This window comes from Sterolibacterium denitrificans, from assembly GCF_900174485.1.
GTDB lineage: Bacteria > Pseudomonadota > Gammaproteobacteria > Burkholderiales > Rhodocyclaceae > Sterolibacterium > Sterolibacterium denitrificans.
In genome coordinates, this window is record NZ_LT837803.1 from 1 (window position 1) to 55809 (window position 55809).

Annotated in this window: 56 protein-coding genes and 1 other RNA gene (1 of these 57 only partly in view); 12 read left to right on the top strand and 45 right to left on the bottom strand. The window is 64.1% G+C overall.

From position 1 onward, the window contains the following. Positions 1-104 precede the first annotated feature (104 nt). Positions 105-1301: a tyrosine--tRNA ligase gene (tyrS, locus tag SDENCHOL_RS00005; protein ID WP_154715590.1), complete on the bottom strand. Its 1197-nt coding sequence runs from the start codon at positions 1299-1301 to the stop codon at positions 105-107. 103 nt (positions 1302-1404) lie between these two features. Here tyrS and SDENCHOL_RS00010 point away from each other — a divergent pair, with 103 nt between their 5' ends. Further along, a complete protein-coding gene (locus SDENCHOL_RS00010; RefSeq protein WP_231912878.1) occupies positions 1405-2736 on the top strand; it encodes a M23 family metallopeptidase in 1332 nt (443 codons plus the stop codon). A 22-nt stretch (positions 2737-2758) separates the two neighbouring features. Next, complete coding sequence (locus tag SDENCHOL_RS00015) at positions 2759-3856, top strand: anhydro-N-acetylmuramic acid kinase (RefSeq protein WP_154715592.1); 1098 nt, start codon at positions 2759-2761, stop codon at positions 3854-3856. 98 nt (positions 3857-3954) lie between these two features. Here the strand turns inward: SDENCHOL_RS00015 and erpA are convergent, their stop codons facing one another. The 15 genes from erpA to SDENCHOL_RS00090 form a co-directional block, all read right to left on the bottom strand. After that, on the bottom strand, positions 3955-4305 hold the full coding sequence (gene erpA, locus SDENCHOL_RS00020; RefSeq protein WP_154715593.1) for an iron-sulfur cluster insertion protein ErpA: 351 nt from the start codon (positions 4303-4305) through the stop codon (positions 3955-3957). Positions 4306-4486: 181 nt separating this feature from the next. Continuing rightward, positions 4487-5521: an N-acetyl-gamma-glutamyl-phosphate reductase gene (gene argC / locus SDENCHOL_RS00025; protein ID WP_172954949.1), complete on the bottom strand. Its 1035-nt coding sequence runs from the start codon at positions 5519-5521 to the stop codon at positions 4487-4489. Positions 5522-5618: 97 nt separating this feature from the next. After that, positions 5619-6320 carry a 7-cyano-7-deazaguanine synthase QueC gene (gene queC, locus SDENCHOL_RS00030; protein WP_231912879.1) on the bottom strand — a complete coding sequence of 234 codons (702 nt, stop codon included), beginning with the start codon at positions 6318-6320 and terminating at the stop codon, positions 5619-5621. Between the two features lie 28 nt (positions 6321-6348). After that, positions 6349-6984, bottom strand: coding sequence for a 7-carboxy-7-deazaguanine synthase QueE (queE, locus tag SDENCHOL_RS00035; protein ID WP_154715596.1), 636 nt, complete (start codon positions 6982-6984; stop codon positions 6349-6351). 59 nt (positions 6985-7043) lie between these two features. Beyond that, entirely contained in the window at positions 7044-7847 is an 804-nt protein-coding gene (gene ybgF / locus SDENCHOL_RS00040; RefSeq protein ID WP_154715597.1) for a tol-pal system protein YbgF, read from the bottom strand. A gap of 2 nt (positions 7848-7849) precedes the next feature. Then, a complete protein-coding gene (gene pal / locus SDENCHOL_RS00045; RefSeq protein ID WP_154715598.1) occupies positions 7850-8404 on the bottom strand; it encodes a peptidoglycan-associated lipoprotein Pal in 555 nt (184 codons plus the stop codon). 23 nt (positions 8405-8427) lie between these two features. Next, complete coding sequence (gene tolB, locus SDENCHOL_RS00050; RefSeq protein WP_154715599.1) at positions 8428-9732, bottom strand: Tol-Pal system beta propeller repeat protein TolB; 1305 nt, start codon at positions 9730-9732, stop codon at positions 8428-8430. 15 nt (positions 9733-9747) lie between these two features. Beyond that, on the bottom strand, positions 9748-10536 hold the full coding sequence (gene tolA, locus SDENCHOL_RS00055; RefSeq protein WP_172954950.1) for a cell envelope integrity protein TolA: 789 nt from the start codon (positions 10534-10536) through the stop codon (positions 9748-9750). A 26-nt stretch (positions 10537-10562) separates the two neighbouring features. After that, complete coding sequence (gene tolR, locus SDENCHOL_RS00060) at positions 10563-11003, bottom strand: protein TolR (RefSeq protein WP_154715601.1); 441 nt, start codon at positions 11001-11003, stop codon at positions 10563-10565. A 17-nt stretch (positions 11004-11020) separates the two neighbouring features. Then, positions 11021-11698 carry a protein TolQ gene (gene tolQ, locus SDENCHOL_RS00065; RefSeq protein ID WP_154715602.1) on the bottom strand — a complete coding sequence of 226 codons (678 nt, stop codon included), beginning with the start codon at positions 11696-11698 and terminating at the stop codon, positions 11021-11023. 128 nt (positions 11699-11826) lie between these two features. Continuing rightward, positions 11827-12270 (bottom strand): tol-pal system-associated acyl-CoA thioesterase, encoded by a 444-nt coding sequence (ybgC, locus tag SDENCHOL_RS00070; RefSeq protein ID WP_154715603.1) that lies wholly within the window; start codon positions 12268-12270, stop codon positions 11827-11829. After that, positions 12254-13354 (bottom strand): Holliday junction branch migration DNA helicase RuvB, encoded by a 1101-nt coding sequence (gene ruvB, locus SDENCHOL_RS00075; RefSeq protein ID WP_154715604.1) that lies wholly within the window; start codon positions 13352-13354, stop codon positions 12254-12256. The genes ybgC and ruvB overlap by 17 nt, the downstream gene beginning before the upstream one ends. 41 nt (positions 13355-13395) lie before the next feature. Next, positions 13396-13980, bottom strand: coding sequence for a Holliday junction branch migration protein RuvA (gene ruvA, locus SDENCHOL_RS00080; protein ID WP_154715605.1), 585 nt, complete (start codon positions 13978-13980; stop codon positions 13396-13398). A 73-nt stretch (positions 13981-14053) separates the two neighbouring features. Continuing rightward, the gene (ruvC, locus tag SDENCHOL_RS00085) at positions 14054-14599 is read right to left on the bottom strand and encodes a crossover junction endodeoxyribonuclease RuvC (RefSeq protein ID WP_172954951.1); all 546 of its coding nucleotides are present in this window, start codon (positions 14597-14599) and stop codon (positions 14054-14056) included. A gap of 31 nt (positions 14600-14630) precedes the next feature. Next, complete coding sequence (locus SDENCHOL_RS00090; RefSeq protein ID WP_154715606.1) at positions 14631-15356, bottom strand: YebC/PmpR family DNA-binding transcriptional regulator; 726 nt, start codon at positions 15354-15356, stop codon at positions 14631-14633. Positions 15357-15541: 185 nt separating this feature from the next. Here SDENCHOL_RS00090 and SDENCHOL_RS00095 point away from each other — a divergent pair, with 185 nt between their 5' ends. Next, positions 15542-17203, top strand: a complete 1662-nt coding sequence (locus SDENCHOL_RS00095; RefSeq protein ID WP_154715607.1) for a helicase HerA-like domain-containing protein — start codon at positions 15542-15544, stop codon at positions 17201-17203. 14 nt (positions 17204-17217) lie between these two features. On the opposite strand, the gene SDENCHOL_RS00100 is transcribed toward SDENCHOL_RS00095, so the two are convergent. From SDENCHOL_RS00100 to SDENCHOL_RS00225, 26 genes are all read right to left on the bottom strand, one after another. Continuing rightward, the gene (locus SDENCHOL_RS00100) at positions 17218-17400 is read right to left on the bottom strand and encodes a hypothetical protein (protein ID WP_154715608.1); all 183 of its coding nucleotides are present in this window, start codon (positions 17398-17400) and stop codon (positions 17218-17220) included. A 14-nt stretch (positions 17401-17414) separates the two neighbouring features. After that, the gene (gene lpxC, locus SDENCHOL_RS00105; RefSeq protein WP_154715609.1) at positions 17415-18329 is read right to left on the bottom strand and encodes a UDP-3-O-acyl-N-acetylglucosamine deacetylase; all 915 of its coding nucleotides are present in this window, start codon (positions 18327-18329) and stop codon (positions 17415-17417) included. Positions 18330-18428: 99 nt separating this feature from the next. Beyond that, positions 18429-19595, bottom strand: coding sequence for a cell division protein FtsZ (ftsZ, locus tag SDENCHOL_RS00110; protein ID WP_154715610.1), 1167 nt, complete (start codon positions 19593-19595; stop codon positions 18429-18431). Positions 19596-19725: 130 nt separating this feature from the next. Then, positions 19726-20955, bottom strand: a complete 1230-nt coding sequence (gene ftsA, locus SDENCHOL_RS00115; RefSeq protein ID WP_154715611.1) for a cell division protein FtsA — start codon at positions 20953-20955, stop codon at positions 19726-19728. Then, a complete protein-coding gene (locus SDENCHOL_RS00120; protein ID WP_197706793.1) occupies positions 20952-21878 on the bottom strand; it encodes a cell division protein FtsQ/DivIB in 927 nt (308 codons plus the stop codon). The genes ftsA and SDENCHOL_RS00120 overlap by 4 nt, the downstream gene beginning before the upstream one ends. Further along, entirely contained in the window at positions 21871-22767 is an 897-nt protein-coding gene (locus tag SDENCHOL_RS00125; protein WP_154717299.1) for a D-alanine--D-alanine ligase, read from the bottom strand. Before SDENCHOL_RS00125 ends, SDENCHOL_RS00120 begins: the two co-directional genes overlap by 8 nt. 19 nt (positions 22768-22786) lie before the next feature. Next, positions 22787-23731: a UDP-N-acetylmuramate dehydrogenase gene (gene murB / locus SDENCHOL_RS00130; RefSeq protein WP_420031032.1), complete on the bottom strand. Its 945-nt coding sequence runs from the start codon at positions 23729-23731 to the stop codon at positions 22787-22789. 3 nt (positions 23732-23734) lie between these two features. Next, positions 23735-25147 carry a UDP-N-acetylmuramate--L-alanine ligase gene (gene murC / locus SDENCHOL_RS00135; RefSeq protein WP_154715612.1) on the bottom strand — a complete coding sequence of 471 codons (1413 nt, stop codon included), beginning with the start codon at positions 25145-25147 and terminating at the stop codon, positions 23735-23737. Continuing rightward, complete coding sequence (murG, locus tag SDENCHOL_RS00140) at positions 25144-26226, bottom strand: undecaprenyldiphospho-muramoylpentapeptide beta-N-acetylglucosaminyltransferase (RefSeq protein WP_154715613.1); 1083 nt, start codon at positions 26224-26226, stop codon at positions 25144-25146. Before murG ends, murC begins: the two co-directional genes overlap by 4 nt. After that, complete coding sequence (gene ftsW / locus SDENCHOL_RS00145; protein WP_154715614.1) at positions 26223-27380, bottom strand: putative lipid II flippase FtsW; 1158 nt, start codon at positions 27378-27380, stop codon at positions 26223-26225. Before ftsW ends, murG begins: the two co-directional genes overlap by 4 nt. Further along, complete coding sequence (gene murD / locus SDENCHOL_RS00150) at positions 27377-28780, bottom strand: UDP-N-acetylmuramoyl-L-alanine--D-glutamate ligase (RefSeq protein ID WP_154715615.1); 1404 nt, start codon at positions 28778-28780, stop codon at positions 27377-27379. Before murD ends, ftsW begins: the two co-directional genes overlap by 4 nt. 6 nt (positions 28781-28786) lie before the next feature. Beyond that, complete coding sequence (gene mraY, locus SDENCHOL_RS00155; protein WP_154715616.1) at positions 28787-29941, bottom strand: phospho-N-acetylmuramoyl-pentapeptide-transferase; 1155 nt, start codon at positions 29939-29941, stop codon at positions 28787-28789. A gap of 75 nt (positions 29942-30016) precedes the next feature. After that, entirely contained in the window at positions 30017-31435 is a 1419-nt protein-coding gene (locus tag SDENCHOL_RS00160; RefSeq protein WP_154715617.1) for a UDP-N-acetylmuramoyl-tripeptide--D-alanyl-D-alanine ligase, read from the bottom strand. Next, on the bottom strand, positions 31432-32946 hold the full coding sequence (locus SDENCHOL_RS00165; protein WP_154715618.1) for a UDP-N-acetylmuramoyl-L-alanyl-D-glutamate--2,6-diaminopimelate ligase: 1515 nt from the start codon (positions 32944-32946) through the stop codon (positions 31432-31434). The genes SDENCHOL_RS00160 and SDENCHOL_RS00165 overlap by 4 nt, the downstream gene beginning before the upstream one ends. A gap of 5 nt (positions 32947-32951) precedes the next feature. Beyond that, complete coding sequence (locus tag SDENCHOL_RS00170; RefSeq protein ID WP_154715619.1) at positions 32952-34691, bottom strand: peptidoglycan D,D-transpeptidase FtsI family protein; 1740 nt, start codon at positions 34689-34691, stop codon at positions 32952-32954. Further along, entirely contained in the window at positions 34688-34990 is a 303-nt protein-coding gene (ftsL, locus tag SDENCHOL_RS00175) for a cell division protein FtsL (RefSeq protein ID WP_154715620.1), read from the bottom strand. Before ftsL ends, SDENCHOL_RS00170 begins: the two co-directional genes overlap by 4 nt. Before the next feature lie 82 nt (positions 34991-35072). Then, entirely contained in the window at positions 35073-36002 is a 930-nt protein-coding gene (gene rsmH / locus SDENCHOL_RS00180) for a 16S rRNA (cytosine(1402)-N(4))-methyltransferase RsmH (protein ID WP_231912996.1), read from the bottom strand. A gap of 14 nt (positions 36003-36016) precedes the next feature. Continuing rightward, positions 36017-36463 carry a division/cell wall cluster transcriptional repressor MraZ gene (mraZ, locus tag SDENCHOL_RS00185; RefSeq protein ID WP_154715621.1) on the bottom strand — a complete coding sequence of 149 codons (447 nt, stop codon included), beginning with the start codon at positions 36461-36463 and terminating at the stop codon, positions 36017-36019. A 344-nt stretch (positions 36464-36807) separates the two neighbouring features. Continuing rightward, positions 36808-37197, bottom strand: an RNA gene (rnpB, locus tag SDENCHOL_RS00190) — RNase P RNA component class A. An 86-nt stretch (positions 37198-37283) separates the two neighbouring features. Then, positions 37284-38957: an FAD-binding protein gene (locus tag SDENCHOL_RS00195; RefSeq protein ID WP_154715622.1), complete on the bottom strand. Its 1674-nt coding sequence runs from the start codon at positions 38955-38957 to the stop codon at positions 37284-37286. Between the two features lie 114 nt (positions 38958-39071). Next, positions 39072-40313, bottom strand: coding sequence for a nitronate monooxygenase (locus SDENCHOL_RS00200; protein ID WP_154715623.1), 1242 nt, complete (start codon positions 40311-40313; stop codon positions 39072-39074). A gap of 141 nt (positions 40314-40454) precedes the next feature. Beyond that, a complete protein-coding gene (glmS, locus tag SDENCHOL_RS00205; protein ID WP_154715624.1) occupies positions 40455-42278 on the bottom strand; it encodes a glutamine--fructose-6-phosphate transaminase (isomerizing) in 1824 nt (607 codons plus the stop codon). A gap of 81 nt (positions 42279-42359) precedes the next feature. After that, entirely contained in the window at positions 42360-43730 is a 1371-nt protein-coding gene (glmU, locus tag SDENCHOL_RS00210) for a bifunctional UDP-N-acetylglucosamine diphosphorylase/glucosamine-1-phosphate N-acetyltransferase GlmU (protein WP_154715625.1), read from the bottom strand. Between the two features lie 37 nt (positions 43731-43767). Continuing rightward, the gene (locus tag SDENCHOL_RS00215) at positions 43768-44898 is read right to left on the bottom strand and encodes a deoxyguanosinetriphosphate triphosphohydrolase (RefSeq protein WP_197706794.1); all 1131 of its coding nucleotides are present in this window, start codon (positions 44896-44898) and stop codon (positions 43768-43770) included. Beyond that, entirely contained in the window at positions 44891-45982 is a 1092-nt protein-coding gene (aroB, locus tag SDENCHOL_RS00220; protein WP_154715626.1) for a 3-dehydroquinate synthase, read from the bottom strand. The genes SDENCHOL_RS00215 and aroB overlap by 8 nt, the downstream gene beginning before the upstream one ends. Next, entirely contained in the window at positions 45970-46458 is a 489-nt protein-coding gene (locus tag SDENCHOL_RS00225) for a shikimate kinase (RefSeq protein WP_154717303.1), read from the bottom strand. The genes aroB and SDENCHOL_RS00225 overlap by 13 nt, the downstream gene beginning before the upstream one ends. A 210-nt stretch (positions 46459-46668) precedes the next feature. Here SDENCHOL_RS00225 and SDENCHOL_RS00230 point away from each other — a divergent pair, with 210 nt between their 5' ends. From SDENCHOL_RS00230 to xerD, 4 genes are all read left to right on the top strand, one after another. Continuing rightward, positions 46669-47382 (top strand): HAD-IA family hydrolase, encoded by a 714-nt coding sequence (locus tag SDENCHOL_RS00230; RefSeq protein WP_154715627.1) that lies wholly within the window; start codon positions 46669-46671, stop codon positions 47380-47382. 74 nt (positions 47383-47456) lie between these two features. Continuing rightward, entirely contained in the window at positions 47457-48527 is a 1071-nt protein-coding gene (locus SDENCHOL_RS00235) for a sulfotransferase family protein (protein WP_154715628.1), read from the top strand. A gap of 22 nt (positions 48528-48549) precedes the next feature. After that, a complete protein-coding gene (locus tag SDENCHOL_RS00240) occupies positions 48550-49023 on the top strand; it encodes a methylated-DNA--[protein]-cysteine S-methyltransferase (RefSeq protein ID WP_154715629.1) in 474 nt (157 codons plus the stop codon). Continuing rightward, positions 49020-49958, top strand: coding sequence for a site-specific tyrosine recombinase XerD (gene xerD, locus SDENCHOL_RS00245; RefSeq protein ID WP_154715630.1), 939 nt, complete (start codon positions 49020-49022; stop codon positions 49956-49958). Before SDENCHOL_RS00240 ends, xerD begins: the two co-directional genes overlap by 4 nt. A 19-nt stretch (positions 49959-49977) precedes the next feature. Here the strand turns inward: xerD and SDENCHOL_RS00250 are convergent, their stop codons facing one another. Further along, a complete protein-coding gene (locus SDENCHOL_RS00250) occupies positions 49978-50334 on the bottom strand; it encodes a dihydroneopterin aldolase (RefSeq protein ID WP_154715631.1) in 357 nt (118 codons plus the stop codon). Between the two features lie 51 nt (positions 50335-50385). On the opposite strand from SDENCHOL_RS00250, the gene plsY reads away from it, so the two are divergent. Next, positions 50386-51027: a glycerol-3-phosphate 1-O-acyltransferase PlsY gene (gene plsY / locus SDENCHOL_RS00255; RefSeq protein WP_154715632.1), complete on the top strand. Its 642-nt coding sequence runs from the start codon at positions 50386-50388 to the stop codon at positions 51025-51027. Here the strand turns inward: plsY and tsaD are convergent. Together tsaD and SDENCHOL_RS00265 are read right to left on the bottom strand one after the other, a co-directional pair. Then, on the bottom strand, positions 51024-52046 hold the full coding sequence (gene tsaD / locus SDENCHOL_RS00260; protein ID WP_154715633.1) for a tRNA (adenosine(37)-N6)-threonylcarbamoyltransferase complex transferase subunit TsaD: 1023 nt from the start codon (positions 52044-52046) through the stop codon (positions 51024-51026). The two genes, plsY and tsaD, sit on opposite strands and share 4 nt — an antisense overlap. Before the next feature lie 34 nt (positions 52047-52080). After that, positions 52081-52842: a DUF2249 domain-containing protein gene (locus SDENCHOL_RS00265; RefSeq protein ID WP_154715634.1), complete on the bottom strand. Its 762-nt coding sequence runs from the start codon at positions 52840-52842 to the stop codon at positions 52081-52083. A 185-nt stretch (positions 52843-53027) separates the two neighbouring features. Here SDENCHOL_RS00265 and rpsU point away from each other — a divergent pair, with 185 nt between their 5' ends. The 4 genes from rpsU to rpoD form a co-directional block, all read left to right on the top strand. After that, complete coding sequence (rpsU, locus tag SDENCHOL_RS00270) at positions 53028-53240, top strand: 30S ribosomal protein S21 (RefSeq protein WP_154715635.1); 213 nt, start codon at positions 53028-53030, stop codon at positions 53238-53240. 128 nt (positions 53241-53368) lie between these two features. After that, positions 53369-53815 carry a GatB/YqeY domain-containing protein gene (locus tag SDENCHOL_RS00275; protein WP_154715636.1) on the top strand — a complete coding sequence of 149 codons (447 nt, stop codon included), beginning with the start codon at positions 53369-53371 and terminating at the stop codon, positions 53813-53815. 29 nt (positions 53816-53844) lie between these two features. After that, the gene (dnaG, locus tag SDENCHOL_RS00280; RefSeq protein WP_154715637.1) at positions 53845-55647 is read left to right on the top strand and encodes a DNA primase; all 1803 of its coding nucleotides are present in this window, start codon (positions 53845-53847) and stop codon (positions 55645-55647) included. An 89-nt stretch (positions 55648-55736) separates the two neighbouring features. Then, a protein-coding gene (rpoD, locus tag SDENCHOL_RS00285) for an RNA polymerase sigma factor RpoD (protein WP_420031041.1) crosses the window boundary here: on the top strand, positions 55737-55809 show its start. 2042 nt of this gene lie beyond the right edge of the window; only the first 73 of its 2115 coding nucleotides appear in the window; its start codon is at positions 55737-55739; its stop codon lies beyond the right edge, outside the window.

The following is a 55809-nucleotide window of genomic DNA, read 5'->3' on the forward strand; positions in this document are numbered from 1 at the left end:
CAAGGTCAGCAGCGAGGAAGGCGAATTATACAGATACCGCAGACGCGGTCAACACTTTTGCCAAAGATTTTTGTGATCTTTGCCCTTTTTTCGTGCCGTCTTCGTCAAATCAAGGTGATACGTGCAAACTTGCGCTTGCCAACCTGCAATACGACAGGCTCTCCAACATGCAGTCGCAGTGTCTTGTCGGAAATTTTTTCACTGTTCAGCTTCACTCCGCCCTGATCGATCATCCGTATGGCATCCGACGTACTCGCCGTCAACCCGGCCTGTTTCAGTATCTGCACGACAGCCAGGCCCGTCTGACCTACCGTCAGAGTGACCTCAGGCATGTCGTCCGGAAGGGCGCCACGCCGGAAACGCGCTTCGAAATCCTCCAGCGCCCTCTGAGCAGCAACCGCCGAGTGGAAGCGCGCGACCATCTCCTGCGCAAACAACACCTTGATATCTCGTGGGTTTCTTCCATTCTCAACTTCACGCCGGAAGCCGGCGATCTCGTCCGCGCCGCGAAACGACAGGAGATCGTAATAACGCCACATCAGCTCATCCGACACCGACATCAGTTTGCCGAAGATTTCTTCCGGCGATTCCGCGATGCCGACATAGTTGCCGAGCGATTTGGACATTTTGTTGACGCCATCCAGACCTTCGAGCAACGGCATCATCAGTACACACTGCGGCACCTGGCCGTAATGCTTCTGCAGTTCCCGTCCGACCAGCAGATTGAATTTCTGGTCGGTCCCGCCCAGTTCCACATCGGACTTCATTGCCACCGAGTCATAACCTTGGCAAAGCGGGTAAAGGAATTCGTGGATGGCGATGGGTTGATTGCCCGCGTAACGCCGGGAAAAATCATCCCGCTCCAGCATGCGCGCCACAGTGTGATGCGCGGCCAGCCTGATCATTCCCGCCGCACCCAGCGGCTCTATCCATGTGGAGTTGAAGCGGATTTCGGTATGCTCCGGATCCAGGATCTTGAACACCTGTTCCTCGTAAGTCCGGGCATTTTCCAGGATCTGCTCGCGGGAAAGCGGGGGGCGCGTGGCATTCTTGCCGGTCGGATCACCGATCATTCCCGTGAAATCACCGATCAGAAACATCACCTGGTGGCCCATTTCCTGAAAATGGCGCAGCTTGTTGAGCAGCACGGTATGGCCCAGATGCAGATCGGGCGCAGTTGGATCGAAACCCGCCTTGATTCGCAAGGGGCGTCCCTGCCGAAGCTTTTCCAGTAGCTCGCTTTCAACCAGCAGCTCGTCGCTACCGCGCTTGATGAGGGCAAGTTGGGCCTGAATATCCATTTCAATTACGCAACTACGTGATTGCACAAGGGATCGCGGCAGGGTGACATTCTTCGTCCATTTTTGTTAGACTGCGCAAATTCACGTCCCACCCATGCGCCTGATGAATAAAGCAAAGTCAAGGATTCTAGCGCAACTCGAAATCTTCCGCGTGGTTCATCCCGGCCCTTTCTGGGCATCGCTGGGTGTCGCCGGCATCTCGATGTTCGGCATGGTTGCCGCCTTTGGCACCTCGCCATCCACTGTCGAAATTTCGATTGCGCAGCAAACCGTCGTTGAGCAGCTTGCGCCGGCCATGCGCCCGGCCATGCGACAGGACAACGAATTCTTCGTCCGCGAAGACCATGTCCAGCGCGGCGACAGCGTCGCCAGTCTGCTTGCCCGCCTCGACATACAGGACGACGAGGCTTTCCGCTTCCTGCGGACCAACACCACCACACAGGCTATTTTTCGCCAGTTGCGCCCCGGCAAGCAAGTCACGGCCCATGTCGACAGTGGCGGCGGATTGCAGGCGTTGATTTACCCGCTCAACACGAATGACCGTGCCCTGTTCATCGAACGCCGCGACGGCCAGCTTCACGCCAGCGAGCGCGCCTTGCCTCTTGAAACCGAAGTGCAAATGAAATCCGGGGAGATTCGCTACTCGCTGTTCGGCGCAACCGACGAAGCCGGCATTCCGGATGGCATCGCCATGCAACTGGTCGATATTTTTGGTGGAGATATCGACTTTCACCGCGGCCTGCAGCTTGGTGACCGCTTCTCGGTGGTGTATGAAACACTCAACCATCACGGCAAACTGATACGCAGCGGCCGCGTTCTTGCTGCGGAATTCGTCAATGCCGGCAAGACCTATCGCGCCGTCTGGTTTGAAAGCAATGACCATGCGCACGGCAGCTATTACACCCCCGAGGGCAAGAGCCTGCGCAAAGCCTTTCTGCGCTCGCCGCTGGAGTTCTCCCGCATCAGCTCCGGCTTCACTTCGGCGCGCCTCCACCCGATCAAGCAAACCTGGCGCGCCCACAAGGGAATCGACTACGCAGCCCCCACGGGCACCAAGGTGAAATCAACGGCGGATGGCACCGTCGATTTCGTCGGTACCCAGAATGGCTTTGGCCGTGTGGTGATCCTGCGGCACCAGGGACGTTATACAACGGTGTATGCCCACCTTTCCAAATTCGCCCCTGGCCTGCGCAAAGGGCAGCGGGTATCGCAGGGTGAAGTCATTGGAAACGTCGGCAGTACCGGCTGGGCCACGGGACCGCACCTGCACTACGAATTCCGCGTCAACAACGTGCAGCAGAACCCGCTCTCTGTCGCGCTGCCAACGGCCGTGCCACTGACCAGACAGCAGTTGGCCAGCTTCCGGAGCAAGGCGGAACCCTACCTCACCCAACTCAACCTCGCCGCACCCAGAAGTCTGGCCTTGCTTGACTGAGACAACGTGGCGTGATGGCGTAATGAACGCGCCTGACCTGATCATCGGCCTGATGACGGGTACCAGTCTGGATGGTGTCGACGCTGTCCTGGTTGACATGGCATCAGGCATGCCCGAACTACGGCAGACTGCCTATCTGCCCTACCCTGCCGAATTGCGTGCCGAACTCCTGGCCCTGCATGTATCGGGAGCGGATGAACTCCATCGAGCCGCGCTGCTTTCCCGGCAACTGGCGCAGCGCTACGCCGACGCGATCGATCTGCTGCTGGAGAAAGCCGCGACGGCTGCGGGGAAAATACGCGCCATCGGCTGCCACGGCCAGACCATCCGCCACGAGCCGCAGCAAGGCTATACGATACAACTCAACAATCCGGCCCTGCTTGCCGAACTCTGCGGCATCACCGTCGTTGCCGATTTTCGCAGCCGCGATATTGCCGCCGGCGGCGAAGGCGCGCCGCTGGTGCCCGCCTTTCACGCCGCCCGCTTTGGCGATCCGCACCTGCGCCGGGTCATACTCAACATTGGCGGCATTGCCAACGTCACCGACCTGCAGCCCGGTAAACCGGTACGGGGCTTCGACTGCGGGCCCGGCAACATGCTGCTTGACGCCTGGACGCAACGTCATCTCGGCCAAGCTTATGATAGCCAAGGTGCCTGGGCGACGACGGGCAAAATACTTCCGGAATTGCTCGATCGCCTGCTCGAGCATCCGTTCTTCCGCTTGTCCCCACCGAAAAGCTGCGGCCGCGAACAGTTCAATCTCGAATGGCTGGCAAGCCTCCTCGACCAGAACGAATCACCTGCCGATGTCCAGGCAACCCTGCTGGCCATGACGGCCACCTCGATACAGCGCGCCATACTGGATTGCTGCAGCGGTACCGAGGAAATCCTCGTCTGTGGCGGCGGCGCCCACAACACCGCGCTGCTCGGCATGCTGGCGGATCTACTGCCGCACATCCGCATACACAGCACATCCGCCCTGGGGCTGCCGCCCGATTGGGTCGAGGCCGTGGCATTTGCCTGGCTGGCCTGGCGTACCCTGCAAGGGCAGACCGGCAACCTGCCCGAGGTTACGGGAGCCAGGGGAGCACGGCTGCTTGGTGCCATCTACCCGGCCTGAAAACGAACAAGGCGCCGCGCGGCGCCTTGTTCATCATTCGTCGTTCGTTGCTCGCTGGTACGGCAAACCGCATCAGCGGTGCGATGATATTGGCGAACTCAGACCGAAAAGGAAGAACCGCAGCCGCAGGTCGATTCGGCATTCGGATTCTTGATGACGAACTGCGAGCCTTGCAGGCCTTCCGTATAGTCGATCTCGGCACCGATCAAGTACTGGTAGCTCATCGGATCAACCAGCAACTGCACGCCACCGCGCTCGACCACGGTATCGTCATCGTTGATTTCCTCTTCGAAGGTAAAACCGTACTGGAAACCCGAACAGCCGCCGCCACTGACGAAGACGCGCAGCTTGAGATCGGGATTGCCTTCCTCGATGATCAGATCCTTGACTTTCTCGACGGCCTTGTCGGTGAAGACCATGGGCATCGGCATTTCGGCAGGGGCGTTCATTGCTAACTCCTTGAGTTTGATTGGTTGCAAGCGGCTGCATCGGCAAACTGCCGGGGAACAGCCGGCGCACCGGGCCGGGTAAGCCGAATGGTATGGGTCGCCCGGAGCACGGTGCAATTTTCGGCATTCATTGTACTGAACATCGGCTAAAGCGTGTGCAAGTGTTTGAAATCAATACCCATCAGGGCAGAACGGGAATTTGGGTGAGTCCCGATCGTTCGTCACAGCCAAACATCAGATTCATGTTCTGCACCGCCTGGCCGGCCGCGCCCTTGACCAGATTGTCGATCACCGACAGAACGACCAGCGTATCGCCACCCTGCGGCCGATGCACGGCGATGCGACAAGTATTGGCCGCGCGTACCGAGCGGGTTTCCGGATGGCTGCCGGCCGGCAGTACATCGACGAAAACCTCATCGGCATAGCGCTGCTCGAACAGCGCCTGGAAATCCGCTTCGCGCGTGATGCGCGCATAGAGCGTGGCATGAATGCCGCGTATCATCGGCACCAGATGAGGCACGAAGGTCAGCCCGATTTCAGTTTTGTCTTGTGCTGCCCGCGCCAGGCCTTGGCGGATTTCCGGCAAGTGTCGATGCCCCTGCACGCCATAGGCTTTGAAATTGTCTCCCGCCTCGGAAAACAGGGTGTGCGTCTCCGCCTTGCGCCCTGCACCGGACACGCCGGACTTCACGTCCGCCACCAGATGCGCCGGATCGACACAGCCTGCTTCGATCAGGGGCAGGAAACCGAGCTGTGTTGCGGTTGGATAGCAGCCGGGATTGGCCACCAGCCGCGCGCCGCGAATCTGCTCGCGATTGACTTCGGGCAAACCATACACGGCCTCGGCGACCAGCGCCGGACTGGCATGCGGCATGCCATACCATTTTTCCCAGACGGCAATGTCCTTGATGCGAAAATCCGCCGCCAGGTCGATCACCCGCACACCGGCGTCGAGCAAGCCGGCCGCCTGCTGCATGGCGATGCCGTTGGGCGTGGCAAAGAACACCACATCGCAATCCGCCAACGGCGAACTGGTCGGATCGGAAAAACACAGCGCCACCCGACCGCGCAGGCTGGGAAACAGATCGGCCACCGGCATCCCCGCTTCGCCGCGCGAAGTGATGGCCTTGAGCTCGACCTGGGGGTGCTGCGCCAGCAGGCGCAACAACTCGACGCCGGTATACCCCGTACCGCCAACGACACCTACCTTGATCATCACATCCTCCACGAAACGAGCCGGTTATGGTAACGCCGCAGGCCCGTGGCCGGCAAGCAATGCGCAGAACTTCCGCGCGCAGGATTCAGACTCAGGCTCAGGCCGCGGGCGCTGCCAGGTAAGGTGTGGGATCGGGAATGCCGGCAGCGACAAAACCGGCGCGGCGCAGGCGGCAGGATTCGCAAACTCCGCAGGCGCGCCCGGCTTCATCGGCCTGGTAGCAGGACACCGTCAATGCGTAATCGACACCCAGTCCGCTGCCCAGACGGATGATCTCGGCCTTGCTCAAATCGATCAGCGGTGCGTGCAGGTGCAGATACCGTCCTTCGGCGGCGGCTTTGGTGGCCAGGTTTGCCATGGCCTCGAAGGCTCGGATGAACTCCGGACGACAATCCGGATAGCCGGAATAATCGACGGCATTGACGCCGACAAAAATGTCACAGGCCCCCAGCACCTCGGCCCAGGCCAGCGCCAGCGCCAGCATGATGGTGTTGCGTGCCGGAACATAGGTGACCGGAATGCCCGGTGCCAGACCGCCGGTCGGCACGGCGATGTTCTCATCGGTCAGCGCCGAGCCGCCGAAGGCCGCCAGATCCAGTTGCAGCATGCGATGCGCGGCAGCCTCCAGACTCGCCGCCACGCGGCGGGCCGCCGTCAGTTCAACGCGATGACGCTGGCCATAGTCGAGCGACAGGCAATGGCAGCGAAAACCGCGGCTGCGCGCTATCGCCAGCGTGGTGGCCGAATCCAGTCCGCCGGACAGCAGCACGACGGCATTCGCTGCGTCCGCTGCGTTCACTGTGCTCTCCGCATCTTTCCGCCCTGCATCAGCGACCACGCTCATTCCCCCAGAGTATCTTGTGCAACTGCAGCTGAAAACGCACCGGCAAGCGATCCCGCAAAATCCACTCGGCGAGCTGCGCCGGATCGAGTCGTCCCTGCACGGGCGAAAACAGCACCGGGCAGATATCCGTCAGGCGCCGCTCGGCGAGCACAGCCTTGGCCCACTCGTAATCCTCCCGCGAGGCGAGCACGCACTTGATTTCGTCATGCGCACCCAACGCACGCAGATTCTCCCAGCGGTTTTTGCCGCTCTCGCCGGAATCTGGCGCCTTGATATCCATGATCCGTGAAACGCGCGCATCGACCGCCGCGACATCCAGCGCGCCACTGGTTTCCAGCGACACGTCGTAGCCCGCAACGCAAAAGGCTTGCAGTAGCGCCAGGCTGTCCTTCTGCGCCAACGGTTCCCCACCCGTGACGCAGACCTGGCGGCAGCCGAATTGCGCGACGCGCGCCAGCACCTCATCGACAGACAACGATTCGCCGCCGCTGAACGCGTATTCGCTATCGCACCAGGCGCAGCGCAGCGGACAGCCGGTCAGGCGAACGAAGACCGTCGGCAAACCGACGCGTGTCGACTCGCCCTGTATCGAATGGAAAATCTCATTGACCCGCAGCATCGCAAGCTATCCCGCCATCGAGCCAACCCGGCTCTGCCCTGCCAGGCCGGCGCACCTCATTATTTTTGCAGACGTGGACGGGCGGCCTGGGCGGCAGTGCTGTTGGGATATTTCTGGATGATCATCTCGAGCGCGGCGCGCGCGCCCTTGATGTCGCCGCTGTCGCGCAGGCTGTTGGCCTGCCCAAGCAGAGCATCCGGCGCCTTGGCATCTGCCGGCCAGGTTGCCGGCACCTTGGCGAACAACCCCGCTGCCTTCTGGAACTGGCGTTGCTGGTAGTACGCCGAAGCTGCCCAGTAATGCGCATTCGGCAACAGCGTGCTGCTGCCATGATTCTTGATGAATCCCTCGAAAGCGGCGGCAGCCTCCTTGTAGCGCGCCCCTTTGAACAGCGTCAGGGCCGCTTCATAATCGCGCATTTCCACCGCCGGATCGGGCGCTGCCGTTGCAGTTGCCGCAGCCGCAGCCACGACACCCTCTGCACTGCCCGCACCATCGGCTGCCTCATTGCCGACAACCGGCTCCAGCTTGCGCAAGCGGCTGTCGAGATCGATGTAGAAGTCTTTCTGCCGCTTTTGCGCCGCATCGAGCTCGTAAGCAACCACTTCAACCTGGCCGCGCAACTTGGCGACATCGGTCTTGAGCTGCTCGATCTGGTTGGCCAGATCGAGCTGGCTGCGCGTCGCATTGTTGGCAGTCGCCGTCACCTCATCGAGGCGCTTGCCGTGTTCGACCAGTTCACTGCGCACATTTTCGATGCGATTGCGCGCCTCGGCATCATCGAACAAGCCGGCCTGCGCAGGCAGCGCAAAGCCGGCACTGCCTGCGATGACCAGCAGCAGCCTGGGCAGACGCCGCCTCATGCTCAGAACTCGCCGGTATACAACATGTCGGCTCGACGATTTTCCGCCCAGCATTCCTCGCTTTGCTCGGTGCAGCGCGGTTTTTCCTCACCGAGGCTGACGGCTTCGACCTGATCTTCCTTGCCGCCAAGCAGCAGCAGTGATTTCTTCACCGCCTCCGCCCGCTTCTGACCCAGCGCCAGGTTGTATTCGCGGCTGCCACGCTCGTCGGCATTGCCCTGGATCAACACCTTGATCTGTTGATTGACGTTGAGGAAGCGGCCATGCGCTTCGAGCAGGGACTTGAATTCATCCTTGATCACATACTGATCGAAATCGAAGTACACGCTGCGCTTCGACAGAATGCTCCTGGGATCCTTGAGCTGCGCCAGACTATATTCGCCGATGGGCGAACCGGCCTCCACCGGCGCGACCTGCGTGCCATCGACGGCGACCGGACCGGGCTGGCGATCCTCGACGGCCGCGGCCGATTGCTCCGGTGCCGGCGGCTGGCTGGAACAAGCGGCAAGAATCAGGGAAGCAAGAAGAACGGAGGCAATGGCAATTGGTTTACGCATGACAGACTCCCGAAATTTGACCTTCAATTGGAATAAGGACCCCACACCGGCTCGCGCACGTCGGCAGCCGGTACGGAGAGTTTCTGTTTGACACGACCATCACTGGAAACCGCCGCCAACACGCCGCGGCCGCCGACTTCGGTGGCATAGATGATCATGCGGCCGTTGGGCGAAAAGCTGGGTGACTCATCCTTGAGGGTATCGGTCAGAATCGTCGATTGACGGCTGGCCAGATCCATCAATGCCACCTGAAAACGCCCGTTGTTGCGAGTGATGTAAGCCATGCTCCTGCCATCCGGCGACAGGCGCGGCGTCACGTTGTAAACACCTTCGAACGTCACTCGCTGAACCTCGCCGCCGCTGGCGGGGATACGATAGATCTGCGGGCTGCCGCCGCGGTCGGAGGTGAAATAGATGTACTGGCCATCCGGCGAAAAATACGGCTCGGTATCGATGCCGCTCGACGTTGCCAGCCGCTTCACGCCACTGCCATCGGCGTTGACGGTGAACAATTGTGAATTGCCTTCCTTGGAAAGCACCACCGCCAGCCTCTTGCCATCCGGCGACCAGGCCGGCGCCGAGTTCGAGCCCTTGAAATTCGCCGCCACGTGGCGCTTGCTGGTCGCCAGCACATGCACATAGACGACCGGCTTCTTCGCCTCGAAGGAAACATAGGCCAGACGCGAGCCATCGGGCGACCAGGCCGGCGAAATGATCGGCTCGCGCGACGTCAGGGCAGTCTGCGCATTCATGCCGTCCGCATCGGCAATCTGCAGTTCATAGCGTCCGGCCGTCTTCACGACATAGGCGATATGCGTCGAGAAAACGCCCCGCTCACCGATCAGCTTCTCATAAATATAATCGGCGATGCGATGCGCCACGGCGCGCAATTGTGTCCTGTTCGAAACATAGGACTGGCTGCCGAGTGCGGCCTGCTTGGGCACGTCGAGCAGACGAAAGCGCGTCTCGAAGCGGCCATCGCCCGTCATCGAGGGCAGCACGCTGCCGCCGACCAGCGCATCGGCGCCGCGCGCCCTGAGATCGGGAAAGTTCACCTGGCTCGTCTCGCTCATCGCCGCCTCGCCGGGATCCACCATGCGGAACAAACCGCTGCGCTCGAGATCGGCGCGCACCACCGCCGTCAGCGCCTGACTGACCAGGCGCTCGCCGGCAAAATCAGCCACCGCGATGGGCAGTCGATTGGCGCCGGCACCGGTGATTTCGATGGACAACTGCGCCTGAGCAGGCAGCGCCAGGCACAGCAGCAACAGGCTCAAAAACTGGCCCGGATAGCGTCGGAAACGCAGAAAATCAGGTAATTTCAGCATGTTGGGATTATAGCCTCAGTCTTCCAGCGGATGAAACCGCAGCTCCAGATTGCGCGCAAACAAATCACCGCGTTCGGGTTTCGGCAAGGGCGAAGACTTGCGGATGGCGCGCTCCACCGCCGCATCGTAGCCGGCATGGCCGCTCGACTTCTTCAGGTGCACATTGAGGATTTCGCCGCTCGGGAACTGCACGACGTCGAAGATGGCCTCCGGATTTCCCTTGATGTCCGGCGGCAGCACGATGTTGCTCTTGATACGACTGCGGATGCGGCCGATGTAATCGGCCATCGCCTTGCTATTCGCCATCCGGGCCTGTTCCATGGCCTGCTTTTTACTGTCCAGTGCCGCAAGTTCCGCGGCGATCGCACTGGCGTCGGCCTTGGCCGCCTCGGCTTTCTGCCGATCGAGCCGCGCGCGCGAAAGTTCCTGTTCAAGCATCATGGAATCGACCTGCGGTGGAACGGGCGTAGCGGCCGGTGGTCTGGGTTTTTCCTTCTTCTCTTCCTTCAGCGCAATGTCCGGTTTGGGCAAAGGTGCGGCCGGCTTGCTTACCGGTGGCGGCGGTGGCGATTCGACCGGCCGCGCGGGCGTTTTCCTTGCCTCTGGCACGACAGGTACGACATCTGGCTGCGGCACGGCACGCACCAGCTCCACTTCAATTGCCTCATTGACCTGGGTCGTCCAGCGGATGCCGAAAAACAGAAAGGCAAACAGCAGCAGGTGCACTGCCAGCGTCAAGCCCAGCGACAGATATTTGCCGACTTCCGACAAATCCGCTGCAGGCGGCGGATAGTCGACAAGCACGGTGGAAACCCCTGACATCGACAACCTCAGCGCCTGGTACCGCCTGCCGCGGTTGCCTGGGTCGGCTGAACCAGCAGACCGATCTTCGTCACCTGGTTCTTCTGCAACTCGTCCATGACCTTGAGCACCGCTTCGTAGCGCACGTTCTTGTCGCCGGCAATCAGTATCGCCTGCGCCGGATTTTTCTCCTGCGCCGCCTTGAGCCGTGCCACCAGGTCGGCCTGGTCGAGTTCGAGTTCGCTTGCACTGCCGCCCTTGCCGCGATCGCGCAGGGCCAGCGTCGCATCGGCGCGGATCACCACCTCCAGTGGTGCCACCGGCGGCGGCGTTGCCTTGGCCACGCTGGGCAGGTCGATGCTGCCGGTCTGGATCATCGGCGCGGTGACCATGAAGATCACCAGCAACACCAGCATCACGTCGATATACGGCACGACGTTGATCTGGTTCATCTGACGACGCTGTTTCATGCCTGCGCCACTCCCGCTCAGCGCAACTGGCGTTGCAGGATGTTGGAGAACTCCTCCATGAAGCTTTCGAGGCGTACCGACAGGCGATCAACGTCATGAGCGTAACGGTTGTAGGCAACCACCGCCGGGATCGCGGCGAACAGGCCGATGGCCGTCGCCACCAGCGCCTCGGCAATGCCCGGCGCCACGGCGGACAGCGTGGCCGTGCTCATCTGCGCCAGACCGCGGAAGGAATGCATGATGCCCCACACCGTACCGAACAAGCCAACATAGGGCGACACCGAACCGACCGAGGCGAGGAAGGACAGATGCGCATCGAGCGCGTCGATTTCCCGCTGATAGGACGCCCGCATCGCGCGCCGCGCGCCATCGACGATCATCGATGGATCGGCGGTTTTCTGCGCATGCAGCTTGGTGAACTCGCGGTAGCCGGCCTCGAAGATGTGTTCCAGCGCACCGCCGCCGTGACGATCGTGCAGCGCGGCCTGATACAGCGTATTGAGATCGCTGCCGCTCCAGAACTCGCGCTCGAAGCGATCGGTCTGGCTGCGGGCATCGCGCAGCGCGAACCATTTGCGGAAAATCCAGTACCACGACATCACCGAGACGCCGACGAGCAGCAGCATGATCAGCTTGACCACCAGGCTCGCATTGATGATCAGTTCGATGATGGATAAATCCTGGGTGACATTCATGGGTTATGTTCCGGAGTCGAAGTCGGTACGGTCTGTGTTTCTGTACGGGCTGATTCGCCCGGGGCAAACCGGCAGGGTTGTGAAATTTTCTATCGTCAATTGGCGCGCGATTCCTGTGTGATGCGCATTCAATCCCGGTCGGCAGCCAGGCGCTGGAACATCCCGAGCAGCGCCGGCGGCATGGCGCAGGGCCGGCCGCGCGCCGGATCGACGCAGGCAATGCGCATCATGCCGGTGGCCAGGACGTCCGCACCGCGCAGCACGCGCTGATCGAAAACCACCTGGGCGCGGCCAACCGACTCGACGCGGGTGTCGATTGCCAGCAGATCGTCGAGACGGGCCGATTTCAGGTATTCGACCGCCGCCGAACGGGCGACGAAGGCCACGCCCTGTTCCTCGACCATGCGCGACTGCTGGAAGCCCAGTTGGCGCAACCATTCGGTACGGGCACGCTCCATGAATTTCAGATAATTGGCGTAATACACCATGCCGGCGGCGTCGGTGTCTTCGTAATACACCCGTACCGGCAGGATGAAGTTTTGTGGCGACTTGGCTTCAGACGGCATCGCCATCCCAGAGTTCCGCTGTGCCTGTGTGCTCGCGCAGATTTCTTGCCTCCAGGCCGAAATGCCGCCAGATCGCCGGGGTAGCCACCCGGCCGCGCGGCGTGCGTTGCAGATAGCCCTGCTGGATCAGGTAAGGCTCCAGCACGTCCTCGATGGTATCGCGCGCTTCGCCAATGGCGGCGGCGAGATTGTCCACGCCGACCGGCCCGCCGCCGAATTTTTCCAGCATCGCGCCGAGCAGCTTGCGATCCATCAGATCCAGCCCGAGCGCATCGACATCGAGCATGATCAATGCCGCATCCGCCACTTCCCGGGTGATGTGTCCATCGGCCTTGACTTCGGCAAAGTCGCGCACGCGGCGCAGCAGGCGATTGGCGATGCGCGGCGTGCCGCGCGAACGGCGGGCGATTTCCAGCGCGCCCTCCGCCGCAACCTGCACCTTGAGCAGCCTGGCGGAGCGCGTGACGATGCGCGCCAGTTCCTCGGGACTGTAAAACTCCAGACGCGCGACGATGCCGAAGCGGTCGCGCAGCGGATTGGTCAGCATGCCGGCCCGCGTCGTCGCGCCCACCAGGGTGAATGGCGGCAGATCGAGTTTCACCGAACGCGCCGCCGGGCCTTCGCCGATCATGATGTCGATCTGGAAATCCTCCAGCGCCGGGTAGAGGATTTCCTCGACCACCGGCGAGAGGCGGTGGATTTCATCGATGAACAACACGTCGTGCGGTTCGAGATTGGTCAGGATCGCCGCCAGGTCGCCCGCGCGCTCCAGCACCGGCCCGGAGGTCTGCCGCAGATTGACGCCCATTTCATGCGCGACGATGTGCGCCAGCGTGGTCTTGCCCAGGCCCGGCGGGCCGAACAGCAGCACGTGATCGAGCGACTCCTGGCGCTGGCGTGCCGCGTGGATGAATATCTCCAACTGATCGCGGATTTTCTGCTGACCGACGTATTCGTCGAGCATTTTCGGCCGCAGGGCCCGCTCCAGCGCGTCTTCCTGCGGCGATTCGGCGGCTGCGCCAATCAGCCGCGCCGCGCCTGTCGCATGCGCATGCACATTGCTGCCCAGCTTGTCGGTTTCAATGGCCATAAGCGGCAAGTTTATCCGAGATTGCGGGCCTCACTTCAAGCTCAAACCTTGGACAGCAGCTTCAGCGCCTGACGAATCCCCTCGGCAACGGGCAGGCCTTCGGGCAGCGTCTTCAGTACCGGAATCACCTCGCGCTCGTTGTAGCCCAGTGCCATCAAGGCATTCAGAATATCGTCTACCGACGCATGGCCGGCCGCGCCAGGCTGCGCCGGGCCGCCCGCCGCCTTCGGCAGACGATCGCGCAATTCCAGCAGCAGGCGTTCGGCGGTCTTCTTGCCGATGCCGGGAATCTTCACCAGCCGGCCGGATTCCTGCAGCGTCACCGCCTGCGCCAGTTCGCGCACCGACATGCCGGACAGCACCGCCAGCGCAATGCGCGCGCCGATGCCGCTGACTTTCAGCAACTGGCGAAACACCGCGCGCTCGTCCTCGGTCAGAAAGCCATACAGAAACTGGCCATCCTCGCGCACGACCAGATGGGTTTGCAGGCTCACCCTCTCGCCCGCCGCCGGCAGGTTGTAGAACGTGCTCATCGGTACGTCGATCTCGTAACCGACGCCCTGCACGTCCAGCAATACCTGCGGCGGGTTCTTTGCGGCCAGCACGCCAGTCAATCGGCCTATCATGAAAGTCCTCCAAAAAATTCCCGGATGCCGGCCGGCAGCAAATCGTGCTTCAGTGCAATCGTGCCTGCGGCATTCACAACAGACGTCCGCCACGCACGCGCCGCCCGGCAGTGGCCAGCGCGCCCAGCCCCTGTCCGCCATGGGCATGGCAGATCGCGCAGGCCAGCGCATCGGCGGCATCGGCGCTCGGCTCACCGTCGAGGTCCAGCAGCTTGCGCACCATGTGGCCGACCTGCGCCTTGGCCGCCTTGCCATGGCCGACCACCGCCTGCTTGACCTGCAGCGCCGTATATTCCGCCACCGGCAGGCCGGCCAGCACCAGCGCGCTGATCGCCGCACCGCGCGCCTGCCCCAGCAGCAGCGTCGATTGCGGATTGACGTTGACGAACACCTTCTCGACGGCTGCCTGCTGCGGCTGGTAGGTGGCGATGATTTCGGCCACGCCTTCGAGGATGATTTTCAGTCGCTGCGGCAGATTCTCGGCCATCCCGTCCTCTGCCGCACTGGCGGTCCTGATGCAGCCGCTGCCGATGTAATGCAGGCGGCTGCCCTGTTTCTCGATGAGGCCGAACCCCGTCACGCGCAGGCCGGGGTCGATGCCGAGGATGCGCACGGACATGATGATGTGGAAAAGACGGGCAAAGGCTGGCTCAGTCCTCGATCACCGCGTTGGTGTAGACCTCCTGAACGTCGTCGAGCGCTTCCAGCGCATCGAGCAGTTTCTGCATCTTCAGCGCATCGTCGCCAGCAAAGACATTTTCGGTCGACGGCTTCATGGCGACTTCGGCAAATTCCGCCGTGAAACCGGCTTTCTCCAGCACCTCCTTGACGGCGACGAAATCGGCCGGCGCGGAAATCACTTCCATCGAGCCGTCTTCGTTGGTCAACACGTCCTCGGCGCCCGCCTCCAGCGCGACCTCCATCAGGGCTTCCTCATCGGTGCCCGGCGCGAAGATCAACTGGCCGCAGTGCTGGAACAGATAAGCCACCGAACCGTCGGTGCCCAGATTGCCGCCATTCTTGTTGAAGGCATGGCGCACGTCGGCCACGGTGCGCACCTTGTTGTCGGTCAGGCAATCGACGATCACCGCCGCGCCGTTGATGCCGTAGCCCTCATAGCGGATTTCCTCGTAGTTCACCCCTTCGAGCTCGCCCGTGCCGCGCTTGATGGCATTCTTGATGTTGTCGGCCGGCATGTTCTCGGCCTTGGCCTTCTCCACCGCCAGACGCAGGCGCGGATTGAAGCCCGCATCGCCGCCGCCCGATTTGGCGGCGACCGTGATTTCCTTGATCAATTTCGTGAAAACCTTGCCGCGCTTGGCATCCTGGCGCCCCTTGCGGTGCTGGATGTTGGCCCATTTGGAATGACCTGCCATGATCGAACTCCCTTTCTTGCCCGTAACTGACCACTGACCTCCCGGCGCAAGCCTCGCCTGAGACCTGCGCAAGAGGAGGATTCTAGCAGCCCGGCACTGGCGGTTCTGCCGATCGGCGGCGACCGTCACATCATGGACTCGTTGCTAGAATCCGGTCTTTCACCCGCCAATCAAGAAGCCGCGCCATGACCGAACCCCTGTATATCGCCAAGTCCGTCGATAGCGACGACTATCCCGCCCTGCTGCCGCAGATGGCCAACCGCCATGGTTTGATTACCGGCGCCACCGGCACGGGAAAAACCGTCACCCTGCAATCGCTGGCCGAGCGGCTGTCGTATGCCGGAGTGCCGGTCTTCATGGCCGACGTCAAAGGCGATCTGTCCGGCGTCGCCGCGGCCGGCACGCTGACGCCGAAGCTGGAAAAGCGCATTCAGGAATTGGGGCTGGAGGGCTACACCCCGTTTGCCAATCCGGCCATGTTCTGGGATGTCTTCGGCACCAGCGGCATCCCGGTGCGCGCGACGATTTCCGACATGGGGCCGCTGTTGCTGGCACGTCTGCTGAACCTCAACGAAACCCAGAGCGGCGTGCTGCAACTGGTGTTCCGCATCGCCGACGATCAGGGCCTGCTGCTGCTCGATCTCAAGGATCTGCGCGCGATGGTGCAATACGTCGGCGACAACGCCAAAAATTTCACCACCGAATACGGCAACGTCTCGACCGCCTCGATCGGCGCCATCCAGCGCGGCCTGCTGACGCTGGAGGAACAGGGCGGCAATCTCTTTTTCGGCGAGCCGATGCTCGATATCCACGATCTGATGCAGATCGACGGCAACGGCCGCGGCGTCGTCAATGTGTTGCGCGCGGAAAAGCTGATCAATGCGCCGGCGCTGTATTCCACCTTCCTGCTCTGGCTGCTCGCCGAACTCTTCGAACAATTGCCGGAAGCCGGCGATCTCGACAAGCCGCGCCTGGTGTTCTTCTTCGACGAGGCCCACCTGTTGTTCAGCGATGCGCCGCAGGCCCTGGTCGATAAGGTCGAGCAGGTCGTCCGCCTGATCCGCTCCAAGGGCGTCGGCGTTTATTTCGTCACCCAGAATCCGCTCGACGTGCCGGAAAAAGTCCTCGGCCAGCTCGGCAACCGCGTCCAGCACGCGCTGCGCGCCTTCACCCCGCGCGACCAGAAGGCCGTGCAGGCGGCAGCGCAGACCATGCGGGTCAATCCGAAGTTCGATGCCGCTGCGGTGATCGGCGAACTGGGCGTCGGTGAAGCGCTGGTGTCCTTTCTCGACGAGAAGGGCCGTCCCGGCATCACCGAGCGTGCGCTGATTTTTCCGCCCGCCTCGCGTCTCGGTCCGTTGACGGAGGACGAGCTTCAGGCCGAACTCGCCAACGCGCCACTCCACGGCAAGTACGCTGCAACCACGGACCGGGTTTCGGCCTATGAAGCGCTCAAGGGACAGGCGCCGCAGGATGCGGCGGATACGGCCGCCGCGCCGACAAAACCAGGACGCCCGGGCGCCATTCCCCCGCCGACTCAGCCTGCAGGCAGAGCGCCTTCCTTCCCGACGGCACGGCCCGAAACCTCTGGCGGGCAAGCCGCACGCAACAGCACGGCAAGAACCACTTCAGCGGCGCAGACTGGAACGGGCGGTCTGGGAGGCATCGGCGACATGCTGGGCAGCATCCTGACCGGCACCACCGGCCCGCGCGGCGGACGCCGCGAGGGCGTGATCGAAGCCGCTGCCAAGAGCGCTGCGCGTGGCGCAGCCGGCACCGTTGGACGCGAACTGGGACGCCAGATCCTGCGCGGGGTGCTCGGCTCCATCCTCGGCGGCAAGCGCTGAGGCACGCTGCAACACTACAGTACGATCAGGCGTTCGGCGGCAAGCAGCATCAGGACGACGCAGACGAAGATCAGCGCATATTTGGCGACTCGGCCGGCAAGACGCAAATAAAGGCGATCGCGGGTCACCAGATAGGCGAGGATACCGCTGCCGATGGCGATGGCGGTGAGCAGTCCGACGATGCGCAGCAACAGCATCGTTGCCGTGCCGCTCAGGCGGCCTGCGGATAGAGATGGGCCACGCCGGAGGGTGCTTCCTCGGCACGTTCGTAGCTGACGAACTCCCAGGCGCTGGCATCGGCCAGCAGTGCCCGCAATAGCTGATTGTTGAGGGCATGGCCGGACTTGTGGGCGGAAAACGCCGCCAGCAGCGGGTGCCCGACGATGTACAGATCGCCGATGGCATCGAGCAGCTTGTGCTTGGCGAACTCGTCGGCGAAGCGCAGGCCGTCGGCATTCAGCACGCGGTACTCGTCCATGACGATGGCGTTCTCCAGGCTGCCGCCCAGGGCCAGGCCCTGATCGCGCATGAATTCGACATCCTGGGTGAAGCCGAAGGTGCGCGCGCGCGCCACTTCCCGCACATAGGAGTTGTCGGCGAAATCGATGCTCACCTGGGTGCCCGTGCGGGCAACGGCCGGATGCTTGAAATCAATGGAAAAGCTGAGGCGAAAACCGTCATAGGGTTCGAGACGCGCCCATTTGTCGCCGTCGCGCACTTCGACCGGTTTCTTCACGCGCAGAAAGCGTTTAGCGGCCGGCTGTTCCTCGATCCCCGCCGATTTCAGCAGAAACACGAAAGGCGCCGCGCTGCCGTCCATGATCGGCAGTTCGGCGGCGTCGACGTCGATGTAGAGATTGTCGATGCCCAGCCCGGCAAGGGCGGACATCAGGTGTTCGATGGTGCCGATCTTCGCGCCGCCGGCTTCCAGGCAGGAGGCCATGCGCGTATCGCCGACCATCAGCGGATCGGCCTTGAGCTCGACCGGCTCGGCCAGATCGACGCGGCGAAAGACGATGCCGGTGCCGGGCGCGGCCGGACGCAGGACGATGGTCACCTTGACGCCGCTGTGCAAGCCGACGCCGGTGGCGCGAATCAAGGTCTTCAGGGTACGCTGCTTGAGCATGGCAATGGCGCGATGGTGCGATGTGACAATGGACGCTATGTCAGGAGGCGAATTCTAACATGGCGCCCATTGCCCACTTTTCAAGCCTGTTGCCGCGACTCAGTCCGCCTGCTTGCGCAGGAAGGCCGGAATATCGTACTTGTCGACGCCGCTGCTGCGCATTTCATCCACCGTGGCGTTGCGCGCGGTACGACCCGATTGGAACACCGGCGGCAAGCCGTCGAGATCATGACCGGCCGCCGCGGCGACCTCGAAGGGGCGGTCATCGGTACCGGTACGCAGCGTCGGCACCATGCTGATTTCCGGCTTGGGCTGGCGTTTGGCCATGGCGCCGAGGCCCGTGGCGACCACCGTGACGCGCAGGTTGTCTTCCATGGCGTCGTCGCATACCGTGCCGAAAATGATGGTGGCTTCGGGCGCGGCATAGTTGCGGATGGTGTTCATCACCTCCTTGACTTCCTTGAGGCCCAGCGACTGATTGGCGGTGATATTGACCAGCACGCCTTTTGCGCCGGACAGTTCGATGCCTTCCAGCAGCGGACTGGCGACGGCGCGCTCGGCGGCGATGCGCGCGCGATCGACGCCGGAAGCGGTGGCCGAACCCATCATGGCCTTGCCCATCTCGCCCATCACCGTGCGCACGTCCTCGAAGTCGACGTTGACCAGGCCCGGCACGTTGATGATTTCGGCAATCCCGCCGACGGCGTTCTTCAGCACGTTGTCCGCCGAACGGAAGGCTTCGAGCATGCTGACATCCTCGCCGAGCACGTCCATCAGCTTCTCGTTGAGGATGACGATCAGCGAGTCGACGTTCATCGCCAGTTCGGCCAGCCCCTGTTCGGCCAGCGACATGCGGCGGCCCTCGTATTCAAAGGGCTTGGTGACCACGGCCACGGTCAGGATGCCCAGTTCGCGCGCCACTTCGGCGATTACCGGCGCTGCGCCGGTGCCGGTGCCGCCGCCCATGCCGGCGGTGACGAACACCATGTGCGCTCCCTGCAGCATTTCGGCGATCCGCGCCCGCTCGACCTGCGCCAGATCGCGCGCCTTCTCCGGCTTGCCGCCGGCGCCGAGGCCCGGCCCGAGTTGCAGACGATCCGGCGCCGACGATTTATTCAGCGCCTGGGCGTCGGTGTTCACGCAAATGAACTCGACGCCCTGCACGCCCTCCCGGATCATGTGTTCGACGGCATTGCCGCCCGCGCCCCCGACACCGATCACCTTGATCACGGTGCAATTGGGGTCCTTGTCGATGATTTCAAACATACTCGCCTCCTGATTAAGACAACTGACTGCAAACGTTCACCGCCCGACCTGCATCCTGCCCAAGCCCTGCAATGAATACTTGAAAACCCGACAGCCGGCGCTGGCTCCAACCGACTGCGCCTTGCGCAATTCAAAAATTCCGTTCAAACCATGCCCGCATGCGCGACACCACCTGGGTAAAAGTCTTCGGCCCCTGAATCTTGAGTCCGCGCTTCTTCTGGGCCAGCCCCTCCATCAACAGGCCCGTCGCCGTCGAGTAGCGCGGATTGCGCACCACTTCCTTGAGGTTGCCCTCATACGCCGGCACGCCCTGCTTGACGGTATTGTGAAAAATCTCCTCGCCCAACTGCACCATGCCCGGCATCGCCGAAGCGCCGCCGGTCAGCACGATGCCGGCACGCAGCAGGCGCTCATAGCCGCTCTTGCGCAACTCGTCCTCGACCTTCATGAAGATTTCCTCGACGCGCGGCTGAATCACGCTGGCCAGCGTCTGGCGCGACAGCTTGGTCGATGGCCGGTCGCCCACGCCCGGCACCTCGATCATCTCCTCGGCATCGGCCATCTGTTGCAGGGCGTAGCCATAGCGGATCTTGATTTCCTCGGCATCCTGGGTCGACGTGCGCAAAGCGATGGCGATGTCGTTGGTGATCTGGTCGCCGGCAATCGGAATCACCGCCGTGTGGCGGATCGCGCCTTGCGCGAAGACGGCAATGTCGGTGGTGCCGCCGCCGATATCGACGAGGCAAACGCCGACTTCCTTTTCGTCGTCGGTCAGCACCGCGTAGCCCGAAGCCAGTGGCTGCAGCACCAGATCGACGACCTCCAGGCCGCAGCGATGCACGCACTTGACGATGTTCTGCACCGAGGTCACCGCGCCGGTAACGATGTGCACGCGCACTTCGAGGCGCCGCGCATCCATGCCGATCGGCTCCTTGACGCCGTCCTGGCCATCGACGATGAATTCCTGCACCAGCGTGTGCAGCAGCCTGTCGTCCGCCGAAATCGGCGTGGCCTCGGCAGCCTCGATGGCGCGCTGCACGTCGAACTGGGTGACTTCCTTGTCGCGCACCACCGCCATGCCGTCGGAATCCTTGCTCTTGATGTGGCTGCCGGCGATGCCGGTATACACATCCTTGACCTTGGCATTGGCCATCAGCTCGACTTCCTGGATGGCGCGCGAAATGGCGTTCACCGTCGCCTCGATGTTGACCACCACGCCCTTCTTGAGCCCCTTCGACTCATGGCTGCCGACGCCGAGGATGGACAACTGGCCGCTCTCGGTGAGTTCGGCGACGATGGCGACGATCTTCGACGTACCGATGTCGAGGCCGACGATCAGTTCCCTGTTTTCCTTGCTCATGTATTGCCTTTACCCGAAACCGATGCGGCGCCCGACGCGCCCCCGACGCCTTGTGCTGAACCTGATGTTTTCCTTGCAAGCTCCTGGCTGCCCAGGCTGCCCGCCCCGGGCCGCAGAGCGAAGCCGCTCGGATAACGCATGTCGATGGCCGCAATCGTCAGCGGCACGCGTTCCCGTACTGCGGCGTAAGTACCGACGAAACGCTCGATCCGCTCATGGATCGAATGACTGTTCTGATCACGCCCCAGCTCCAGCACCAGACCATCATCGAGCCGCAGTTGCCAAGCCTGGCGCGGCGAGAGCAGCACCGTGCGCGCCGTGCGGCCAAGCTGCGCCAGCAGCTCGTTGAATTCGCGATAACGCGCCAGCACCTGCGGCGCGCTGCCTTCCGGGCCGCCAAACAGCGGCAGCGCATGCTGGCTGCCGGCCAGTGCCGCGTTGAACACCTCGCCCTGCCGATTCACCAGCCGCATCTCGCCGGTACTGTTGCGCCAGCGGGCGACGGCGACGTGCTCCTCGATCTCGACTTCCAGCGCATCGGGCCAGTGCCGCCGCACCGAAGCCTTGCGCACCCAGGGGAGCTTCTCGAAAGAGGCGCGGATGCCATCCAGATCGACGGTGAAGAAATTGCCGCTGAGCGAATGCTGCACGGCGTACTCGACCTGGGTATGCGTCACCTGGTCGATCGGGCTGTTCACCACGATCTGCTTCAGCGGAAACAGCGGCAGGCGTACGACGGCAAGCAGCAGGGCATAGCCCAGCGCAAGGATGCCGAACAGCAGCAGGGTATCGGCGACGACGTTCATCAGCGGCGGCCGCTCCCAGAAACCGTCGGCCGGCGAACGCGGCTTGCGGCGCCGCTCGACGCGCGGCCGGGCATCCGCCTTGCGGCGCAGGCCGGCAATGGCGGCAAACTTAGCCAAGACGGGCCTCCGCCAGTATCTGCAATATCAGTTCGCCGAAATCGAGACCGGCGGCGCGCGCCGCCATCGGTACCAGGGAATGGTCGGTCATGCCCGGCGCGGTATTCACTTCCAGGAAATACGGATTGCCCTGGTGGTCCAACATCAGGTCGACGCGTCCCCAGCCGCGTCCGCCCAGCACCGCGAAAGCCTTCAGCGCCAGCGCGCCCAGCGCCTGCTCCTGTTCTGCCGGCAAGCCGCAGGGGCAAAGGTATTGCGTGGCATCGCTGAGATACTTGGCGTCGTAGTCGTAGTATTCGCCGGCAGGCACGATGCGGATCATCGGCAACACCTGCGGACGGCCATCCCGTTCGATGATGGCGATGGTGTACTCGCCCGCATCGACGAAACGCTCGGCCAGCACCAGCGGATCGTACTGCGCCGCTTCCGCATAAGCGGTGGCCAAACCATCGGACAGCTTGACCTTGCTGATACCGATGCTGGAGCCTTCATTGGCCGGCTTGACGAAAATCGGCAGCCCCAGCCGGCGCTCGACAGCGGCAAAATCGCTGTGCTCGTCGAGCAGCACGTAATCGGGCACCGGAATGCCGGCCGCCTGCCAGACCAGCTTGGTGCGCCACTTGTCCATGGCCAGGGCGGAAGCCAGTACGCCGCTGCCGGTATAGGGAATCTTCAGCCATTCGAGCGCGCCCTGCAGCCTGCCATCCTCGCCACCCTGGCCGTGCAGGGCGATGAAGACGCGCTGGTAGCCTTCACTCTGCAGCAGCGACAGCGACTGGTCGCGCGGATCGAAGGCATGCGCATCGACGCCGGCAGCGCGCAGCGCCGCGAGCACGGCCGCGCCGCTTTTCAGCGATACCTCGCGCTCGGCCGAATCGCCGCCGAACATGACCGCCACCTTGCCGTACTCACACTGCTGCTTCAAGTTTTTCCCCCACGATACGCACTTCCGGCACCAGCTCGATACCGAATTTTTCCTTTACCGTCGCCTGAATCCGGCCGACTAGCATTTCTATCTCAGTTGCGCTCGCCCTGTTCTCTGGATTAACGACAAAATTGGCGTGCATTTCCGAAACTCGCGCGCCGCCGATGGCATGGCCTTTCAAGCCCGCTTCCTGAATCAGGCGGGCGGCATGATCGCCGGGCGGGTTGCGGAACACCGAACCGGCATTCGGCTGCTGCAGGGGCTGGGTGGCGATGCGCCGCTCCAGCAACGCCTTGATGCGCGCCCGCGCCGCCGCACCATCTCCCGGCGGAAAATGCAGCCAGGCGGCGGCGAACCATTCGTCGCAGACCGCACGCAGACCAACATGGCGATAGGCCACGGCAAATTCATCCGGGCTGCGCTCATGGCGACGCCCCTGACGATCGATCATCAGCACCCGCACCACATGGTTCCAGGTTTCGCCGCCGTGGCAGCCCGCATTCATGGCCAGCGCACCGCCGAACGTGCCGGGAATGCCGGCCAGGAATTCGCCGCCAACACGCCCCTGGTTGGCGACGAAACGCGCCAACTTGGGACTCGCCACGCCCGCTTCGGCATACACCAGGCCATCTTCCTGCATGCGCAGCACGCCGAGCGCGCCATGGGTAAACACCACGGTGCCATCGAAGCCGCCGTCACGCACCAGCAGATTGGAGCCCAGACCGACGAACAGCAGCGGCTCGTCCTCCCGCAGCATGGCGAGAAAGACGCAAAGATCATCGAGATCCGCCGGGAAGTAGGCCCGCGCCACCTTGCCGCCGGCACGCCAGGAGACGTGCCGCGCCATCGGCTCGTCGAGGCGCAGCTCGCCCCTCAAGGCAGTGCGCGCCGACGGCTGGGGATCAAGATGACGGGCCGTCATGTTCATCGCTCAGGCCGCGCCGCCCGCCACTTTGCCGGCGACCTGGCCGATCGAGCCCGCACCCATGGTGATGACCACATCGCCATCGCGTACCGCATCGAGTATGGCCTGCGGCAAGGCGGCGACGTCGTCGACGAATACCGGCTCGACCTTGCCGGCGACGCGCACCGCGCGCGTCAGGCTGCGGCCGTCGGCGGCAACGATGGGCGTTTCGCCGGCGGCATAGACTTCGGTCAGCAGCAACGCATCGAAGCCGGACAACACCTTGACGAAATCCTCGAAGCAGTCGCGCGTGCGCGTGTAGCGATGCGGCTGGAAGGTCAGCAGCAGGCGGCGATCAGGGAAGGCGCCGCGCGCGGCGGCAAGCACGGCGGCGATCTCGGCCGGGTGATGGCCGTAATCGTCGATCAGCGTGAAGCTGCCGCTGCCATCGCCGCGCGCCGGTAGGGCGATCTCGCCGTAGCGCTGGAAACGCCGGCCGACGCCCTTGAATTCGGCGAGCGCCTTGGCGATCGCCGCATCGCCGATGCCGACCTCGGTGGCAACGGCGATGGCCGCCAGCGCATTGAGCACATTGTGGCGGCCGGGAATATTGAGAACGATCGGCAGGCGGTTGATGCTGCCATTCACGCGCACGCAATCGAAATGCATCTGGCTGCCGACCGCCCTGACATTCTCGGCGCGGAAATTGGCGGCAGAATCCGGACCGAAGCCGTAGGTGACGATCTGCTTGGCGACGCGCGGCAGGATCTCGCGCACGTTGGCATCGTCCTCGCAGAGCACGGCGACGCCATAGAACGGCAGACGCTGGAGAAAGTCGATGAACGCCTGCCGCAGCCTGCCGATGTCGTGATCGTAGGTTTCCATGTGATCGGCGTCGATGTTGGTGACCACCGAAATCACCGGCGACAGGCAGAGAAAGGAGGCGTCCGATTCGTCCGCCTCGGCCACCAGAAAATCGCCCTGGCCGAGCTGGGCATTGGCATCGGCCGCATTCAGCTTGCCACCGATGACGAAAGTGGGATCCAGCCCGCCTTCGGCAAGGATGCTGGCGATCAGGCTGGTAGTCGTCGTCTTGCCATGCGAGCCGGCCACGGCGATGCCCTGCTTGAAGCGCATCAGCTCGGCCAGCATCTGCGCGCGCGGCACCACCGGAATCTTGCGCTCGCGGGCGGCGGCGACTTCCGGGTTGCCTTCCTTGACGGCCGTCGACACCACCACGGCATCGGCCGCCGCCACGTTTTCCGCCGTGTGTCCCTGCACCACATGCACGCCCAGACCGGCAAGGCGCCGGGTGGCGGCATTCACGCCGAGATCCGAACCGCTCACCTCGAAGCCCTGGGTGGCGAGCACCTCGGCGATTCCGCTCATGCCGACGCCGCCGATGCCGACGAAATGTATGCGTTTGACTTTGTGCTTCATCGTCTCAACTCCCTGCATGCCTGCACGACGTTTGCCGTTGCCTCGGGCCGCGCCAGGACGCGGGCCTGTTCCGCCATCTGCTGCAATCGTTCGCGTTTCATGCGCAATAGTTCAGCCAGTCTTTCCGCGCTCAGTTCGCGCTGCGGCAGCAGCACGGCCGCATCCGCCGCGGCCAGAAAGCGGGCATTGCCGGTTTGATGGTCATCCACCGCATGCGGGTAGGGCACCAGGATGCTGGCCACGCCCGCCGCCGCCAGCTCGGCGACGGTCAGCGCGCCGGCGCGGCAGATCACCAGATCCGCCCGGGCATAGGCGGCCGCCATGTCCTCGATGAAAGGCAGGCAATCGGCCGCCACGCCCGCCTGCGCATAACCCGCCCGCAGCGCGGCGATGTTCTTCTCGCCCGCCTGATGCACGACCCGCGGCCGCTCATCCGCGGGGAGCAAAGCCAATGCTGCCGGCAAGACTTCATTCAGCGCCACGGCGCCCAGGCTGCCGCCCACCACCAGCAACTGCAACGGCTCACCCGCATCGGCACGCTGTCGATAACGCTGTGCCGGCGACGGCAGCGCGGCAATTTCGGCACGCACCGGATTGCCCGTCCAGCGCGCATTCTTCAAGACATCCGGAAAACCCGTCAGCACCCGGTCGGCCACGCCGGCGAGCACCCTGTTGGCCAGACCGGCCACCGAGTTCTGTTCATGCACCACCAGCGGAATCCCCTTCAGCACCGCCATCATGCCGGCCGGAAAGCTGACGAAGCCGCCCAGTCCGATCACCACGTCAGGCTTGACTTCAGCCAGGCGCCGCAGCGCCTCGGCAAAGCCGCGCAGCAGGTTGAACGGCAGCAGCAGCTTGCGCAGCAATCCCTTGCCGCGCAGCGCGCCGAAGCGCAACTCGGCCATTTCAAACCCGCGCGCCGGCACCAGCCGCGCCTCCATGCCGGCAGGATTGCCCAGCCAGACCACCCGCCAACCGTCGGCCCGCGCCGCATCGGCCACGGCCAGGCCGGGGAAAATGTGGCCGCCGGTGCCGCCGGCCATCACCAGCAGCGTCGCTGGGGGACGCGCGGAATTCATGGCCGACCTCCACGCATCAGCAGCCGATTCTCGTAATCGACGCGCAGCAGGATCGCCAGGGCCACGCAGTTGGCGAGAATGCCCGAACCACCGAAACTCATCAGCGGCAGGGTGAGCCCCTTGGTCGGCAGCAGCCCCATGTTCACTCCCATGTTGATGAAGGACTGCACGCCGATCCAGATGCCGATGCCTTGCGCCACCAGGCCGGAATAGATGCGATCGAGCAGCAGGGCCTGGCGGCCGATGACGAAGGCGCGCTGCACCAGCAAGACAAACAGGCAGATGACGACGACCACGCCGACAAAGCCGAGCTCCTCGGCAATCACCGCCAGCAGGAAGTCGGTATGCGCTTCGGGCAGATAGAACAACTTTTCCACGCTGGCCCCCAGGCCGACGCCCAGCCATTCGCCGCGGCCGAAGGCGATCAGCGCATGCGAGAGCTGGTAACCCTTGCCGAAGGCATCCTGCCAGGGATCCATGAAACCGAAAATGCGCTCGCGCCGGTAAGGCGACATCCAGATCAGCAAGACGAAGCCGACCAGCAGCACCAGCACCAGGGCACCGAAGATGCGCACATTGATGCCGCCGAGAAACAGGATGCCCATGGCAATGGCAACGATCACCACGAAGGCGCCGAAATCCGGCTCGCGCAGCAGCAGAAAACCGACCAGCAGCATGACCGCGGCCATCGGCGCAAAACCGCGCATGAAGGAGCCCATGTCGGCCAGCTTGCGCGAGGTGTAGTCGGCCGCGTAGAGCACGACGAACAGTTTCATCAACTCGGAAGGCTGCAGGTTGACCAGCCCCAGCGGCAGCCAGCGCTGCGAACCATTCACCGAACGTCCCACATGCGGAATCAGCACCAGGATCAGCAGCAGGAAACCGCCGAGGAACAACCAGGGCGCCGCCGCCTGCCAGAAACGCAGCGGCATCTGGAAGACCACCGCCGCCGAGATCAGGCCGACGGCCAGGAAGACGCCATGGCGCACCAGAAAGTAGGCCGACTGATGGCCGGTGAACTTGCTGCCCTCGGCGGTGGCGATCGAGGCCGAATACACCATCACCAGCCCCAGCATCAGCAGCGCCAGCGCCGCCCACAGCAGCAGCGGATCGTATTCCTGCTGGATGGAATGTTGGCGGTGCGGAAGCATCATGCGCCATCCCCCACAACGGCAAGCGCGCGCACGGCGTCGATGAATGCCTCGGCGCGATGAACGTAGTTGCGATACATGTCGAAACTGGCGCAGGCCGGCGAAAGCAGCACCGCATCCCCCGGCCGTGCCGCCGCCGCCGCCGCCAGCACCGCCTCGTCCATGCCGGCAGCGCGCCGCAGCGGTACGGCGCCATCCTGCAGGACCGCTTCGATCAGAGGCGCATCGCGGCCGAGCAACACCACGGCGCGCGCATGCGCCGCCACTGCCGGCCCGAGCGGCGAAAAATCCTGTCCCTTGCCATCGCCCCCGGCAATCAGCACCGTCTTGCCGTCCGGCGCATGCAGGCGGCCTTGCAAGGCAGCGACGGTCGCGCCCACATTGGTACCTTTCGAATCGTCGTAGTAGCGCACGCCATGGATTTCGGCAACGAATTCGACGCGATGCGGCAAACCCTGGAAACTCAGCAGGCCATCGAGCAAGCGCGGCATGGCCAGATCCAGCGCATGACACAGCGCCAGCGCGGCCAGCGCGTTGGCCGCGTTGTGCAAACCGGGCAGCGGCAGACGCGATACGGGCAGCAGGAAACTGTCGCCCTGTACCAGCCACGGATCGCCGCCCCTGTTTCGCAGGCCAAAATCCTCCAGCATCCCCGGCGCATCGAGGCCGAAGCTGAGCAGCCAGCGGCCCGGCAGCGCCATGCGCTTGACGCGCGCATCGTCGCGGTTGAGCACCTGCACCCCGTCGCCGGCGAAGATGCGCGCCTTGGCGCTGGCGTACTCGTCCAGATCGATGTAGCGGTCGAGGTGATCGTCGCTGACATTCAGCACCGTCGCCACGTCGGCCTGGAGCGTGTCGAGCGTTTCGAGCTGGAAGCTCGACAATTCCAGCACCCAGATTTCCGGCAGCTTGCCGGCGTCCAGGCGCGCCATCAGCGCATCGAGCGCGGCCGGGGAAATGTTGCCGGCCAGCTCGGCATCGTGGCCGGCCGCGCGGCACAGATGCGCGGTCAGGGTCGCCGTCGTGGTCTTGCCGTTGGTGCCGGTGATGGCAATGACCTTGCACTGTTGGCGCACACCCAGCTCGCGCAACGCCTCGGCGAACAGTTCGATTTCGCCGAGTACGCGGATGCCGCGCGCGCGCGCCTCGAACACCACCATCTGGCCGGCCGAAAGCCCGGGCGACAGCGCCAGGAGGTCGATACCGGCAAGCAGCGCCTTGTCGAAGGCGCCGGGGATGAATTCGGCGCCGGGCACGGCGGCGTGCAACTGCGCCAGACCCGGCGGCGTCGCCCGCGTATCGGCCACGCGCACACGGGCGCCCTGGCGCGCGCACCAGCGCGCCATCGCCAGCCCGGACTCACCGAGACCGAGGATCAGGACATGCAGGCCGCTCAGTTTCATTTCCGCTCAACGTATCTTCAGCGTGGACAGGCCGAACAGCACCAGCATGATGGTGATGATCCAGAAGCGCACCACCACCTGGGTTTCCTTCCAGCCGCCGAGTTCGAAATGATGATGCAGCGGCGCCATGCGGAAGATGCGCTTGCCGCCGGTCAGCTTGAAATACGCCACCTGCAGCATCACCGATACGGTCTCCGCGACGAACACGCCGCCCATGATGAACAGCACGATTTCCTGCCGCGCGATGATCGCCACCGTACCCAATGCCGCGCCCAGGGCCAGCGCGCCGACATCGCCCATGAAGACTTCGGCCGGATGCGCGTTGAACCACAGGAAGCCCAGTCCGGCGCCGGCCAGCGCCGCGCAGAACACCGCCAACTCGCCGGCGCCGGGAATGTAGGGCAACAGTAGATATTTGGCGATCACGGCATGGCCGGCGACATAGGAAAAAATCCCCAGCGCCGCGCCGACCATGACCGTCGGCATGATCGCCAGCCCGTCCAGCCCATCGGTGAGATTCACCGCATTGCTCGAACCGACGATGACGAAATAGCTGAGGATCATGAAACCGAAGACCCCCAGCGGGTAGCTCACGCTCTTGAAGAAAGGCACGATCAGCGCCGCATTCTGCGGCAACTGCATGGTGAAGCCGCTTTGCACCCAGGCGGCAAACAGTTCGATCAGTTGCTCATTGCCGCGTACCGCCACGGCAAAGCCCAGGCAGATGGCGGCAAACACGGCGATGAAGGATTGCCAAAAATACTTGCTGCGCGCCGACAGTCCCTTGGGGTTGCGATGCACCACCTTGCACCAGTCATCGACCCAGCCGACGGCGCCGAAACCCAGCGTGACCAGCAGCGTGATCCAGACGAAGCGATTCGACAGATCCGCCCACAACAGGGTCGAGGCGGTGAGTGCCAGCAGTATCAGGGCGCCGCCCATGGTCGGCGTGCCGGCCTTGACCAGATGCGTCTGCGGGCCGTCATCGCGCACCGACTGGCCGATCTTCTTCGCCGCCAGCCAGCGAATCACCACCGGCCCGCAGGCGAAGGAAATCAGCAACGCCGTCATTGCCGCCAGCACGGCGCGCAAGGTGATGTAGTTGAAGACATTGAAGGCGCGGATGTCCTGCGCCAGCCATTTGGTCAGTTCAAGCAGCATGACGGCCTCCTGAAGACCAGCGATTTTGTTGGGGCTTCCGTTTCATGGCGAGACCGTCCACTGTCCATAGATTCTTCAATTCGTCTTGCTCTCGATGGCATCGGCAATGCGCTCCATTTTCATGAAGCGCGAGCCCTTGACGAGCACCGTGGTGTGCGCGTCGAGCAAGGGCCGCAGCGCCTCGATCAAGCTGGCATGGCTGCGGAAATGCTGCGCTCCCTCACCGAAATTGCGCACCGCCACGGCGGCGTATTCGCCCAGCGCCAGCAACTGGTCGATCCCCATGCTCTTGGCGTAGCCGCCGATCTCGTCGTGGAACTGCCCCGCCTGGCCGCCGACCTCGCCCATGTCGCCCATCACCAGAATCCTGCGTCCGGGCATGCTCGCCAGGACGTCGATGGCGGCGCGCATGGAGTCGGGATTGGCGTTGTAGCTATCGTCGATCAGCAAGGCGCCCCCTTGCGCGGCGCGGCGCTGCAAGCGTCCGCCGACGCCGGTATAGGCCTGCAGTCCGGCCACGACGGCATCCAGCGTGGCGCCGGCCGCCAGCGTGGCCGCAGCCGCCGCCAGCGCGTTGCGCGCATTGTGCACACCCGGCACCTGCAGGTCGATCGTTGCCGGCGCAGCAGCTTGCGGCAACTGCAAAACCAGGCGTCCGCCGAAATGCTGCGGCTGATAGCCGGCATGGATTTCAGCCTCCGCGGCGCTCAACCCAAAGCCGATCACCTTGCTGGCGCCGGCCTTGCCCGCCAGCTCGCGCCACAGTTCGGCATGCGCGTCATCGGCATTGATCACCGCGCTGCCGTCCGGCTGCAGGCCGCTGAATATCTCGCCCTTGGCGCGCGCCACGGCGGCCAGGCTGCCCAAGCCCTCGAGGTGGGCGCGCTGGGCATTGTTCACCAGCGCCACCGTCGGCGCGGCCAGGCGCGTCAGATAATCGATCTCGCCGGGATGATTCATGCCCATCTCCAGCACGGCGGCGCGATGCGTCGAACGCAGGCGCAGCAGCATCAGCGGCAGGCCGATGTCATTGTTGAGATTGCCGGCAGTGGCAAGCACCGCCGTCTGCGGATCGTCGCCGTTACGGACGGCCTGCTCGCGCAGTATCGCCGCGCACATTTCCTTGACCGTGGTCTTGCCGTTGCTGCCGGTGATGCCGATCAGCGGCAGCGTGAAACGGCGGCGCCAGTTCGCTGCCAGCGTGCCGAGCGCGCGCCGCGTGTCGACAACGACGATCAGCGGCAGACCGGCAGCCTGGGTTCCCTGCTGCTGCAGCCACGCCGCATCGACCAGCGCGCCGGCCGCGCCATCCTGCGTCAGCACTTTGCGCACGAAGTCGTGGCCGTCGAAATTTTCCCCGCGCAGGGCGATGAACAATTCGCCGGAACGAATACGGCGCGAGTCCGTGCTCACGCCGCCGACCGGCGCATCCGCACGCTCGTCAGCCAGCAGACGGCCGCCACTGCCTTGCGCGGCTTCGCCCAGCGTCATCATCTTTCGGCCCTCCACGCCGCCAGGGCAAGCTGCGCCTGCTCCAGATCGGAATAGGGCAGGCGCTGGCCGGCGATTTCCTGATAGGCCTCGTGTCCCTTGCCGGCGATCAGCAGCACATCCTGCGGCTGCAGCGTACTCACGCTGGACACGATGGCGGCAGTGCGATCGGGTTCGCTGCGGGCCGGCCTCGTCATGCCATCGAGGATGGCGGTGATGATGGCTTGCGGATTTTCGGTACGCGGATTGTCGCTGGTGACGACGATCTCGTCGGCAAAGCGTTCGGCCGCCCGTCCCATCAGCGGCCGCTTGCCGGGATCGCGATCCCCGCCGCAGCCGAAGACGCACAGCAGACGCCCTGCGCGCGCGACGGCCACTTCGCGCAATGTCATCAGCACCTGCTCCAGCGCATCCGGGGTATGGGCGTAATCGACCACCAGCAACGGCGCATCGCCGTCGGCATCGGTATTGACGATCTGCAGCCGTCCCGGCGGCGGCGTCAGCCGGGCGCAACTGGCCGACGCATCCAGCGGCGCCACGTCGGCAGCCAGCAGCGCGGCAAATACCGCCAGCAGGTTGCTGGCATTGAAACGGCCGAGCAGTGGGGCCTCGACCGCCACGGCTTCCGCCACTGCCGTGCCGGCTGCGTCGAAACTGAAACCGTTGCCGCCGACTGCCAGATTGCGGGCGACCAGCAGCTCATCGACGCTGCCGCCATGCGGACAGTTCTCATCCAGCGTATAGCCGATGCGGCGCACGCTGCGGCCGGCAAGGTTGTCGGCCAGCGCCACGCCGAGCGGATCGTCCAGATTGAAGATGGCATTGCGGATGCCGGGCAACTCAAACAGACGCGCCTTGGCCGCGCCGTAGTTGATGATGTTGCCGTGGTATTCGAGATGATCGCGGGTCAGGTTGGTGAAGATCACGGTGTCGAAATGCACGCCATCCACGCGTTTCTGATCCAGGCCGATCGAGGATACTTCCATGGCACAGGCCGTGGCACCCGCCTCTCGCAGCCCGGCCAGGGCCGCATGCACGCTGATGACATCCGGCGTGGTGTTCGCGCTATCGACCAGCGCGCCCGGCAGGCCATTGCCCAGCGTGCCGATGACGCCGCAGCGGCGGCCGAGCATGTTCAGGGCCTGCGCGATCCACTGGCTCACCGTGGTCTTGCCATTGGTGCCGGTGATGCCGCAGACCCACATTCGCGACGACGGCCGGCCGTGCATTTCGTCGGCCAGCGCGCCCAGCACCGCCTGCAAGCCGTCGACCGGCACGTTCGGCACCTTGTCCAAACGCGCGGCGCAGTCGCCGGCCGCCGCGCTTTCCCAGATGACCGCCGCCGCGCCGCGCTGCAGGGCATCCTCGATGTAATCGCGCCCATCGCCGCGCACCCCGGGCAGGGCGACAAAGATGCTGCCCTCGGTCATGCGCCGCGAATCGGCACTGATGCCGCACTCAGCCACGGTCACGCCCTGGCGCTGCAATTCGGCGAAAATTTCGCTTATGGTCATGCTGCTCACATGCTCTCCTCGACGATCGGCGCATTGGCAGTCGCCGTCAGTGTTGTCAATGCCGATTGCGCATCGGCATCGGGCGCCACCCCCAGCGTGCGCAGGCTGCCCGCCATGACCTGTGCAAATACGGGCGCCGCCACCTCGCCGCCGTAGTAACCACCGGCCGTGGGCTCATCGACCATCACGGCGATGATCAGGCGTGGATCGGAAGCCGGCGCGAAACCCGCGAAGGAAGCGATGTATTTGTTGGTATAGCCCTGGCCGGCAAGTTTGCGGGCGGTACCGGTCTTGCCGGCCACGCGATAACCCGCCACCTGCGCCTTGGGCGCGGTACCGCCGGGCATGACCACGCTTTCCAGCATGGCCCGCACCTCGCGCGCGGTTTGCGCCGAAAACACCTGCCGGCCGCTGGTCGGCGAACGCTCCAGCCGCTCCAGCGACAGTGGAATCAAATCGCCATCGCGCGCAAAAGCCATGTAGGCATGCGCCAGTTGCATCAGCGTCACCGACATGCCATGGCCATAGGCCATGGTCGCCTGCTCGATGGGGCGCCAACTGGCGTAGGGACGCAAACGGCCGCCCACTTCGCCGGGGAAGCCGAGCTTGAGCGGCATGCCGAAACCCAGCGCATCGAACATGCCCCACATCTGTTCGGCCGGCAGGCTCAGGGCCATCTTCGCCGAGCCGACATTGGAGGATTTCTGGATCACCTGCGACACGTTGATCAAGCCGTAATTATGCGTATCGTGGATGATTGCCGGACCGATCTTCAGATGACCCGGTTCCGTCTGGACCAGGGTTTCGGGACGGAAGCTGCCCTTCTCCAGCGCCAGGGCGGCAGTGAATGGCTTCATCGTCGAGCCGGGCTCGAATGTGTCGGTGAACGCCCGGTTGCGCAGGCGTTCGCCCGAAAGCTGGCTGCGGTTGTTGGGGTTGTAGGTCGGCAGATTGACCATGGCCAGAATCTCGCCCTTCTTCGCATCGAGCACCACGATGCTGCCGGCACGCGCCTTGTGCTCGGTCACCGCGCGAAGCAGATTGGCATAGGCGAGGTACTGGATCTTGGCATCGATCGCCAGCGTGATGTCCCTGCCTTCCTGCGGCTTCCGGATGCTCTCCACATCCTCGACGATTTGCCCGCGCCTGTCCTTGATGACGCGCCGGCTGCCCGGACGGCCGGCCAGTTGTTCCTGGAAGGCCAGCTCGACGCCTTCCTGGCCGACATCCTCGGCGCCGGTAAACCCGAGCAGATGCGCGGTCACCTCGGCCGCCGGATAGTAGCGGCGATACTCGCGCTGTTCATTGATGCCCGGCAGCTTCAGGGCAGCCACCTTTTCCGCCACATCCGGCGCGACCTGGCGTTTGATGAAGACGAAATCGCGCTCGCTGCCCAGCTTGTGATTCAACTCGCGCACATTCATGTCGAGCAGGGCGGCAAGCTGGCGCGCCTGGGCCGGCTGCAGCCTGGCATCCTCGGGAATCGCCCAGATCGACTTGACCGGCGTCGACACCGCCAGCGCCTCGCCATGGCGATCGAGGATGCGTCCGCGCGTGGCCGACAGCTCGATGACGCGCGAGTAGCGCGACGCGCCCTTGCCCTGCAGGAAATTGCTTTCCATGATCTGCAGATTGAAGGACCAGCCGATCAGCAGCAGGAATGATGCAATCAGCACCAGCAGTACCAGGCGCGAACGCCACAGCGGCAGCGCCGTGGACAGGACGGGGCTGTGGACGAACTTCATCGTTCTTCGCCATCCCGCCGCATTGCCGCCCGAGGCCGGACGGCTTCGATCGTCACGATCTGGCCAGCCTCAGGCAACTTCATGCGCAGCTTGTTGCGCGCGATGGACTCGATGCGCGCATGGCTGGCCCAGGTACTCTGCTCGAGTTGCAATTGTCCCCACTCCACGTCCAGATCGCGCATGTGCGCCTGCTCACGCTCGATCTCGGTGACCAGCTTGCGGGCATGATGATTGGCCGACACCGTGCCAATGGCACAGATCACCGTAACCAGCAGCAGGAACAGATTCAGGCGCAGCATGGCTTGGATTCAGTGAGGATCAAGAAGTAAGGAGGAAGGCGAGGATGAGAAGCACGCGCCGCACCACCTTGCACCTCGCGCCTCACCTCTCGCTCCCCGCTGCCTTTTCCGCCACCCGCATGACTGCGCTGCGCGCGCGCGGATTGGCGGTCGTTTCATCCACGCCTGGGAACACCGGCTTGCCGACCAGCCGCAACGCCGGCCTGGGCAGTTCGGCGGCGCGTACCGGCAGTCGTGCCGGCAGATGCGGCGGCTGCGTCTGTTCACGCATGAAACGCTTGACGATGCGATCTTCCAGCGAATGAAAGCTGATCACCACCAGCCGGCCTCCCGGCGCCAGCCGCGCCACGCACTGCGGCAAGGCTAGCGACAGCTCCTCAAGTTCCTGATTGACGTGTATCCGTAGAGCCTGAAAGCTCCTTGTCGCCGGATGCTGGCCCGGTTCGCGCGTGCGGACGGCTTTTTCCACGAGCGCGGCAAACTGTCCAGTGGTTGCAATACCGTGCTCGGCCCGAGCAGCAACAACCGCCTTTGCAATCGCATGAGCAAACCGTTCTTCGCCATAGTCCCTCACCACCCTTTCTATTTCTTGTTGAGAAGCCCGTGCCAACCATTCCGCCGCGGTTTCGCCGCGGCTCGTATCCATGCGCATGTCGAGCGGTGCATCGAAGCGAAAACTGAAACCCCGGGCCGCTTCGTCCAACTGCGGCGACGAAACGCCGATGTCCAGCAGCACGCCATCGACCTGCCCGACCGCCAAACCATCCAGCGTCGCCGCAATCCCGCTGAACGCGGCATGCTGCAACGTGAAGCGTTCATCCTTCAGCGCGCTGCCGGCGGCAATGGCCGCCGGATCGCGGTCCAGCGCGATCAGTCGCCCCTGCGGGCCGAGCCGCGCGAGAATCTCCCGGCTATGCCCGCCGCGACCGAAAGTGGCATCGACATAAATGCCATCCGCCTTGATCGCCAGCGCTTCAACCGCTTCCCGCAGCAACACGGTCCGGTGCACCAGCGGCGCACCCTTGCTCACAGCGTCAAACTCTCCAGACCGGGCGGCAGCAGCTTGTCGCCCAACGCAAAGATCGCTTCCTGCTGCGCCTGCCAGCCGGCATCGCTCCATATCTCGAAATGACTGCCCTGGCCGACCAGCCATACCTGCTTCTCCAGCGCGGCGTACTGGCGCAGTTCCGCCGGCACCAGCAGCCGGCCGGCGGCGTCCATCTCGCTGTCGGCGGCAAAACCGACCAGCAGACGGCGCAGCATCGCGGACTGGGTTTCGAGGCTGGGCGCAGCGAGGATCTTGGCGCGAATCGGCTCCCAGGCCGGCGCCGGATACAGCAGCAGACAGCGGTGCGGATGGGCGGTGAGCACCAGGCGACCCTCGCCCAGCGCCTGCAGCGCGTCACGATGCCGCGCCGGGACGGCCATGCGCCCCTTGGCATCGAGATTCAACGCTGCCGCACCCTGAAACATGCCACCCCCGCTCGTCCTGGATCCCGAATTCAGGATTCAGAATCCGACACCTGCAACGGCCCATGGCCGCATCGGTACAGGCATCAGACCCCAAATTTCCCACTTTATTACCACTTGACCCCACTTCTTCCCACTCTAGTGGAGTTTTTTTGGGTGGTCAAGAGAAAATCGGATATTTTCTTTCGGGGACAATCACTTAGGCACGAAACGGAGAGTTTCCATGGAAAATTTTTCCATGGAAATCAATAGTGTTGGAAGCCAATTCAAAAGTGAAGTATCAGGACTTTCGGCGCAACCGGCCCATTGCCGACTCTCATATCGAGGTGGCAAACATCGCCGAGAAATTTGGAAGTCCGCCGATAAGCCGGGTTCTGTCGTGGGCAGTCATTCCTCTGGGCCCGCCGTTACCGACGGGCTCTAGCAGCCTACCCGGAAGCGACGCGAGCAACGTCATGGCTTCCCTATTTGGCCTTGCCCCGGATGGGGTTTGCCGTGCCGTCCGCATTACTGCGGCCGCGGTGAGCTCTTACCTCACCATTTCACCCTTGCCTGTGCCCTGCCTGGCCGAAACCCGACAAAGCCATCGGCGGTATCTTTCTGTTGCACTTTCCGTCGCCTTGGGTCACAGCTTGCGCTGCAACTTATAGCGCCCGGCCGTTAGCCGGCATCCTGCTCTGCGGGGCCCGGACTTTCCTCCATGAGCAAGTGCTCACAGCGACTGCCTGGCGGACTTCCGGACGAGATTTTAATCGAAGGACTGAGCGACAGCCAGCGTTGGGGACATGCGTCCCGATTCCGCCCACTCCGCAACGCGCCTGCCTCAGCCCGCCCGTTGCGCCGCGTGCCTGCCTGCCCGCCGCCCGCTGAACAGGCAATCGGCGAGCGACAATCCGCTGATGTAAGTGTGCGCACACAGGCCGACGGCGTTGCGGCCGGCGGCATAGAGGTTGGGGATCGGGCTGCCGGCAACATCGAGCACCAGGCCGCTTTCTTCGTTGACGCTGAGGCCGCCGAGGGTCAACGTCGGGCAGGGAAATTTCGAGCCGATGCCGATGTCGATCGCATAGCAGGGGCCTGCATCTCCCCCCCCGATGGCCACGCGGTACTTGTCGGTCTTGGCGTATTCGTCGGGCTGACCGTCGGCGATGCGCTGATTGTAGGCGCGCAGCGTCTTTCCCAGCGCGTCGGCCGGCACGCCGATCCTGCGCGCGAGCTCGGCGGTGGTCGCGGCCTTCTGCGTGCAACGGACGATGTACATCAGGGCCATCAGCTTCTGCACCAGCGCCAGCGTGTTGTCGCTGCGCAGTTGGGCCCAGGCTTCGTCCATCAGCGGCTTGTCGAGAATCAGCCAGCCGCGCCCGCCGCTCTGCTCCAGCATGACGTCGGCCACCGTGGCGCCGTAAAGCGCTTCGTTGCACAGGCGCTGGGCCTGCGTGCCGATGGCGATGGCCTTGAGCCAGGCATGCGGCGGCGCGTAGAAGCGCCAGTAAGTGAGGCGGTCGATGCGGCCCGTCGCCGCGCCGCGCGTGAGGCCGAGGCGAATGCCGCTGCCGTTGCAATCCTCGCCGAGGGCGTGCGGCGTGAGCATCGGCGCGCCCGTCGCCTGTTCGACCATGGCCCGGTTGAAAACGAAGCCGCCGGCACTCAGCACCACGCCGCGTTTCACGCGCACGGTCTGCTCGCGATCGAAAACCCTGAAGAGCTCTGCCAGCCAGCGCAGCGGCGCCCCCGTGCGCGGCATGCCGATGTTGAGCTTGCTCGCCGCCCAGTGCAACGCGCTGCGCAGGGCTTTCAGCGGCCCGCGCTGCGGCCCCAGCCGGTAGACCACGCCGATGAGATTGTTCCGCTCGTCCACGACCAGCCGCTGCACTTCGGCATAGCATTGCAGTTCGATGTTCGGGTGGCGTCGCATGGCCGCGAACAACGGGGACATCAGCGCGCCGCCGCCGAAGTAGCCGCCGCCTTGCGTGACGTGGCCGCGCGCCGCCGGCGTGGTGTTGGCGTTGTAGGGAGCGTAAGCTTCATTGCCGGAGTGGTACAGCCCCCAGGCGCCCCCCGGAAAGGAGTTCTTTTCCTTGTAGTAGCGGCTGCCGAAGCGCACACCGTGGCTTTCCAGCCATTCTAGGTTGGCCACGCTGTCATCGCAGAAGCGGCGCAGCGTGGCATCCGTAACCACGCCGCCGACCTGAATGCGCAGGTATTCGTACATGTTGTCCGGCGTGTCCTCGATGCCGGCTTCCTGCTGCTGGCGCGTGCCGCCGCCCGCATAGACGACGCCGCCGGACAGGCGCGAAGCGCCGCCGCCGGACAGACGATCGAGCGCCAGCACATGGGTGCCATGGCTCGCCGCTTCCAACGCCGCAGCGGCACCGGCCAGCCCGAGACCGACGACGACGACATCGACCTCGCGATCCCAGGCGTACTGCCCGGGATCGGCGACGACGAGGGGCTCGGCAACAGGAACGTGGCGGTTGGCGCGGCTATCGAACTTCATGTCAGTCCCGGCTATCTATGATCAATCTGCATACAACAAGGCCGGTTGCGCGGGCTGCGCAGCCGGCCGTTTGCTTCCCGGATCACACAACGGCCTCTCCCATCCGTCGATCCGTCAATCCGGCAGAGCGATCTGCTGGCCGTTGCTGAACTGATAATCGCGGAAGACATGCTCGGCCGTCAGCAACTGGTAGTTGCCGTCGGCCAGTCGGCGCGTGGTGTCCTTGAGACGGTAGGTGTAATGGCCGCAGGTCCAGCAATCGAAGTTGCGCATGTGGGTGCACAGGCAGGTCTTGTCCTCTACCGACAGCGTCTTGGTATCCGGATTAGCTTCGAGCGCCTTGTAGTAGGCGGTGATGTAGGCGCAGTTGCCGCCTTCCAGCAGATAGCCGAAGGCTTCGCAGTTGGGGCGGATGCCCGAGCCGATCGCCGGGCAGTGCTTCAGCATGCGCATCGGATAGCCCGTGGGTGAAAGGGTATTCACCACGATGTCCTCTTCCCCGGCCTTGAAGTACTCCTGCTTGACGTCGGCCGGCAGGCCGCATTCCTCGGTGATGGTGAAGCGCGTCGATACCTGCACGGCGGCCGCGCCATTTTCCAGAAAGCCCACCGCATCGCCGCCGGTGAAAATGCCGCCCGCAGCGATCAGCGGGATGTTCAGTTCTTCCTTTTTCAGCCAGGCCTGTATTTCGGCGGTGATGGTGGCCAGGTCGTATTGCGCCCAGTCCATGCCGAAACCCAGGTGTCCGCCGGCCAGCGGCCCTTCGACGACGACATAGTCGGGAAGACGCTGCAGGCGCGCAGTCTTGCGCAGGAACAACTGCAGGGCGCGCAAGGAGGAAACGATGATGCCCAGCTTGGCATCGCGAAACCGCGGATGATCCTCGATCAAGGCGAAGGAACCCAGATGCAACCCAGCCGACAGGGTGATGCCCTCGACGCCGGCATCCAGCGCGGCCTTCAGACGCACTTGCAAGGTCTCGCGCGGCGCGTTCATGGTCAGCTTTTCCATGCAGTTCACGAACACCAGACCCGGCCCGCGCTTGGCTTCCATGGTCCGACCGACGTGCAGGCGCTGGGCTTCGGCCAGCTCGCCCAGGTCGAACTTCACTTCCGACTTGTCGGAATTGGCGACGTTGTGCTTGTAGCGCTTCAGCTTGTCGCGCACATAGTGGGTCTTGAAACGCCGGTCGGCGACGGTTGGCACCATGGCATCCGAGATATGGCCGACCCCGCCCAGGCGGGCGACTTCCAATGCCAGGGCGGCGGTCGAAATATCGACGCCCATGCCCCCGATCATGATCGGTACCAATTCATGCCGGCCGAACTGCAGGCGGAAATCATCTACTCGTTTCATTCGTGTCCTTGTGCCTTCAAGTCTCCGGCAACACCGAAGACCCGGCTTGGTGCAGCACGCTGCCGCCACGGGCCGGCCGACCCGGAAGATTGTTCAAACTTGCGGAGTGTACACTATGTACACTATTTGGTCCTATTCGACCTACTCGACCGTCACCGACTTGGCCAGATTGCGCGGCTTGTCCACATCCGTGCCCTTGACCAGGGCCACGTGGTAGGAGAGCAGTTGCAGCGGCACCACGTGCAGTACCGGCGAGAGCAATCCGTAATGCTCGGGCAGGCGCAGGATGTGCACGCCGGCGCTGGCTTCCACGGCGCTGTCGGCATCGGCAAATACATACAGCTCACCGCCGCGCGCACGCACTTCCTGCAGGTTGGACTTGAGTTTTTCCAGCAGATTGTCGTTGGGCGCCACGGAAATCACCGGCATCGACTCATCCACCAGGGCCAGCGGACCATGCTTGAGCTCGCCGGCCGGATAGCCTTCGGCATGGATGTAGGAGATTTCCTTAAGCTTCAGCGCGCCTTCCAGGGCGATCGGATAATGCAGGCCGCGACCGAGGAACAGGGCATGCTGCTTGCCGGCAAAGTCCTGCGCCCAGGCGGCGATGGCCGGCTCCAGTTCGAGCACGTGCTTGAGCGCCAGCGGCAGGTGGCGCAAGGCCGTCAGGCATTCGCTCTCGTCATTCGCCGCCAGGCGTCCCTGTTGCTTGGCCAGCGTGGCGGCGAGCAGAAACAGCGCGGCCAACTGGGTGGTGAAGGCCTTGGTCGAAGCCACGCCGATTTCCATGCCGGCGCGAGTCAGGAAGCGCAGCGCGCATTCGCGCACGATGGCCGATTCGGCGACATTGCAGATCGCCAGGGTGCGCGTCATGCCGCGCGTCTTGGCGTGCTTGAGCGCAGCCAGGGTATCGGCCGTCTCGCCGGATTGCGAAATCGCCACCACCAGTTGATCGGGATCGACCACCGAGACGCGATAGCGGTATTCGCTGGCGATTTCCACGCTGCAGGGAATGCCCGCCAGTTGCTCGATCCAGTAGCGCGCCACCAACCCGGAATGGTAGCTGGTGCCGCAGGCGAGGATCAGCACCGAGCGGGTGCTGGCGAGCGCTTCCGGCGCCGCGGCGCCAAAAAGGTTGGCGCTGAAGCTTCGGGTCGCCGCGCTGCCGAGCATTTCCAGGGTATTCGCCAGCGCCACCGGCTGCTCGAAGATTTCCTTCTGCATGTAGTGCTGGTAGTTGCCCAGCTCGACGGCATCGGCCGACAGCGCGCTTTCATGCCGGGCGCGCTCGACGGGCTGCCCCGCCTGATCGACGATGCGCTGGCCCGTCGGACCCAGTTCGGCCAGATCGCCGTCCTCCAGATAGATCATCGTCCGCGTGACCTGCAGCAGGGCCGAGGCATCGGAAGCGGCATACAGGCCATCGGCCGCGATCCCCAGCAGCAGCGGCGCGCCCTGGCGGGCGACGACGATGCCGTCCGAGCCTTCGCGCAGCACGGCGATGGCATAGGCGCCGATCAGCCGTTGCGTGGCCAGCCGCACGGCCGCGAGCAGATCGTGGCAGGAAGCCAGCAGGGAATTGATCAGATGGGCGATGACTTCGGTATCGGTTTCCGAAGTGAACACATAGCCGACGTCGGTGAGCTGGCTTTTCAGCTCGGCATGGTTCTCGATGATGCCGTTATGCACCACCGCCAGACCGCTGGAAACATGCGGATGCGCGTTGCCTTCCGAAGGCACGCCGTGAGTCGCCCAGCGCGTGTGGGCAATCCCGATGGAAGCACTCAGGCCATCGGCCTGCGCCGCCAGTTCAGCCACCCGGCCGACGCTGCGCAGCCGGGTCAGCTCGGGCTTGAGCACGGCCAGGCCGGCCGAGTCATAGCCGCGATACTCGAGCTTGCGCAAGCCTTCGATCAACACCGGAACGACGTTGCGCCGGGCGACGGCAGCGACGATTCCACACATGTCATGTCCCTTTCAACATTTGGGCCGTGCCGGCCCGCGCGTTCGCACCTTCCGGCCGACGCCAGGATGCCGCATTTCTGGTCAGCTTTTCTTGTTCTTCACCGGCCGTTTCCAACCGGGCACCGTGGCCTGACGCGCCCTGGAAAGCGTCAGCGCATCGGCTTCGGCGTCCCTGGTCAGCGTCGTTCCCGCGCCCAGGGTGGCGCCGCGCCGCACGGTCACCGGCGCCACCAGCTGGCTGTCGGAGCCGATGAAGACATCATCCTCGATGATGGTGCGATGCTTGTTGGCGCCATCGTAATTGCAGGTGATGGTCCCGGCGCCGATATTCACCCGGCTGCCCACCGTGGCATCGCCCACATAGGCCAGGTGATTGGCCTTGGACTGGCTGGCGATGCTGCTGTTCTTCACTTCGACGAAGTTGCCGATATGCACTTCATCGGCCAGCGTGGTGCCGGGACGCAGGCGGGCATAGGGGCCGATCGCGTTATCCCTGCCGACGACGGCGGTATCGAGATGGCTGAACGCGGCAATGCGCGTGCCCGCCCCCACCGTGACATCCTTCAGCACGCAGTTGGGGCCGATCTCGACGGCATCGGCCAGTTCGACCCGGCCTTCGAACAGGCAGTTCGCGTCGATGAACACATCGCGTCCGCAAATGAGTTCGCCGCGCACGTCGATACGCGCCGGATCACACAGGCGCACGCCCTGCTCCAGCAATTGCGCGGCGATGTTGCGCTGATGAATGCGCTCCAGCGTCGCCAGTTGCGCCGGGCTGTTCACACCTTCCGTTTCCCAGGCATCCGCCGGCTGGGTCGAAGCGACGTTCAAGCCTTCGCCCACCGCCAGGCCGACGATGTCGGTCAGATAGTATTCGCCCTGGGCATTGGCGTTCCCCAGCGCCGGAAGCCAGCGCATCAGCGCCGCCGTCGAGGCGAGCAGGATGCCGGTATTGATTTCGCAAATCCGGCGCTCGTCGGGCGTGGCATCCTTGTCTTCGACGATGCGCTGGATCGCCCCGTCGGCAGCGCGGACGATGCGGCCATAGCCTTGCGGCTGCGCCAGCTCGGCAGTGAGCAGGGCCAGCCCGCCGCCATGGGACTGCGCCGCTGCGATCAGCCGCTGCAGGGTCTGGCTGCGGATCAGCGGCACATCGCCATACAGCACCAGCGTCGGCCGGGTCGGATCGAGGCAGGGCAGCGCCTGGAGCACGGCATGGCCGGTGCCCAATTGCTGCTCCTGCCTGACCCAGGTCAGGTCGGCAGCCGCCAGACGCTGGCGCACCCGTTCGCCGCCATGGCCATGCACCACGCAGATCGTCGTCGGCTTGAGCGCGCGGGCCGTGTCGATGACGTGGGCCAGCAGCGGCTTGCCGGCCAGTGGGTGCAGTACCTTGGGCAGCTCGGAACGCATGCGCTTGCCCTGTCCGGCGGCGAGGATGACGATGTTCATGAAAATCTTCCGGATGAACTGTGAAGTTGAACTGGGCTCAGATTTCACCGACGGCAAACAGCCGGCGATGCTCGCGGATGGCGTAGCGATCCGTCATGCCGGCGATGTAATCGGCCACGGCGCGCGCGCGGTGCCCTTCGGCCATCTGCCGGTATTGCGGCGGCAGCAGGGACGGCGTCGCCATGAAGGCGGCAAACAGATCGGTGATGATGCGCCGCGCCTTGTAGGTCATGCGCAGCACCTGGTAGTGGTGGTACAGATGGTCGCGCAGAAAGACTTTCAGCGCCTGCTGCAATGCATGCATCCGGCTGCTGTAGGCCACCAGCGGCGCGGCCGCCTGCACTTCGGCCAGGCTCCGCGGTGTCACGCGGGCCAGGTTTTCGCGCGTCGTGCGGATCAGGTCGACGACCTGGGCATTGATCATGCGGCGTATCGTTTCGTGAATGAAGCGCCGGCCGGCAATCTGCGGATATTCCCGCCGCACCTGAGCGGCATGCTCGGCATAGGCCTCGACCTCGGCCAGTTGCTCCAGCGTCAGCAGACCCGAGCGCAGGCCATCGTCGATATCGTGATTGTTGTAGGCGATGGCATCGGCCAGATTGCAGATCTGCGCTTCCAGCGAGGGCCGCCGGTCGTCGAGGAAGCGTTGCGCCACCGCGCCCAGTTCGCGCGCCCGCACCTTGGAACAATGCTTGAGGATGCCCTCGCGCGTCTCGAAGCACAGATTCAGGCCATCGAAAGCGGCGTAGTTCTCCTCCAGCACGTCGACGATGCGCAGGCTCTGCAGATTGTGCTCGAAGCCGCCATGCTCGCCCGCCATGCACTCGTTCAGGGCTTCCTGGCCGGCATGGCCGAACGGCGTGTGGCCCAGATCGTGCGCCAGGGCGATGGCCTCGGTCAGATCCTCATTGACCTGCAGAACGCGGGCAATGCCGCGGGCGATCTGCGCGACTTCCAGGCTGTGCGTCAGGCGCGTGCGGAACAGGTCGCCTTCATGATTGACGAAAACCTGGGTCTTGTACTCCAGCCGCCGGAAGGCCGTGGAATGCACGATGCGGTCGCGGTCGCGCTGGAACTCGCTGCGCGCTTCCGGCGCCGGCTCGGGATGCCGCCGCCCGCGCGAGTTGGCCGCGCTGACGGCATACGGCGCCAGCCGTTCGTCAGGCACAGCAGGCCTCGATGGCGGCGACGATGTCCGCGCGCGGCGCATCGGCATGGGTGACAGCCTCGCCGATCCGCTTCAGCAGCACCAGCCGCAGCTTGCCGGCGATGACTTTCTTGTCGTGCCCCATCAGTTCCAGATAGCGTTCGGCGCCCAGCGCGGCACCGCGCACCGGCAGGCCGGCGCGCGCCAGCAGACGGCGCACCCGTTCGACCTCATCCGCATGCAGCCAACCCAGACGGCGCGACAATTCGGCCGCCATCACGGTACCGGCGGCCACCGCCTCGCCATGCAGCCACTGGCCATAACCCAGCCCGGTCTCGATGGCATGGCCGAAAGTGTGGCCCAGATTCAGCAGCGCCCGGCCGCCTTCGCTGGCGGTTTCCAGCTCGTCGGCGGCGACGACTTCGGCCTTGTTCCGGCAGGAGCGTTCGATGGCATGCGCCAGCGCGGCGCCATCGCGCGCCACCAGCGCCTCCATGTGCGCTTCCAGCCATTCGAGGAACGGCAGGTCGCGGATCAAGCCATATTTGACGACTTCGGCCAGGCCAGCCGCCAGCTCGCGCGCCGGCAGGGTCTGCAGCGTATCGGTATCGGCCAGCACCAGTTGCGGTTGCCAGAACGCGCCGATCATGTTCTTGCCGCGAGGATGGTTGATGCCGGTCTTGCCGCCGACCGAGGAATCGACCTGGGCCAGCAGCGTCGTCGGCACCTGGATGAAAGGCACGCCACGCTGATAGCTGGCGGCGGCAAAGCCGCACAGATCGCCGATCACCCCGCCGCCGAGCGCGATCAGCGTGGTGCCGCGATCGCAGCGTTCGGCGAGCAGGCGATCGAAGATCCGGTTGAGCGTTTCCCAGTTCTTGTAGGCTTCGCCATCGGGCAGGATGATCTCGGCCACGGCAACACCTGCCGCCCGCAAGGGCGCGGCGAGCTTGTCCAGATACAGCGGCGCCACCGTCTCGTTGCTGACGATGGCCACCCGCGGCGTGCGCAGGTGGGGCGTGACGAGTGCCGCCTGGGACAGCAGGCCGCCGCCGATATGGATGGGGTAGCTGCGCGTCCCCAGGCTGACGTTCAGGCTGCGCATCGGCTGCGGACCTCATGTTCTATCAGTTTCACCATGTGCTGCGATCCGCCGCTGCTCTCGACGACGATATCGGCCACCGCGCGATACAGCGGATCGCGCTGGTCGTACAGTTCCTGCAGGCGCGCCAGCGGATCGGCCACCTTCAGCAGCGGACGGTTGTGATCATGCCGCGTGCGCTCATGCAGCAGCCGTGGCGGCACACACAGATAAACCACCAGGCCGCTGTTCGACAGGGCGATGCGATTGGCCGGATCGAGCACCGCGCCGCCGCCGGTCGCCACCACCAGGCCCGTCTCGGCGGCCAGCTCGGCAATCACCTGCGCCTCGCGCCGGCGAAAACCGCTCTCGCCCTCGATTTCGAAAATCGTCGGAATGCTGACGCCGGTGCGCGCCACGATCTCGTGATCGGCGTCGACGAAGCGCCGCCCCAGCCGCTTGGCGAGCTGGCGTCCGACGGTGGTCTTGCCGGCCCCCATGAGGCCGACGAGGTAGAGATTGCTGGCGTTCACCCCGCCATTCTAACGTGTAAGCCATGGCGATAGCCTCTCTCTGCCGGCAGCAACGGGGCAAACAGGCCGGCCTGCGGCAGCACGCGACAGAATGCCGTCATGATGAAATTTCGATTCACAGAAGAACGCAAGCAGTGAATAATCGGTATCCCATCACTTACTCCCTGGAGCCCGACCATGACTTTGCGCGCCCTGGTTTTTGATGTCGACGGCACGCTCGCCAACACCGAACGCGACGGACACCGTCCCGCCTTCAACGCCGCCTTCGCCGAAGTCGGCCTGCCCTGGCACTGGGACGAAGCCTTCTACGGCAAGCTGCTGAATGTCGCCGGCGGTCGCGAGCGCATACGCCACTATGCCGAACAGTTCGATCCAGCCACCTTCCAGCGTCCGGACTTCGATGCGCTGCTCGACCGCATCCATGCCATCAAGACCAGCAACTACCAGCGTCTGCTGGAAGCCGGCGCCATTCCCTTGCGCGCCGACATCGGCCAACTGATCTGCGATGCCCGCACCGAAGGCCTGCGGCTGGCGATTGCCTCCAGCTCGACGGCGCAGAACATCGTCAGCCTGCTGCGCGCCAATCTGGGGCCGCAAGCCGACAAGTGGTTCGAGGTCATCGCCGCGGGCGACGTCGTCACGGCAAAGAAACCGGCGCCCGACCTCTATCAGTGGACGCTGGCTTCCCTCGGCCTGCCGGCACGCGACTGCCTGGCCATCGAGGATTCGGCACACGGCCTGGCCGCCAGCCTGGCCGCCGGCATCCCGACCGTCATCACCATCAGCGACTACACGCTCAATGAGGACTTCGCCGGCGCGCGCATGGTTCTGGCGCCACACGAACAGCTCACGCTGGAGCGTCTGCGCACCTGGCACGCGGACGTGCAATAGCCGAATGGTTGATGGTTGAATGATCGGATACCCGGATAGCCACACTCCCCGCATTCGATCCACACCCGAATGACATGACGCCTCAAGATACCGCCGCCGAACTCGCCAGCGCCGCGCCCATCTTCATCCTCGGCAATGGCCGCTCGGGAACGACGCTGATGCGCTTCATGCTCAACGCCCATCCCGACATCCATATCAGCGAAGAGATCTGCTACCACTTCTGGCTGCGCAATTTCAGCGGCAGCTTCCGCCGGCGCCTCTACTGCTACTTTCATTCGTTCTCCTACGCCTGGCTGCGCATGGACCCGCAGGTGGTGCTGGACAAGCTGCCGGCCGAACTCGACTGGAAGGACTCGGCGCTGGTCTACCTGCGCATCCTGCAATGCAAGGCGGCGCAGTACGGCAAATCGCGCTATGGCGAAAAAGGTCCGCTGCTGACCGAGAGACTCGACCAACTGTTCCGTGAATATCCCCGTGCCCGCGTCATCCACATGGTGCGCGACCCGCGCGCCGTGGTGTATTCGCACTTCACCATGCCCTGGTCGACCTCCAGTTTTCTTGGCGCCAATCTCATGGTGCATGCCAACATGCGCGCCATCGCCAGACATGGCGAACGCATCCTCGCAATCAGGCTGGAGGACCTGCTTGCCCAGCCGGAAACCACGCTGCGCAAGGTGCTCGACTTCGTCGGCGTCGAATGGAGCGACAACGTCCTGCGGCATGCCGAACATCTGCCGGAGAATGACGGCATCCCCTTCCCCTGGCTGATGGAAGCCTCGCGCCGGCCGAAACAAAAATCATTGAACTGGCAGGAAGCCATTCCGCCCGCCTGGATCCGCCTGACGGAAACCATCAATCGCCAGGCCTTGTCCACCCATGGCTATGCGCCGCATCCCTTGCCGCATGAACCGGGCGTGCCGGCAAAAATTTGTGCGCTCATCGCCGACTTGCCGCAGCTCTTCCTGACCGGCTGGCGTTACATCCGCATGGTGGTACGCTTCATCCTGCTGTCGAAAACCGATGCGCGCGGCTTTCAGACGCTGCTGCACAGCCTCAACCCGGCCGCCTGGCAACGCCAGCCCGAGTGGAACAGCGACCTGCCCGCGCCGCCGGCCGTGCGCTCGCCCGAACGATTGCTGAAATGATTTCCCCCTACGGAGGTGCCTCATGACCGACTACCAAGCCATCGTTGCCGCGCCCGGCTTTGCCCTGGGCGTGCGCTGCAGCGCGGATGAAATCCTGGAGATCGAGTTTCTGCCGGCCTGCCAGGAAGTCAAGCCGCAAACCCTCCTGGCAAAAGAAGCCGTACGCCAGTTGCGTGCCTGGCTGAAAGACCCGCAATTCGAATTCACCCTGCCGCTGGCACCGGCCGGCACGCCGTTTCAGCGCAAGGTATGGGCGCAGATCAGCGCCATCCCCTGTGGCCAGACGCGCAGCTATGGCGATCTGGCCGAGCGCATCGGCAGTGCGCCGCGTGCCGTCGGCGGCGCCTGCGGCGCCAATCCCTATCCGCTGGTCGTGCCCTGTCATCGCGTCGTCGCCAGGGATGGTGGACTGGGCGGCTTCAATCGCGAACGCGGCGGGCTACTGCTCGACATCAAGCGCTGGCTGCTGGCGCACGAAGGCATGCGCCAGCAATGACCCCGTCGGCAGCGGATGCCGCACTGCTCGACCAGTTCACCGATACGCTCTGGCTCGAGGATGGGCTGGCAAAGAACACCCTGGCCGCCTATCGCAGCGACCTGGCGTTGTTTGCCGGCTGGCTGGCAGCGCAGGAAAGCAATCTGCTTGCGGTTGCCGAAGACGACATCCGCGCCTATCTCGCCAGCCTGCACCGGAACCCCGCGCGCCCTCCGCCCAGGCCGGCCAGCCAGCGCCGCCTGCACGCCGCGCTGCGGCGCTTCTACCGTTTCCTGCTGACCCAGGGACGCATCCTGCATGACCCGATGCTCAACATCGAGCAGCCCCGCTTGCCGCAACGTTTTCCCAAGACGCTGGGCGAGATCGACGTCGAAGCCCTGCTCGCCGCGCCCGACACGGACACTGCGCTGGGGCTGCGCGATCGCGCCATGCTGGAACTGCTCTACGCCAGCGGCCTGCGCGTCAGCGAGCTGGTGAATGTGAAGCTCTTCGAGCTGAATCTCGACGAAGGCGTGGTGCGCGTGCGCGGCAAGGGAGACAAGATGCGCCTGGTGCCGCTCGGCGAGGTCGCCGCCGGCTGGCTGACGCAATACCTGCAGGATGCGCGGCCGGCGCTGCTCAAGGGACGCGCCTGCGACGAAGTCTTCGTCGCCACGCGCAACCAGGGCCGCCGCGACAAGCCGGCCGGCGGCATGAGCCGGCAGATGTTCTGGACGCTGGTCAAGCGCTACGCGCTGCAGGCCGGCATCCGCAAACCGATCTCGCCGCACGTGCTGCGCCACGCCTTCGCCACCCATCTGCTGAATCACGGCGCCGATCTGCGCGTCGTTCAGTTGCTGCTGGGTCACGCCGATATTTCAACGACGCAGATCTACACCCACGTCGCCCGCGAACGCCTCAAGCAACTGCACGAAAAGCATCACCCGCGCGGCTGACGCCATACACCCTGCGCCATCAGCTTGCGCCCTTGCTGCGCTCGATCTGCACGCCGACGCGGCGCACGCCTTTCATGATGCCCAGCTTGGCAATGGAGATCTTTACCCAGGGCGCGCCGAAGTCATCGAGCATCAGCGCGATGACGTATTCGCCGAGCGTCTCCAGCAGGTTGAAATGGCGCTCGGCAAGTTCCTGGCGGATGCGCTCGATCACCGCGTCGTAGCGGATGGTGTCGGCGATGTCGTCGTTCTTCGCCGCCGCATCGGGCACGCCGAAGGTCAGGCTGATTTCCAGCGTCTGCGCCGCCGCCCGCTCGCGCGGGAAAATGCCGACATGCGCGTCGACGCGCATGTCGTCGATGAAGATGAAGTCCATGATGGCCAAATTCGTTAAAATTGCCGCTATTTTACTTTTGGACCTCGACCCATGGGTGGCGGCAGCATCGGTTCCCTGATTCCCGCGGCGTACCTGCCGCTGTTCTTCATCGTCGCCGGCTATCTGCTCGGCTCGCTGCCTTTCGCCATCATCACCACCCGACTGTTCGGCATGGCCGACCCGCGCAGCTACGGCTCGGGCAATCCGGGCGCGACCAACGTGCTGCGTTCGGGCAACAAGCTCGCCGCCGTATTGACGCTGCTCGGCGATGCCGTCAAAGGCTGGCTGGCGGTGTGGCTGGCGCAGCACTTCGGCGCCGAGGCCGCCAACCCGACGACCATCGCCGCGGTCGGCTTCGCCGCCCTGCTCGGCCATGTTTTCCCGGTCTTCATCGGCTTCAAGGGCGGCAAGGGCGTGGCCACCGCCGCCGGCGTCTTCCTCGGCTTCAGCGGTCTGCTGGCGCTGGCCTGCATCGGCGTCTGGCTGGCCGTTGCCGTGATCACGCGCTATTCCTCGCTGGCGGCCATCTGCGCAGCGCTGGCCGCGCCCCTGTTCGGCTGGTGGCTGCTCGACGTGCCGCAGGCCGTGGCATTGGCCGGCATGAGCCTGCTGGTGATCTGGCGCCATCAGCAGAATATCCGCAACCTGCTGGCCGGCACCGAAAGCCGCATCGGCAGGAAAAAACCGGCCTAGCCCGGCTGCAGCAGTTCCTGCAACGGCCAGCGCGGGCGAACCGAAAACACGCCGGAACACGCCGGCTCGGCGCCGGCCAGCAAGCGCTGGGCACCGCAGAAAGCGATCATCGCGCCGTTGTCGGTGCACAGTTCCAGCTCGGGGTAATACACCCGTACCCCGGCCTGAGCGGCGGCGGCGTTCAATTGCTCGCGCAGGCGCAGATTGGCGCCGACGCCGCCGGCGACGACGAGCCGTTTCATGCCGCTGGCGCGCACGGCAGCCATGGCCTTGGCGGCCAGCACTTCGCTCACCGCCTCCTGAAACTCCGCCGCCAGATCGGCGCGGGCGGCATCATCGAGTGTCTGTTTGCGCACCGCCGTCAGCACGGCCGTCTTCAATCCGGAAAAGCTGAAATCGAAATCGCCGCTGTGCAGCATCGGCCGGGGCAGCTTGAAGCGGCCTGGGCGTCCCCGCGCGGCAAGGCGCGCCAGTTGCGGGCCGCCGGGATAGCCGAGCCCCAGCAGCTTGGCGGTTTTGTCGAAGGCTTCGCCGGCCGCATCGTCGAGCGATTCGCCGAGCAATTCATAGGCGCCGACGCCGGTCACGCGCATCAGTTGGGTATGGCCGCCGGAGACCAGCAAGGCGATGAAGGGAAACGCCGGCGGATCGGCCGACAGCAGCGGCGAGAGCAGATGACCTTCGAGGTGATGCACCGGCAGCGCCGGTATGCCGCGCGCCACGGCCAGCGAGGCGGCGAAACTGGCGCCGACCAGCAGCGCGCCGGCCAACCCCGGCCCCGCCGTATAGGCCACGGCATCGACCTCGGCCAGCGTGGTCTGCGCCTGTTCGAGCACCTTGCGCAGCAAGGGCACCAGCCGGCGGATGTGGTCGCGCGATGCCAGTTCCGGCACCACGCCGCCGTAAGCCTCGTGCATGGTCACCTGGGTATGCACGGCATGGCCGCGCAGGCCGCGTTCGGTGTCGTAGAGCGCGACGCCGGTTTCGTCGCAGGAGGATTCGATACCGAGGACTTTCATCCGGCCATTTTACCTGCCGCGCCAGGCCGGACGCTCACTCACCGGCGCATTCGCGAGTCTTGGCGACCCTGACCCGCCAGACCTCGGGGCCGCTTTCCAGATACTCCCAACTGAAGGGAATATTGCTCTCGGCTTCGATCTGGTAGTACAGCGGCTTGGGATCATGATCATTGATGAACACGAAAGCCTGACCCGGCTGCAATCCGGCAAAGGCGCCGAAGAAGATGTCATGGCGCTCGGCCGGGCCATGCGCGCGGACATCGTATTCGGCGACGATCCGCAGCGCTTCCCGGCTGGCCTGCTGCGCCTGCTTGAGGATATGGGCGACATAGTTGCCCGCCTCGTCCTGCCGCACCGTCCACACATGCTGGCCGGCAAATTTCTGCTTGAAGATAGCCAGAATGTCGTCCGGCTCGCTGGTCGCGATGAGTTCCATGGTATCGCCCTCTTCCATCATGCCGTAGCGATGGAAGACCACATGCTTCCGATCCCCGGCAGCGATCTTGCGCAAATCCATCAGGGTCGAAATATCGGTGAATTCACGGCCCTGGGAAGCTTCCAGCCGGGTCACCCGCACCTGCCAGTCGATGCCGCCCCGCTTCAGGTAATCCCAGCCCACCACATCGCCGTGGATGGAACGGAACTCGTAATACAGGGGCAGGGGATCATGATCATTGATGAAACAGAAACTCTCGCCCACCGGCAATTCGGCGAACATCCCGAGCAGCATCCTGTGGCGCTCGATCGGCACGAAGACGCGGACATCGAGCGCTTCGGCAACAGACTGGCTGGACATGGCAGAATCCATTCACGATAAAGATGTATAAATAATAGTTCTTAAGTGACAACCGTGCAAACCTGTCTTGCAGGAATCCCCTTGTAAGAATCCTTGCGGGAATAAATACCCACAAGCCCCTCGACTGCCAGAAAAAACATGGTTATAATGGCCAGCTTTCCGCTCCGATTAGGAAGTTACGACACATGCCTGGTATCCGCGTCAAAGAAAACGAGCCGTTCGAGGTCGCCATCCGCCGCTTCAAGCGCACCATCGAAAAGACGGGCGTCCTGACCGAGTTGCGCTCGCGCGAGTTTTACGAGAAGCCCACCTCCGAGCGCAAGCGCAAGCTGGCGGCCGCCGTCAAGCGCCACCACAAGCGCATTCGCAGCCAGATGCTGCCGCCGAAGCTTTACTGAGCCGAACCGGACCGTACCGCTGCTTCTCCGATCGCCGGCACCGCGCAAGCGCTGCCGGCTTTCGTGTTCTCAAGCGCTGACTGTTTTCATCTTTCTCACATTCCTGTGATTTCGATCGAGGAGTCCGTATGTCGCTCAAGGAACGCATCAACGAAGACATGAAATCCGCCATGCGCGCTCGCGAATCCGCGCGCCTTGGCGCGATCCGCCTGCTGCTGGCCGCCATCAAGCAGAAGGAAGTCGACGAACGCATCGAGCTCGACGACGGCGCAATCATTGCCGTGATCGACAAGATGCTCAAGCAACGCAAGGACTCCATCGAGCAATACCGCAAGGCCAACCGCCAGGATCTGGTCGATGCCGAACAGTTCGAAGCCGACCTGCTGACCACCTACATGCCGCAAGCCCTGTCGGCCGGCGAAATCGACGCCATCGTCACCGCCGCCATTGCCGCCAGCGGCGCGCACACCATGCAGGACATGGGCAAGGTGATGGCCATCGCCAAACCTCAACTGGCCGGCCGCGCCGACATGGGGGCGGTCTCCGCGCTGATCAAGGCCCGGCTGACGGCCTGAGCCGAGCGCCACGCTGGCCGTCGGCTGCGATGATCCCGGATTCCTTCATCCAGGAACTGCTCGCCCGCATCGACGTGGTCGATGTCGTCGAGCGCCATGTCCCGCTGAAAAAGGCGGGCGCCAACTACAGCGCCTGCTGCCCGTTCCATTCCGAAAAAACGCCCTCCTTCACCGTCAGCCCGAGCAAACAGTTCTATCACTGCTTCGGTTGCGGCGCGCACGGCAGCGCCATCGGCTTCCTGATGGAATACTCGGGACTGGGTTTCGTCGATGCCGTCGAAGAACTGGCCGCCAGCGTCGGTCTCAAGGTGCCGCAGCAAGCCGCCGCCCAGCGGCATGACGCGCACAAAATCGCCCCATTGACCGACTACATGGCGCGCGCGGCGAAATACTACCGCGAGCAGTTGAAAGCCAGCCCACGCGCCATCGATTACCTCAGGAAGCGTGGGCTCTCCGGCGAGATCGCCGCGCGCTACGGCCTCGGCTACGCCCCCGACGGTTGGCAGAACCTCGAAAGCATCTTTCCCGGCTACGGCAAGGCGCAAGAACCGGCCGAATGCGGCCTGGTCATCGACAACGAGCAGGGACGCCGCTACGACCGCTTCCGCGATCGCATCATGTTTCCCATCCTCGACCAGCGCGGCAACGTCATCGGCTTCGGTGGCCGCGTTCTCGACAAGGGCGAACCGAAATATCTCAACTCGCCGGAAACGCCGCTGTTCGAGAAAGGCCGCGAACTGTACGGCCTGCCGCAGGCACGCAAGGCGATACGCGAAGCGAATGCGGCCATCGTCGTCGAAGGCTACATGGACGTGGTCGGGCTGGCGCAACTCGGCGTGGAAAACGTGGTGGCCTCGCTGGGCACGGCAACCACCGGCATGCACCTGCAAAAGCTGTTCAAGCTGACCGATCGCATCGTCTTCTGCTTCGACCGCGATGCCGCCGGCGACAAGGCCGCCTGGCGCGCCATGGAAATCGGCCTGGAACATCTCGCCGACAACAAGAGCATCGAGATCCTGCAAATGCCCGGCAATCAGGACCCGGACGAATTCATCCGCGAGCACGGCAAGGACGCCTTCCTCGCTCAGGCACGCAGCGCAACAAGGCTCAGCGAGTTCATGGTCAAGCAGCTCGAACGCCAGACCAAGCCGTACACCGCCGAAGGACGCGCCCAGTTGATCCACGCCGCCAAGCCGCTGTTGCAGCGGGTAAGCGCCCCGGTATTGCGCGTCCAGCTGACCAAGGCCATCGCCGATCTCGCCCAGCTCAGCCAGTCCGAGGTGGAGGCGGCCTGCGAACTCAAGCCGCTCAGTCTGCGGCGCAGCGCCCCGCCACGCGCGACCCAACGGCCGGCGGCGCGTTCGATCGAACACCAGTTGCTGGAAAACATTCTGCATCATCCGCTGCGGGCAACCCGGCTGCCCCTGGACCTGGTTGCCGGCAACACGCCCGAGGAAGCCGCGCTACGTGCCATCGCCGACGCCATCGATCACGGCGAACTGCTGGTGAGCAGTGGCCCGGGCGCTGCCCAGATGGGCATGCTAATCGAATATTTCCGCGGCAGCGAGCATGAGGCGACCCTGACCCAGTACGTCAGCGCGCTGGCAAGCGGCGGGATCGACGAACAGGCCGGCGCCAGCGCCGGAGAAGCGATGGAAATCGAATTCAACGACGCGCTGGAGCGCTTGCGTCAGGCGCATCTGACGCGGGAAATCGCCATGCTGACGCACAAGGAACGCAACGGCGGCCTGTCAGTCGAAGAAAGACGCCTGTTTGCCGACCTGCTGGCGCAGAAAAACGCCGCCGCAGCAAAACCCCGTCAAAGGGGCTAAGTTAATGTATAATCTCCGGTTTTCCAAAATCTGTGCTGGTCAATGCCGACCTGGGCGCGCGCCCGTTCCGAGCATCCGGCAGTGAGGACATAATGGCCAAGGAAACAGCAAAATCCACCAAGACAGCCGCCAAGAAAACCGCTGTCAAGGAAAAGGAAAAAG

What these genes read in the sequence shown, in the direction of transcription:
- tyrS (WP_154715590.1), bottom strand. Translation starts at nt 1,301, where the DNA reads ATGGATATTCAGGCCCAACTTGCCCTCATCAAGCGCGGTAGCGACGAG.
- SDENCHOL_RS00010 (WP_231912878.1), top strand. Translation starts at nt 1,405, where the DNA reads ATGAATAAAGCAAAGTCAAGGATTCTAGCGCAACTCGAAATCTTCCGC.
- SDENCHOL_RS00015 (WP_154715592.1), top strand. Translation starts at nt 2,759, where the DNA reads ATGAACGCGCCTGACCTGATCATCGGCCTGATGACGGGTACCAGTCTG.
- erpA (WP_154715593.1), bottom strand. Translation starts at nt 4,305, where the DNA reads ATGAACGCCCCTGCCGAAATGCCGATGCCCATGGTCTTCACCGACAAG.
- argC (WP_172954949.1), bottom strand. Translation starts at nt 5,521, where the DNA reads ATGATCAAGGTAGGTGTCGTTGGCGGTACGGGGTATACCGGCGTCGAG.
- queE (WP_154715596.1), bottom strand. Translation starts at nt 6,984, where the DNA reads ATGCTGCGGGTCAATGAGATTTTCCATTCGATACAGGGCGAGTCGACA.
- ybgF (WP_154715597.1), bottom strand. Translation starts at nt 7,847, where the DNA reads ATGAGGCGGCGTCTGCCCAGGCTGCTGCTGGTCATCGCAGGCAGTGCC.
- pal (WP_154715598.1), bottom strand. Translation starts at nt 8,404, where the DNA reads ATGCGTAAACCAATTGCCATTGCCTCCGTTCTTCTTGCTTCCCTGATT.
- tolB (WP_154715599.1), bottom strand. Translation starts at nt 9,732, where the DNA reads ATGCTGAAATTACCTGATTTTCTGCGTTTCCGACGCTATCCGGGCCAG.
- tolR (WP_154715601.1), bottom strand. Translation starts at nt 11,003, where the DNA reads ATGAAACAGCGTCGTCAGATGAACCAGATCAACGTCGTGCCGTATATC.
- tolQ (WP_154715602.1), bottom strand. Translation starts at nt 11,698, where the DNA reads ATGAATGTCACCCAGGATTTATCCATCATCGAACTGATCATCAATGCG.
- ybgC (WP_154715603.1), bottom strand. Translation starts at nt 12,270, where the DNA reads ATGGCGATGCCGTCTGAAGCCAAGTCGCCACAAAACTTCATCCTGCCG.
- ruvB (WP_154715604.1), bottom strand. Translation starts at nt 13,354, where the DNA reads ATGGCCATTGAAACCGACAAGCTGGGCAGCAATGTGCATGCGCATGCG.
- ruvA (WP_154715605.1), bottom strand. Translation starts at nt 13,980, where the DNA reads ATGATAGGCCGATTGACTGGCGTGCTGGCCGCAAAGAACCCGCCGCAG.
- ruvC (WP_172954951.1), bottom strand. Translation starts at nt 14,599, where the DNA reads ATGTCCGTGCGCATCCTCGGCATCGACCCCGGCCTGCGCGTGACGGGG.
- SDENCHOL_RS00090 (WP_154715606.1), bottom strand. Translation starts at nt 15,356, where the DNA reads ATGGCAGGTCATTCCAAATGGGCCAACATCCAGCACCGCAAGGGGCGC.
- SDENCHOL_RS00095 (WP_154715607.1), top strand. Translation starts at nt 15,542, where the DNA reads ATGACCGAACCCCTGTATATCGCCAAGTCCGTCGATAGCGACGACTAT.
- SDENCHOL_RS00100 (WP_154715608.1), bottom strand. Translation starts at nt 17,400, where the DNA reads ATGCTGTTGCTGCGCATCGTCGGACTGCTCACCGCCATCGCCATCGGC.
- lpxC (WP_154715609.1), bottom strand. Translation starts at nt 18,329, where the DNA reads ATGCTCAAGCAGCGTACCCTGAAGACCTTGATTCGCGCCACCGGCGTC.
- ftsZ (WP_154715610.1), bottom strand. Translation starts at nt 19,595, where the DNA reads ATGTTTGAAATCATCGACAAGGACCCCAATTGCACCGTGATCAAGGTG.
- ftsA (WP_154715611.1), bottom strand. Translation starts at nt 20,955, where the DNA reads ATGAGCAAGGAAAACAGGGAACTGATCGTCGGCCTCGACATCGGTACG.
- SDENCHOL_RS00125 (WP_154717299.1), bottom strand. Translation starts at nt 22,767, where the DNA reads ATGTTCGGCGGCGATTCGGCCGAGCGCGAGGTATCGCTGAAAAGCGGC.
- murB (WP_420031032.1), bottom strand. Translation starts at nt 23,731, where the DNA reads ATGAACATGACGGCCCGTCATCTTGATCCCCAGCCGTCGGCGCGCACT.
- murC (WP_154715612.1), bottom strand. Translation starts at nt 25,147, where the DNA reads ATGAAGCACAAAGTCAAACGCATACATTTCGTCGGCATCGGCGGCGTC.
- murG (WP_154715613.1), bottom strand. Translation starts at nt 26,226, where the DNA reads ATGAATTCCGCGCGTCCCCCAGCGACGCTGCTGGTGATGGCCGGCGGC.
- ftsW (WP_154715614.1), bottom strand. Translation starts at nt 27,380, where the DNA reads ATGATGCTTCCGCACCGCCAACATTCCATCCAGCAGGAATACGATCCG.
- murD (WP_154715615.1), bottom strand. Translation starts at nt 28,780, where the DNA reads ATGAAACTGAGCGGCCTGCATGTCCTGATCCTCGGTCTCGGTGAGTCC.
- mraY (WP_154715616.1), bottom strand. Translation starts at nt 29,941, where the DNA reads ATGCTGCTTGAACTGACCAAATGGCTGGCGCAGGACATCCGCGCCTTC.
- SDENCHOL_RS00160 (WP_154715617.1), bottom strand. Translation starts at nt 31,435, where the DNA reads ATGATGACGCTGGGCGAAGCCGCGCAAGGCAGTGGCGGCCGTCTGCTG.
- SDENCHOL_RS00165 (WP_154715618.1), bottom strand. Translation starts at nt 32,946, where the DNA reads ATGACCATAAGCGAAATTTTCGCCGAATTGCAGCGCCAGGGCGTGACC.
- SDENCHOL_RS00170 (WP_154715619.1), bottom strand. Translation starts at nt 34,691, where the DNA reads ATGAAGTTCGTCCACAGCCCCGTCCTGTCCACGGCGCTGCCGCTGTGG.
- ftsL (WP_154715620.1), bottom strand. Translation starts at nt 34,990, where the DNA reads ATGCTGCGCCTGAATCTGTTCCTGCTGCTGGTTACGGTGATCTGTGCC.
- mraZ (WP_154715621.1), bottom strand. Translation starts at nt 36,463, where the DNA reads ATGTTTCAGGGTGCGGCAGCGTTGAATCTCGATGCCAAGGGGCGCATG.
- SDENCHOL_RS00195 (WP_154715622.1), bottom strand. Translation starts at nt 38,957, where the DNA reads ATGAAGTTCGATAGCCGCGCCAACCGCCACGTTCCTGTTGCCGAGCCC.
- SDENCHOL_RS00200 (WP_154715623.1), bottom strand. Translation starts at nt 40,313, where the DNA reads ATGAAACGAGTAGATGATTTCCGCCTGCAGTTCGGCCGGCATGAATTG.
- glmS (WP_154715624.1), bottom strand. Translation starts at nt 42,278, where the DNA reads ATGTGTGGAATCGTCGCTGCCGTCGCCCGGCGCAACGTCGTTCCGGTG.
- glmU (WP_154715625.1), bottom strand. Translation starts at nt 43,730, where the DNA reads ATGAACATCGTCATCCTCGCCGCCGGACAGGGCAAGCGCATGCGTTCC.
- aroB (WP_154715626.1), bottom strand. Translation starts at nt 45,982, where the DNA reads ATGCGCAGCCTGAACGTCAGCCTGGGGACGCGCAGCTACCCCATCCAT.
- SDENCHOL_RS00225 (WP_154717303.1), bottom strand. Translation starts at nt 46,458, where the DNA reads ATGGGGGCCGGCAAGACCACCGTCGGACGCCAGCTCGCCAAGCGGCTG.
- SDENCHOL_RS00230 (WP_154715627.1), top strand. Translation starts at nt 46,669, where the DNA reads ATGACTTTGCGCGCCCTGGTTTTTGATGTCGACGGCACGCTCGCCAAC.
- SDENCHOL_RS00235 (WP_154715628.1), top strand. Translation starts at nt 47,457, where the DNA reads ATGACGCCTCAAGATACCGCCGCCGAACTCGCCAGCGCCGCGCCCATC.
- SDENCHOL_RS00240 (WP_154715629.1), top strand. Translation starts at nt 48,550, where the DNA reads ATGACCGACTACCAAGCCATCGTTGCCGCGCCCGGCTTTGCCCTGGGC.
- xerD (WP_154715630.1), top strand. Translation starts at nt 49,020, where the DNA reads ATGACCCCGTCGGCAGCGGATGCCGCACTGCTCGACCAGTTCACCGAT.
- SDENCHOL_RS00250 (WP_154715631.1), bottom strand. Translation starts at nt 50,334, where the DNA reads ATGGACTTCATCTTCATCGACGACATGCGCGTCGACGCGCATGTCGGC.
- plsY (WP_154715632.1), top strand. Translation starts at nt 50,386, where the DNA reads ATGGGTGGCGGCAGCATCGGTTCCCTGATTCCCGCGGCGTACCTGCCG.
- tsaD (WP_154715633.1), bottom strand. Translation starts at nt 52,046, where the DNA reads ATGAAAGTCCTCGGTATCGAATCCTCCTGCGACGAAACCGGCGTCGCG.
- SDENCHOL_RS00265 (WP_154715634.1), bottom strand. Translation starts at nt 52,842, where the DNA reads ATGTCCAGCCAGTCTGTTGCCGAAGCGCTCGATGTCCGCGTCTTCGTG.
- rpsU (WP_154715635.1), top strand. Translation starts at nt 53,028, where the DNA reads ATGCCTGGTATCCGCGTCAAAGAAAACGAGCCGTTCGAGGTCGCCATC.
- SDENCHOL_RS00275 (WP_154715636.1), top strand. Translation starts at nt 53,369, where the DNA reads ATGTCGCTCAAGGAACGCATCAACGAAGACATGAAATCCGCCATGCGC.
- dnaG (WP_154715637.1), top strand. Translation starts at nt 53,845, where the DNA reads ATGATCCCGGATTCCTTCATCCAGGAACTGCTCGCCCGCATCGACGTG.